We start from the raw sequence: 45,327 nt of genomic DNA, 5'->3' as shown, positions 1-45,327 counted from the left end.
TTCTTCATGTCCAACTCCTTGTCATGGTGGATTGGACGCTAAAGTCACGCGCTACTCAAGATGGGGTGGACGTCGCTGCAGTGGGAACCGCCAGGTTTCATGCCCTGTCAGGATCGGGTAACCTTGTTGCATTATCGAGAGGGAGATTCTGATGAAACGATTCGCAGCATGCTTGCTGGTGGTGCTGGCCGCGCCGGTGCTGGCACAAAACAGCAGTAATGTGGATGCCCAGTTGCTGGCCGCACAGATGGCGTACCAAGCGGCGGATGGCAAGCAGGAGCAGGCGCGACGCCAGTTACAGCAAGCAGACGATGATTTGAAGCTGGCAGAAAAACGTCTGGCGGATGCGCAGCAAGCCTTGCAGCAAGCACAGCAGCAGCAGGCGCAAGCGGCTGCCGACAAGCAAGCTGCCGATGCCGTGATGCAGCAAGCCACACAGCGTCTGAAGGACGCTTGGCAGCAGAAGGAAGGGCAGTAAGCCTAGTGATTGGCCGGGGCTGCCGGCTTGTTAAGTTCTTGCAGCCGCAGCATGTCCTGGGCGGCTTTGACGCGTAGCCGTTCGATTTCTGCGCGCCGCGACTGGATTAGGGCGGTGGTTTCGTTTTGCAGTCGTTGTTTCTCGGCAAGCTGGCTACGCAGGCCATCCGAGATAGTTTTACCGCTCTGCCGCAGTTTATTGGCTTCGTTGTTCAGATCATTCAGCTGGGCACTGGCCATGCGCAACTGGCTTTCCAGCGTACGCAGGCCGGTTTGTAGCAGTTTGATCTGCTTGTCGCGTTCTGCGGCGATATCGGCAGTAGAGCGGTAGCGTTCCTGCAGTGCGCGGTCGTAGCGCAGCTGTTCGGCGCGCTGTTCCTGCTCCTGCTTCTTGCGCACCAGTTCGGCCTCGTGGGCGCGCTTGTCGGCTTCGCTTTCGCCCTTGCGCAGCAGGATGCCTTCCTTGTTCAGCTTGCTGACGCCGCTCTTCTGTTCGGTAGGCGGCGGGTAGTCGCTGTAGTGCACCACCCCGCGCTCGTCTGTCCATTTGTACAGACCTTCGGCCTGTACCGGCAGGGCACAGGCGAATAGCAGCAGGGCGAGGTGGTAGCGCATATCAGTCGTTGACTCCGTATTGGGCGCGGTAGGCACGCACCGCTTCCAGATTGTCGGCCAGTTCCGGGCTGCCTTCAAGGAAGCCCAGCAAGTCTTTTAGCGTGGCAATGGCAATAACAGGCAAATTATAGTCACGTGCTACTTCTTGCACTGCCGACAGTTCACCCGTGCCGCGCTCCATGCGGTCCAGTGCGATGGCCACGCCAGCCGGTTCGGCGCCGGCGGCGCGGATCAGCTGTACCGACTCGCGTACCGAGGTGCCGGCCGAAATCACGTCGTCGATGATCAGCACCTTGCCTTGCAGCGGCGCGCCCACCAGGGTGCCGCCTTCGCCGTGGTCTTTGGCTTCCTTGCGGTTATAGGCAAACGGCACGTTGCGGCCATCTTCTGCCAGCGCCATGCTGGTGGCGGCGGCCAGGATGATGCCCTTGTAGGCAGGCCCGAAAATCATATCGAATGCGACGCCGCTCTCGCTGATAGACTTGGCGTAGAAACGGGACAGATGCAGCGTGCTTTCGCCATCGTTGAACAGGCCGGCGTTGAAGAAGTAGGGTGAAGTGCGGCCCGCTTTGGTCACAAAGGAACCGAAACGCAGTACCTGCTTCTTAAGCGCAAAACGAATAAAATCCTGGCGAAAATCGCTCATTTCTATACCCCTACCTTAACGCATTGACGTGGCTGAAAAATTGCCGCAAGGATACCACGGGAGACCCCATGCTTCGAATCGTTTCCGCCAACCTCAACGGCATCCGCTCGGCCGACAAGAAGGGCTTTTTCGACTGGCTGGCGGGCCATCAGGCGGATTTTGTCTGCCTGCAGGAGCTGAAAGCCCAGGCGGGGGACCTCAGCCCGCGCATGCAGAACCCGGACGGTATGACCGGTTATTTTCACTACGCCGAGAAGAAGGGCTATAGCGGCGTCGGCATTTACACCCGCCACACGCCGGACCGCGTGATTACCGGCCTGGGCGTAGACTGGATCGACGCAGAAGGCCGCTACCTGCAGCTGGATATCGGTAACCTGTCGGTGGTGTCGCTGTATTTGCCTTCCGGCTCCAGCAGCGACGAGCGCCAGCAGGTGAAGTTCGATTTCCTCGACGTGTTCATGCCGCATATGGAAGCACTGCGCGCCAGCGGCCGTGACGTGGTGATCTGCGGTGACTGGAACATCGCCCATAACGAGATCGACCTCAAGAACTGGAAGGGCAACCTGAAAAACTCCGGTTTCCTTCCGGAAGAGCGCGCCTGGATGACGCAATTGCTGGGCAGCGGCTGGTGCGATGTGTGGCGTACGCTGTACCCAGACGCGCCGGGTTACAGCTGGTGGAGCAACCGTGGCCAGGCTTACGCCAAGGACGTGGGCTGGCGGATCGATTACCACATCGTCAGCCCCGGGCTGATGGCGCAGGCTCGTGCTGCCAGCGTGTACAAGGACGAGAAGTTTTCCGACCACGCCCCGCTGACCGTTGACTACGAGCGGAGCCTGTAATGTGGGATGACGACGATATTTTCCTGATTACGGTGCCAGGCTGGGGCAACTCCGGCCCCAAACACTGGCAGAGCTACTGGGAACGGCTGTACCCGCTGGCGCGCCGCGTGGAGCAGGACGACTGGCTGTACCCCAGCCGCGATGCCTGGGTGCAGTGCCTGGCCGACACGGTAGACGGCTGTAGCGGCAAGGTGGTGTTGGCCGCACACAGCCTGGGTTGCCATACCGCGGTGGAGTGGCTGGGCCAGGCCAGCCTGTTGCAGCAACGCAAGGTCAAGGGCCTGTTGCTGGTAGCGCCGCCGGCACTGCCGATTACCGAGGCGCGGGCGCGTGCCAGCGGCGAGCTGCCGGACGACGCGCCGCTACCGGCGTTTGACGGCTTTGCTGCGCCACGTGCTATCCGCATTCCCGTCCCCACGCGTATGGTGGCCAGCCGCGATGACCTGTTCTGCGATTACGCCACGAGCGAGGCGATGGCCGCGCAGTGGGGCGTTAAGCTGCTGGATGCCGGCAGCGCCGGCCATATGGGCAGCCACAGCGGGCTGGGCGACTGGAAGGCCGGACAGAAGCTGATCCAGCAGTTGATGTTGGGTTGACGCGGGCTTAAGACGTAAAAAAGGTTGGCCGCATGAGGCCAACCTTTTTGTTTTGCTGCGGGCAGCGATCAGGCGCCGGTCGCTACCGGGCGGCTATCGTCGCTGCACCATTCGCTCCAGCTACCGGCGTACAGCGCGGCGCCGTCCAGGCCGGCGTGGGCCATGGCCAGGCGGTTATGGCAGGCGGTGACGCCGCTACCGCAGTACAGCACCACGTCGCTGGCGGCGGTATCGCCCAGTACCGCTTGCCATTCCGCAGCCAGCACCTCGGCCGGCTTGAAGCGGCCATCCTGCATATTGAGCTGGAAGAAACGGTTGCGCGCGCCGGGGATGTGGCCGGCTACCGGGTCCAGCGTTTCGTTCTGGCCGGCAAAGCGGTCGGGGGCGCGGGCATCGATCAGCACGCGTTCGGCTTTGTCGAGGTTGGCCGCCACCATATCGGCGTCGAACAGCTGCTCCAGCGCCGGGCGCATCACGAAGCGGGTGCTGTTTTTCTCCGGTGCGTCGGTAGTGACGGCACCACCAGCGGCCTGCCAGGCCTGAAAGCCGCCGTCCAGCACCGCCACGGCCTCGTGACCCAGCCAGCGCAGCAGCCACCAGGCGCGCGCCGCGTACATGCCGCCGGCGTCGTCGTAGGTCACCACCTGGGTATTTGGGCCGATGCCCAGCGCGCCGAAGTTCACCGCCAGGCGTTGGCCGTCCGGCAGCGGGTGGCGGCCGTTATTGCCGTTCTTGGCGCCAGACAGGTGATAGTCCAGGTGCAGGTAGTGGGCGCCGGGCAGGTGGCCGGCTTCGTAAACGGTGGGGCCGTAGGACGGGTCGGCCAGCTGGAAGCGGCAGTCCAGCAGCACCAGGTCGGCGGTGTCTTGCTGCAGCAGGGCGTCTGCGCTGATCAGGGTACGGTACATGGGGTTCTCCTTTGCACACGCTTGGGCACCTTGCGAAGCCAGCCGGTGGCCGGCTTCGCAAGGCGTCCTGGCAGACGGGCTGCCGTTGACGGTGGTCAAGCGTTGTTTGAAATATTAAACGTTGACCACCATAGCACGGCCGGGCTTCAGCCGGCCAGCGCGGCGCGCAGTGCGGCGGCCAACTGTGGCATGCCGTGCGCTACGCCGTCACGCTGCGCCTGGCCCCACAGCGGCTGCGGGAAGTGCTTGTCGTCGGCAAAACGCGGGATCACGTGCCAGTGCAGGTGCGGCACCATATTGCCGAAACTGGCCAGGTTGATCTTGTCCGGGTTCAGCAGGCTGCGCAGCGCGGCTTCAGTGCGGTACACCCAGTCCATCACGTGGGCGCGGTCGGCCGGGGCCAGGTCGGTCATTTCCTTCACATGGCCGTGCCAGATCACGCGGCAGAACGCCGGATAGTCGGCGTCGGCCACCAGAATCACGCGCAGTTTGTCGTCGCGGTACAGGATGTCGCCACCGTCCTGGTGGCACAGTTCACAGTGCATGGGGTGTCCTTTGCGGGCTTAACGTTGGCCGCGCCCTTGCCAGTTTTCATAATCGAAGTCGGCCAGGTTGATCAGGCCGAAATCGCGTGGCGGGCGGGCGTGTTTCGCGGTTTGCTTGTCTGGTTCACTGGTGTGGAAGCTCAGGCTATCGACCGCTACCAGCTGCCAGGTCTGGTCGCGGCGTGACCAGGCAAAGCGGTAGTCCTCGCGCCAGCGCCAGTTGCTGCCGCCGTAGTGCAGCAGCGTAAAGCCACCTGCCTGCGTCTGGATGCCTTCAAACGGGTCGCCAAACACGCCGCCGCACTGGCGGCACATCACCGCGCGTTCGCTGCGGGCGACGGCCTTGAGTTTGCCGTCGGGCTGGCGCAGCCACACCTGCAGCAGCCGGGGGCCGTCATCGTCTTGCTGGGCGCTGGCTTCGCTGACGGTAACCAGATCGACACGACCGTCGCGGTTAAGGTCGGCCGCCTCCCAGGTCAGCAGAGTCTGGCCGGCCGGCAGCGTGGCCTTGACCTCGGCGGGCAGCGGCTTGGCCGCATGGCTGCTCAGCGCCGCTAGCAGCATCAGCGCCGCCACAAGCTGGTGCAGGGTTGGCCGCAGCAGGCTCATACCCACTCGCGGTGCGGCAGGAAGTCGGTGTACAGCGCCGCTTCCGGGCTGCCGGCTTCCGGTTGGTAGCCGTATTCCCAGCGCACCAGCGGCGGCATCGACATCAGGATGGATTCGGTACGGCCACCGGTCTGCAGGCCGAACAGCGTGCCGCGGTCCCACACCAGGTTGAATTCCACGTAGCGGCCGCGGCGGTACAGCTGGAACTGGCGCTCGCGCTCGCCCCAGGGCGTGTCTTTGCGGCGCGCCACGATGGGCAGATAGGCGTCGGTAAAGCCGTTACCTACTGCCTGCATGAAGGCAAAGCTGGTATCGAAATCCGGTTGGTTCAGGTCGTCGAAGAACAAGCCGCCCACGCCGCGCGCTTCACCGCGGTGCTTCAGGTAGAAGTATTCATCGCACCACTTTTTGTATTTGGGGTAGGTGTCGGCGCCGAACGGTGCGCACAGGTCGCGCGCCACGGTGTGCCAGTGCACCACGTCGTCCACGTTGCCGTAGTAGGGCGTCAGGTCGAAACCGCCGCCAAACCACCATACCGGTGCCTCGCCGTCTTTTTCGGCAATGAAAAAGCGCACATTGGCGTGGCTGGTGGGCACATAAGGGTTTTTCGGGTGGATCACCAGCGACACGCCCATGGCCTCGAAGCGGCGGCCGGCCAGCTCCGGGCGGTGCGCGGTGGCACTGGCCGGCAGCGCCTCACCGGACACGTGCGAGAAATTGACGCCGGCTTGCTCGAACACGGCGCCGCCGGTCAGCACCCGGCTACGGCCACCGCCTCCTGCCGGGCGCTGCCAGCTGTCCTCGATGAAGTTGGCCGCGCCGTCGGCGCCGGCCAGGCCCAGGCAGATGTGGTCCTGCAGGTCCAGAAGAAACTGTTTTACCTGGTGAGCGTGCGGGTGGCTCATGCGCGTTTTCCGTATACAAAAGTCTAGCCGGATTGTAATGGCAAAGCCGCCGAGCGACGAGAGCCCTGCCGTCGCCAGTATTGAAAAGCATTTGCTATAAGATGATGCGCGACAACATCTTATGAATCGGTGAACTGTTGTGCTAACGAAGCTGACATCCGGCTATTCAGCCTACGTAAATCCTTGCCAGAAAAGGTGCGCATTACCCGTTGTCGGGATATTTTTCGTCAAAAATATCCATTTGGCAGCGTATAGCAGCGGCATGATGACGGCGGCTATTTGATAGCAGCTAACAAAAAGGTACTCAATATAAGTAAAACAAATGAATGATCTGGCGCAATCGAGGCACGTAATGGCTCGAATTTTACATTGAAACTATAAAAAAGGCTGGCTATAGCACTATTGACATCCATAAGACGAAAAAGGGGATGCTGTGCTAAGCCCAAAAACTCACCGCACCGAACGGGTGTATCTGCTCACTTCCGCCGTGCTGTTTCCGGTGCTGGCCTGGCTGGCCGGTAGCGCCTGGTGGCTGCTGGTCGTGCTGTTGCTGGTGCCGCTGCTCGCCGGCCTGGCGTGGCCGGGGGCGGCCCGGCAAGGCAACGACAGCGAGGCGCCGGTGGCTACCGCGCCGGCCCCCGACCCGTACTGGGAAGAAGCCGGCAAGCTGGTGTCGCAAGTGCTGCCGCTATGGTCCGGCCAGACCCAGCTGGCTTCCAGCCAGGTGGAGGAAGCCATCGGCAACCTGGCCAACCGTTTTGCCAGCATGAACGCGCTGATCCGCCAGTCGCTCAGCGACGGCCAGGGCGGCGGCGATTTCGGCAAGATGGCGCAAGCCGAGGAAAAGCTGCTCAGCATCCTGCGGCTGCTGGACGAGTCGGTCGACAAGCGCAACCAGCTGATCGAGCGTATCGGCCAGCTGCAGGCGCATACCAGCCAGTTGCAGGGCATGGCCGAATCAGTGTCCTACATTGCCGGCCAGACCAACCTGCTGGCGCTGAATGCCGCCATCGAGGCCGCCCGCGCCGGCGAGGCTGGCCGCGGTTTTGCCGTGGTGGCCGACGAAGTGCGCAAACTGTCGATGCAGTCCAACGATACCGGCAAGAACATTTCCACCTCCGTGGCCCAGATCGTGGCCGAGCTGGAAGCCACCGCGCAGCGTGCGCAGCAGCTGGGCCAGGAGGAAAAGTCGCTGATGAACGACGCCGCCGGCTCGGTGACCGACGTCATCCACACCTACCAGCAGATCACGCACGAGCTGAAAGACAGCCAGCAGCAGTTGGCCGCTAGCGGGGGCCAGGTGCGCGACGAGATCCAGGACGTGCTGGTCAACCTGCAGTTCCAGGACCGTGTCAGCCAGATCCTCAGCCACATCATTGCCGACATGCAGCGGTTGGAAGCCATGCTGAACGAGGCGGTACAAGCGCCGGCGGGGCAGCTGCCGCCCAAGCCGGACACCCGGCAGTGGCTGGCCGACCTGAAGCGCAGTTACACCACCCACGAACAGCACGCGCTGCACAGCCATGCCAGCGGTGGCGCCCAAGGGGGCGCTGGCGGTGGTGCCAGCGTCGAAGTCACCTTTTTCTGATTAACGGGGAGCAAGCACATGGCCAAGACCATATTGATCGTGGACGACTCTGCCAGCCTGCGGCAGGTGGTGAAGATTGCGCTGATGGACGCCGGTTACGACGTGATCGAAGCCGGTAACGGCCAGGAAGGGCTGCAGCGGCTGGACGGCCGCAAGATCCACCTGATCGTGTCCGACGTGAACATGCCGATCATGGACGGCATTACCTTCCTGAAAAACGTCAAGCAGCACCCGTCGTACAAATTCACGCCGGTGATCATGCTCACCACCGAAACCGGCGACGACAAGAAAAAAGCCGGCCAAGAGGCCGGTGCCAAAGCCTGGGTGGTGAAGCCGTTCCAGCCGCCCATCCTGTTGGCCGCCATTTCCAAGCTGATCCTGCCCTAGGCAGGGCCTTGCCGCTGCGGCGGCGCTGATTGTTGCCGGAGGAAGCCATGCCGTCCGTCATCACCCTGGAACAAGAATGCACCATCTACCAGGCCGCCCAGCTGCGTCAGCAGCTGTCGGACGCGCTGGTTGCCGGTGACGGCCTGCAGCTGGACCTGTCGGCCATCGACGAAATGGACTGTTCGGCCGCGCAGATCTTGCTGTGGCTGGCGGGCGAAGCACGCCGCCTGGACAAGCCGTTGCAGCTGGTACGGCTGTCTGCCGCTGCCCGCGAGCTGCTGACGCTGCTGGGCCTGCTGCTGCTGTTGCCGATCAAAGACGAGGAGGATGGCCGCGATGAATCTTGATTCGGCACGCCAGACCTTTCTGGAAGAAGCGCGCGAGCTGCTGGAAGACATGGAGCGCATCCTGCTGGACGTGGAAGCCAGCGCCACCACCGACGAGCAGCTCAACGCGCTGTTCCGCGCCATGCACACCATCAAGGGCTCGGCCGGCCTGTTCAACCTGGACGAAGTGGTGCACTTCACCCACGAGGCCGAAAACGTGGTGGACCTGTTGCGCAGCGGCCAACTGACGCTCAGCGAAGACCTGTCCGGCCTGCTGCTGCGCTGCCACGACCACGTAAAGGCCATGCTGGTGGTGGTGGACGATAAGGCCGCCATGCAGCAGATGCTGCAGACGCCGCTGCTGGACGAGCTGCGCCGTTACGCCAGCCCGGCGGTTACCGAGGCGGCTGCCACCGGGGCAGCAGCAGACGCGCCCGCCGATGCGGTGATGGAAGGCGGCCTGCGCGACTGGGTGCTGTCGCTGCGCTTTGGCGACGACGTGCTGCGTAACGGCATGGACCCGTCGGCCTTCTTCCGCTACCTGCGGCTGCTGGGCGAGTTTCTGGTAGTGCAGCCGGTAGTCAGCCGTTTGCCATCTGCCGAGCGCTTCGACGCGGAAACCTGTTACCTGCGCTTCGAGGTGCTGTTCTCCAGCGACGCCAGCCAGCAAATGCTGCTGGACGTATTCGAGTTCGTGCGCGAAGACAGCCAGATCCACATCTTCCCGGTCAGCGAGGCCGCGCAGCACTGGCCGCAGGTGGCCGCCCTCGGCGACGAGGCCGAACAGGCTGCCGTGGCCGCTGCCTGGCGCGCGCTGGGGCTGCCGACCGAGGCCGCCACGGCCAGTACCGAAGCCGAAACCGACGTCGCGCCTGACCCGGTGGCGGTCGTCAGCGTGGCCGCCAGCAGCGCCGACAAGGCCGATAAAACCGACAAAGCGCCGGCGGACGTGCGCCAGCCGCGCGGCACCGAAAGCCGCTTCATCAAGGTGGAAGCGGCCAAGCTGGACAACCTGATCAACCTGATCGGCGAGCTGGTCATCGCCGGCGCTGCGGCCAACCTGATGGCCCGCCGCTCGGCGCAGGGCGCGCTGGTGGAATCCACCATCGCCATTGCCAACCTGATCGAACAGATCCGCGCCGGCACGCTGAGCATGCGCATGGTGCAGATCGGCGACATCTTCAGCCGCTTCCCGCGCGTGGTACGCGACGTGTCGAAAGAGCTGGGCAAGAGCATCCAGCTGAATGTGTCCGGCGCCGACACCGAGCTGGACAAATCGATGGTGGACAAGCTGGGCGACCCGCTGATGCACATCGTGCGCAACGCCATCGACCACGGCATCGAATCGTCCGAGGCCAGGTTGGCCGCCGGCAAGCCGGCCGAGGGCAATGTGTGGCTGAACGCCTACCACGAGAGCGGCAGCGTGGTGATCGAAGTGGCCGACGACGGCGCCGGCCTGCGCAAGGACAAGATCCTGGCCAAGGCGGTGGCCAATGGCCTGGTATCGCCCGACGCGGTGCTGCCGGACGGCGAGGTGTACAAGCTGATCTTCGAGCCGGGTTTTTCCACCGCCGAGCAGGTGACCAACATCTCCGGCCGCGGCGTGGGCATGGACGTGGTACGGCGCAGTATCGAACAGCTGCGCGGCACCATCGATATCGAATCGGCAGTGGGCGAGGGCACCACCTTCCGCATCCGCCTGCCGCTGACGCTGGCCATTATCGATGGCTTCCTGGTGTCGGTCGGCAATGCCACCTTCGTGATACCGCTGGAAACGGTGATCGAATGCATCGAAATGCCGGGCAACGCGCTGCAAGGTGACGCCCACAACTGCCTGAACCTGCGCGGCGAAGTGCTGCCGCTGCTGGGGCTGAACCAGTTCCTGGAACTGGCGCAGCCGCCGGGCAAGCGCCAGAACGTGGTGGTGGTGCGTTACGGCGACAGCAAGGCCGGCATTGTGGTGGATGAGCTCTTGGGCGAGTTCCAGACCGTGATCAAGCCGCTGGGTAGTTTGTTCCGTCACCTGCGCGCCATCAGCGGTTCCACCATTCTGGGTTCGGGTGAGGTGGCGTTGATCCTCGATATTCCGGCCCTGATCCAGTACGCCTGCGCGCAGGAAGCCGAGCGTTTCGTCCACCACGCCGACACCGCGCAGGGGCGCGGCGGCCACGGCAACTATTAACCAAGCACAGCAGCCGGCAGGCTGCGGGGGAGCACAGAAATGAGCACAAAACAGATGTCGGTGGCCATGCGCCTGGGGCTGGGCTTTGGCGCGGTGATTTTCTTCATGCTGCTGGTGTTCCTGATCGCCATGAACGGCTTCAGGCAGATCAATGTGCAGATGAGCGCCATCACCAAGGAGAACAGCCCGGAGCTGGTGCAGATCAACGCGATGAACGATGCGGTGCAGGAAATGCGCGTGCAGTACCGCAACGTGATCATCATTACCGACACTGCCGAGCTGAGCAAGGCAGTGGAAATTTATAACAGCAACAAGAACAAATACCCCGACGCTTACCGCAAGTTGCAAGACCTGTTTGCCGGCCAGGTGGAGCCGATGACCGAGAAAGAGCGCGATTTGATGAACCAGATTGCGGCGCAGGCAGCGGTGGCGTTCCCGATTGTGGACCGCGTGGTGCAAATGGGGGCGGCCAACCAGAACGAAGAAGCCGCTGCCCTGATGCAGTCGCAGGCTAACCCGGCGATGGGCAAGCTGCGCAGCCTGATTTCGGAGCTGGCGGCGTTCGAAACCCAGCTCAGTGTGGACATGGCGAAAGAGGCGGACGAGAAATATCAAGCCGCCTTCATGCAGATGCTGACTGTGTCCATCATCGCTTTGGTGGTGGGCATCGTGGTGGCCATCCTGATCATCCGTAATATTGCCCGCTCGCTGGGTGGCGAGCCGCACTACGTGGCCGACATGATGCGTGAAGTGGCCAACGGCAACCTGATGGTGAACATCACCGTGAAACCGGGTGACACCACCAGCCTGGCCTCGTCCATTGCCATGACCATCGACAAGCTGCGCGGCATCATGGCCGAGGTACGCAGCAACGCCGACAACCTGTCGTCGGCCTCGCAGCAGGTGAGCGCCACCGCCCAGTCGCTGGCGCAAGGCGCCAGCGAGTCGGCCGCCAGCGTGGAAGAAACGTCGGCGTCGGTGGAAGAAATGTCCTCGTCCATCAACCAGACCAGCGACAACGCCAAGCTCACCGAAAGCATTGCCACCAAGGCCGCGCGCGAGGCCGCAGAGGGCGGCGATGCGGTGAAACAGACCGTCACCGCCATGCGCCAGATTGCCGACAAGATCAGCATCGTCGACGACATCGCCTACCAGACCAACCTGCTGGCGCTGAACGCCGCCATCGAAGCCGCCCGCGCCGGCGAGCACGGCAAGGGCTTTGCCGTGGTGGCCGCCGAGGTGCGCAAGCTGGCCGAACGCAGCCAGGTAGCAGCGCAGGAGATTGGCGAAGTGGCCAGCGGCAGCGTGTCGATGGCCGAACGCGCCGGCCAGCTGCTGGAAGAGATCGTGCGCTCCAGCTCCAAAACCGCCGACCTGGTGCAGGAAATCTCGGCGGCGTCGATGGAGCAGGCCAGCGGTGTCGGCCAGATCAACGCCTCGGTACAGCAGATCAACGCGGCCACGCAGCAGAGCGCGTCGTCCAGCGAGGAACTGGCGTCCACCGCCGAGGAGATGAGCGGCCAGGCCGAGAACCTGCAAGACCTGATCTCGTTCTTCCGCATTGAAACCTCGGGTATCGCCCGCCGTCGCGGCACACCGCGCAGCCCGGTGGTGAGCAGTGCCCCCAGCTCGCACGGCAGCGCCGGCGAGCCGGACGAGAACGACTTCGTGCGCTTCTGAGCCGGGAGGTGACCATGGGCGCATTGACCCTACGCCGGGGGCGCGACGCCGCCCCCGTGGAGGAGGTCCACGAGGACATCCTGCAATACCTGACTTTCCAGCTCAGCGGGGAGACTTACGCCATCGGCATCCTGTCGATCAAGGAGATTCTGGAGTACACCACGCTGACGCAGGTGCCGCTGATGCCGGCCTTCATCCGCGGGGTGATGAACCTGCGCGGAGCGGTGGTGCCGGTGATCGACCTGGCGGTGCGCTTCGGCCGCAGCGAAACGGGCATTTCGCGCCGTACCTGCGTGGTGATCATTGAGGTCACCTGCGAAGACATGCAGCAGTACATCGGCATTCTGGTGGACGCGGTGCACGAGGTGCTGGCCATCCGCGCGGCCGACATCGAGCCGCCGCCGCAGTTCGGCAGCCGCATCCGCGTGGATTTCATCTCCGGCATGGCCAAGGTGGATAACCGTTTCGTGGTGCTGCTGGACGTGGAAAAAGTGCTGTCGGTGGAGGAAATGGCCGCGCTGTCGTCGCTGGGGGGCAACGAGCTGCCGGACGTTCGCGAGGCAGAAACCCAATAAGCGTGGCGCGTTGCCGCCACCGATCACAGACCCCGGGCCGGCGCGCCTGGTACCGGGGCGGACTGCCTGAAAGCGAGGGGGTGCCATGCAACTGTCCGATGCCACGTTTTCCCGCTTTGCGGTGTGGATGAAGGCGCAGACCGGGGTGCATTTTCCGCCCGGCAAGAAAACGCTGGTGCACCAGCGCCTTACCCGCAGGTTGGCCGCACGCAATGTAGCCACCTTCGAGGCGTATTTCCGCCTGCTGCAGGACCCGGCCGAGCTGGACGAGCGCGAAACGGCGATCGACCTGCTGACCACGCACGAAACCTTTTTCTTCCGTGAGCCCAAGCACTTCCACTGGCTGCAAAAGCACCTGCGCGAGCAGCCGCAGGTGGGCACGCTGCGGGTATGGAGCGGCGCGTCCTCCACCGGTGAGGAGGTGTGGAGCATTGCCATGCTGCTGGCCGACGTGCTGGGTATCGACGGCGACTGGACGCTGATGGGCAGCGATATCAGCCAGGGCGTGCTGGCGCGGGCGCAAAAGGCGCATTACGCGCTGCAGCGCTGCGAAGGCATGCCCGAGGCCTATATGCGGCGCTTCTGCCTGAAAGGGGTGCGCCAGCACGCCGGCACCTTTCTGGTGAACAAGACGCTGCGCGCCAAGGTGAATTTCCAGCTGATCAACCTGGATAAAACCCTGCCATCCATCGGCCCGTTCCACATCGTGTTCCTGCGCAATGTGCTGATTTATTTTGATGCCGCCACCAAGCTGCAAGTGGTGGAGCGGGTGCTGGGCCGGCTGTCGGTGGGCGGCTTTTTGCTGGTCAGCCACTCGGAAAGCCTGCATGGCCTGCCGCTGCCCATCCAGCTGGTGGCACCCGGCATCTACCGGAAACTGTCATGAGCGAATCGCACCAACGGACCGAAGTGTTCCTCAAGCCCGGCGAGTGGCATTTCGGCGGCGAAGAGTCGCTGATCAAGACGCTGCTGGGCTCTTGTGTGTCGATCACGCTGTGGCACCCGCGGCTGAAGATAGGCGGCATGTGCCATTACCTGCTGGCGCAGCGCAAGAACGGCGAGCGCAGCGATATGCTCAGCGGCCGTTATGCCGACGAGGCCATGTTGCTGCTGGTGCGCGAGGCGCTGCGCAGCGGCCGGCCGCTGCGCGAGTTCCAGGCCAAGCTGATCGGCGGTGCCTCGGTGCTGTCCAGTGTAGAGCGCGAGATGCATGTGACCGACGTGCCGGGCGAAAACATCGTGATGGCCAGGTTGCTGGCCGCCCAGTTGGGCTTGAGCGTGCAAGCCGAGGATTTCGGCGGTGCCGGCGCCCGGCTGGTGTTGTTCGACGTGGCCTGTGGCGACGTGTGGGTACGCCAGAGTACCGAACGCGATGTACCGCGGCCAACGCCAACCCCTAGCAGAAGAAAGGCAACAAAATGACCATCCGCGTGATGCTGGTAGACGACTCCGCCGTGGTGCGCCAGGTGCTCACGGCGGTCTTTACCCAGGCTTCGGGCATTGAAGTGGCCGATGTGGCGCATGACCCGATCATGGCCATGGAAAAAATGAAGGCGCGCTGGCCGGACGTGATCGTGCTGGACGTGGAAATGCCGCGCATGGACGGCATTACCTTTCTGAAGCAGATCATGAGCACGCGGCCAACGCCGGTGGTGATCTGCTCGTCGCTGACGCAGAAGGGGTCCGATATGGCGATGAACGCGCTGGCGGCCGGGGCGGTAGAGGTGATCGCCAAACCCACCGGCGGCGTGAAGGCGTTTCTGGAAGCCAATGGCAACGCGCTGGTACAGGCGGTAAAAGCGGCGGCATCGGCACGCATGGGCAATGTGCGGCCATCGCAGGCGGTAGCCGCCAGCCCGGCTGCGGGCAGCAAGCCGCCGCTGCCCGGCGTACCGGGCAAGCTGTCGGCCGACGCGGTGCTGGATGCGCCCACCGGCCGCGAGATGTTCAGTACCACCGACCGCATCGTGGTGATCGGTACCTCCACCGGCGGCACCCAGGCGCTGGAGCATATCCTGACCCGGCTGCCACGCGGCTGCCCCGGCATGGCCATCGTGCAGCACATGCCGGAGCGCTTTACCTCGTCGTTTGCCGAACGGCTGAACAAGCTGTCCGCCATCGAGGTAAAAGAGGCGGCCAACGGCGATCGCATCATTCCCGGCCGCGCGCTGATTGCCCCCGGTGGCAAGCACATGATGATCAAGCGCAGCGGCGCCTTTTACCACGTGGAAATCGTGGACGGCCCGCCGGTAAGCCGCCACAAACCATCGGTGGACGTGCTGTTCCGCTCCGCTGCCAAGTTTGCCGGCCGCAACGCGCTGGGCGTGATCATGACCGGCATGGGCGACGACGGCGCCAAGGGCCTGAAGGAGCTGCACGATACCGGCGCCCACACCATCGCCCAGGACGAACAGAGCTGCGTGGTGTTCGGCATGCCCAAGGAAGCCATCAAGCTGGGCGCCGCGCGCGAGGTGATGTCGCTGGACGCGTTGCCGGCTGCCATCAGCAAGCACTAGGGCGGGCCCGATCCCTGCTGGCGTGCCTGTCAGCGCCAGGCGCGGCAGGGGGCGCAGCCTGCCGCGTGCGATCCGGCGCGGTGTCATATCTGTTTGTCCTTGCTTTTCAGTGGCTTGTGTTCAATAGTTGATTATCGAAATGGCGCGGCATGCCAGGCGTTGCTGCGCAAAATCAACTTTGCCGAGTAGGTGGCAGTCCATGCCCAAATTTACCCTGCACGATGTCCTGATCGTCGATGACAGCCCGTCACAATTGCTGGCGCTGAGCGAACTGTGCCGGCAGATGCCGTTCAGCCGGGTGCTGACCGCGCGTAATGGCGAGGAGGCGCTGGCGCTGATGCGGCAGCAGCTGCCGTCCCTGCTGCTGCTGGACCTGGAAATGCCGAAGGTGGACGGCGTGCAGGTACTGCAGCGCATGGCTCGCGAGGGGCTGGTGACGCCGGTGGTGGTGGCATCGGCGAAAGACCCGATGCTGATCGCCACGGTGGAGCTGATGGGGCGGGAGCTGGGCTTGCCGGTACTGGGTGCCCTGAAAAAGCCGATCGAGCTAACCGAACTGCAGGATCTGGTCAGTCGCGCGTATCAGGATCGCCCCGGCCACGATGAGCAGGCCTTGTGTTCCGATAGCGACATCCGGCTGGCGCTGGATCAGGGCGCGATCACGCCGTATTACCAGCCCAAGGTAACGCTGCACGGGCAGTTGCTGAAAGGCGCGGAGCTGCTGGCGCGCTGGCAGCAAGGCGACGAGGTGTTGCCGCCGGCGCGTTTCATTCCGGTGATCGAGGCCTGCGGCTGGAGTACCGAGCTGACGCTGCAGATGCTGCAACAAGGCTTGCAGCAATGGCAGCAGTGGGCGCGGCGCGGCCTGCGCCTGCCGATGTCGATCAATTTGTCGGCGCTGTCGATGAACGGCGACGAACTGGTTGGCCGCATCGAGCAGCAGGTGGCGCACAGCAAGGTGCCGCCGCGTTACATCATTTTCGAGATTACCGAAACGGCGGTCGCCGACAATCTGGCCGCCGCGATGGGGGTGGCTGCGCGTTTGCGGCTGGCGGGCTTTGGCCTGTCGATCGACGATTTCGGTACCGGCTTCGCCACCATGCAGCAGCTGGTGCGCTTTCCGTTTACCGAGCTCAAGATCGACCAGTCGCTGGTGCAGTCCATCAGCCACAAGACCCACCTGGAAAACGTGGTGCACAGCGTGATCGAGCTGGCCAAGCGCATGAACCTGACCACGGTGGCAGAGGGCATCGAAACCGAAGGCGACCAGTTGTGCCTGAACAACCGTGGCTGCGTACTGGGCCAGGGCTACCTGTACGCCAGACCGTTGCCGCCACTGCAGTTCGAGCACTGGATCCGTCAGCGGCGCCAGCCCGAGAGCCTGCCGGTCTGACAAAAAAAATGCCCGTCCAAGGGACGGGCCAAGCAACGCACTAGCACTCACTAAGGAGAAGCCCACCGCCATGGCGGGCAGGGAATACACACGAGGTTTGGAGAAACAGGGCACTACGGTAAAACCAGGCTGGCCCCCGCCTATGCGGCCAGCCTGTTGTCGTTTAGAAGCGGTAGGTCACACCCACTTTCAGCGCGCCAACCGGGGCGGTGTCGGTGATGTCCTTGTGCTTGATGTTGCCGATGCCGTCGTACTCGGCACGCAGGCTCACTTGCTTGTTCAGCTTGTAGTTGGCACCCACGCCCAGGCCGGCGCTGAAGGTGCTGTCCTTGCTGTTCTGCAGCGCCGCGCTGGTGCTGGTGAACTTGCTGCGGATGTGGCTGGCGGAAACCTTGCCGTACACTTCGAACTGGTCGTTCACAGGGATAATGCCAAGTGCAGCGACACGAAAGGCGTCGTAGTCCAGCTTGCCGGCACCTTTCAGCTCGGTGGCGTCGCCGTGGTTCAGGTAGCTGCCCTCAACGGCGAAGTTGTCGTTGATGCGCTGACCGACACCGATTTCGGCCATGCCGGAGGTGGCATCGTCGTTGTTCACTTTCTTGTCGCTTACGCCGGCTTTGGCGGCAGCGCCGTCTTTCAGGGTCCACTGGTTGGCAGACACGCCCAGGTTACCGAACACGTAGGTGCCGGTGTCGGCGGCGAAGGCAGTGGTACCAGCGGCGGCGAGGATGGAGGCAAGAATCAGCTTTTTCATGTGAAGCTCCTGTCGGGGGTATTGGTGAAGTCGATGGAGCCATTGTGCCCAGCGGCAGGGCTTAACACTATGTCGCTTGCGTGGGTGGAATGTGCGGCCCGCATGCCGCTGTGTGACGGTGTGTGACGGCGGCGCTTGGCGCGGGCCCGGCAACCCGGGCGCCATGAAAAAGACCCGCACCGCGCAGTGGCGGGGCGGGTCGTGTGCAGGCAGTGCGCTTAAGCGTCGGCGCGGGGCGGGTGCTGCGGCAGGCTCAGTGCCATGCGGGCGCCGCCCAGGCCGGCGCGGCCGGCGCGGGCGTTGCCGCCATGGTGCAGGGTGATCAGCCGCACGAACGACAGCCCCAGGCCGTGGCCGCCGGTGGCGCGGTCGCGCGAGCGGTCCAGGCGCTGGAACGGTTCGAAAATGCGCTCGCATTCTTCTGGCGGAATGCCCGGGCCGTCGTCTTCCACCGCAATCTGCAGTTGGCCGCCTTCCAGCCGCACCGTCATCTGTACCCGGCTGGTGGCGTACTTGAAGGCGTTCAGCAGCAGGTTGCGGGTGGCCACGTACATCAGTTTGCGGTCGAAGGTGGTGCTGCCTGCGGCGCAGTCCAGGCCCAGCGTCAGGTGCGGCGGGCAGAGCGGCTGCATCAGCTGGATCAGGTCGTCAAACCATTCGTTGAGGTCGACGGTTTCGTATTGCAGGCTCACTTCGCCGCGGTCCAGCCGCGCGTAGCTGAGGCTGATGTTGAGCAGCTCGTCCAGCTCGGTCAGGTCGCGTTCCATGCCTTCGCGGTAGTGCTGGCGCTCGTTGTCGTCTTCGGCCTCGTCCAGCATCGATAGCCCGAAGCGCAGCCGTGCCACCGGCGTACGCAGTTCGTGTGCCACGGCGTGGGCCAATGCCTGCCGCGTTTCCACCTGGCGTTCCAGCCGGGTGGCCATGTCGTTGATGACGGTGGACAGCGGTGCAAACAGCGGGCTGTTCAACTGGCCGACACGGGCTGACAGGTCGCCTTCGGCCAGTTGCGTGGCGGTGCTGCGCAGCGCCAGCAGCGACTGCCAGTGCGGGCGCAGGTTCAGGTAAATCAGCGCCGCCATCGGCACGCCGAAGAACACGAACCACAGCAGGAACAGCCCCCACTCGCTTTGCAGGAAGTTGTGCTGTTCGGTGCCCTGGTTCAGCGGCCCCAGCTGCAGCACCTGGCGTGTGCCCGGTAACGGCGCGTACAGTAGCTCGTTACCGTAGTCCAGCCAGCTGTGGCCGCTGGCCAGGCGGGCGCGGGCATTGTCATCCAGCTCGGCAGGCAGGCCCGGTAGCAGTTTTACCGGGTAGGTGAACAACTCGCGGATACTGTTCAGCTCAGCCTGACGACGGGCTGGCGGCTGGCTCAGCAGTTCGCGCTGGATCATGCGCACGGTGCCGTCCATCTGCTGCTCGATGCGGTCGCGGTCGGCGCCGGAGGTCAGAAAAATCAGCAGGGTGACAAAACCCAGCAGCAGTACGAACTGCACCACCATGGTTTGCACGAAATAACGCGCAAACAGCCCGGCCAGGGTGGCAGGCGGCTTCACTCCCAGTCGCTCCGCGAGAACAGGTAGCCTTTGCCGCGTACCGTCTTGATGCGGGTGGGGGTGTCGGGGTTGTCGCCCAGCTTTTTGCGCAAGCGCGAGATACGCGCGTCGATGGAGCGGTCCAGCCCGTCGAAGCCGATGCCGCGCAGCGCGTTCATGATGTCGTCGCGCGACAGGATTTCGCCGGCGTGGCTGGCCAGCAGCCACAGCAGGTCGAATTCGGCGGTGGTGAGCTCCAGCGCGTCGCTGCCCAGCACGGCTTCGCGGGTGGCCTGGCTGATGCTGAACTGGCCGAACACGATGCGGCCATCTTCGCTGGCCTGCCCGGCATCGCTGTCGCTACGGCGCAGCAGCGCACGGATACGCGCCAGCAGACGCCGTGGCTCGACCGGTTTGGTGAGGTAATCGTCAGCCCCCAGCTCCAGGCCCAGGATTTCGTCGATTTCCTCGTCGCGCGCGGTCATCATCAATATGCGGCCGTGGTAGCGCGGGCGGATGTCGCGGCAAACCTCGAAGCCGTCCTTGCCTGGCAGCATGACGTCCAGAATGACCAGGTCGGGGTTTTCCGCCAGGATGACATCGGCCGCGGTATCGCCGCGACCGTGGTGCAGCACGTCGTAGCCGTGCTTGCCCAGATATACCTTGACCAGGTCGGCCAGGCGTTGGTCATCTTCGACGAGTAGCAGGCGTGGGGACATACGGAATCTCGCGTGTAGGTGGCTGGGGTAACAAAACAAAACAGCCCGCGGCGCGGGCTGTTGCGTGCACAACGGGCGGCTTAGTAATGATAAGTCACGCCGGCGCTCAGGCGGGAGGCAGAGTGCGTATCTTCGGCACCGCCGGTAGTGGATTTTACCTTGCCGGTCTGCGTGTATTCCACGTAACCGCGCATTTCCGGGCTGAGCTGGCTTTCCAGACCGATACCGATGACCGGAACAGTCTTGCGGGCCTTGAAGTTGGTATTGGTAATGCTGCCGCTGGCCGTGGTCTTGCTTTCCACGCGGGCCAGACCCACGCGGCCGTACAGCCCCAGTTGCTGGCTCAGCGGCAGGTGACCGATGGCGCTGATGCCGACGCTGCTCAGGGTGGACTCGACTTTGCCGCCGCCACTGTAGTTGCGAACGTTTTTGCCGTAGTCCTGGTAATCCAGTTCCCACGACAGGTTGTCGTGGCTGTAGAAGCCGGCACGCAGACCGAAGCCGGTGTCGTTGCTATCGGATTTGGTGTGGGTATTGTAGGTGGCATTGCCCATGCCGACGCTGTGGCGCGACAGCGACAGGTTGCCGCCGATGTATTCGTCTTTGCTGCTATCTACGGCGTGGGCAGCCAGCGGTGCCAGCAGAGCCAGCAGGGCCAGAGACTTTTTCATGTCGGTTCTCCGTGCGTTGAGTGAGTGCTGCATGGTAGTGGCTAGCACGGCGGGTCGCAATATGCAGTTTGTATGCTTAGGCGCGACCCGTTATTTCGATAAATTATTACTGCAATTACAGCCAGAAATCCTGGCGTTCGCGGTGTGCGGCCAACAGGCGCTGGAAGACGCCCGGGTCTTTGGTGAACGTCAGTTCACCCGCTGCCGGCCGGTGGAAGTCCAGCAGGCGCGATACCCAGAAGCGCAGGGCGCCAGCGCGCAGCATCACCGGCCACGCGGTCAGCTCGTCGGCGCTGAACGGGCGTACCGACTGGTAGCCGGCCAGCAGTGCGCGCGCCAGGGTGGCATCGATGCTGCCGTCCGGCAGGCGCGCCCAGTCGTTCAGCGCAATGGCCACGTCGTACAGCAGGATGTCGTTGCAGGCGTAGTAGAAGTCGATGAAGCCGGCGATGCGGTCGCCGTCCATCAGCACGTTGTCCTTGAACAGGTCGGCGTGGATGACGCCCTGCGGCAGGAAGTCGAAGCGGTGGCTACCCTGGAACGCGATTTCCTCGCGCAGCGTGGCGGCGTCTTCAGCCGGCATGGCCGCGTAGAGTTCGGCGGCAGTGTGGCTCCACCACGCCGGGCCGCGCGGGTTGTCCATGCGCAGGGGGAAGGTCTGGCCGGCCTGGTGCATTTGCGCCAGCATTTCTCCGACGGCTTGGCATTGCGCGGCATTCGGGGCGCTGACGTCGCCGCCGTGCAGGCAGCTGACCAGGCAAGCCGGCTTGCCGGCCAGTAGCGAGGCAAAGCTGTCGGTATGGTCGGCAATCGGCGCCGGGCAGGCCACGCCGTGGCGCGACAGGTGGCTCTTCAGCTTGAGGAAGTACGGCAGTTCTTCCAGTTTCAGTACTTCGAACAGCGTCAGCACGTAACGGCCGTGCGTGGTGGTAACGAAGTAATTGGTATTGGTGATGCCGGCGGCGATGCCCTTGAGCTCGACCAGCTCGCCCAGCGCGTAGCGCTGCAGCCAGCTGCGCATCTCGCTATCGGTAACAGAGGTGTAAACGGACACGGCGGGCTCCTCAGAACGTCATCAGCACCCAGCTCGGGGTACGCGGCGGCTGGTTGGGGGAGACGCGCTGCAGCGTGCCATGGCCTTCGTTGTCCAGCAGGTAGTAGGCCGGTGCCCCCTGCGGGCTGACCTTCACCATGTAGAGTTTGCCGTTCATGCGGTACTCTTCCACGGTATCGGGGCCGTTCTGGAACACTTTCACTTCCGGTTCCGGGCCGCTGATGGTGGCCGGCTTCAGGGGTGGCGGGGGCGGCACAACGGCCGGGGTGTCGGCATAAGCCGTCAGCGAGGCCACCAGCAAGGTGGCCAGCAAAAGGCGCTGCATGAGGGGTTTCCTTGGTCCTGGGCTTGAGGGCGGGGGGCTGTTGCCCCCTCTGTCGCCCTCATTCTACAGGTTTAGCAGCTGCTCGCGCTCTTCCGGCAGCGTGTCGAAGCCACGGGTTTCGTAGAAGCGGAAGATGGTTTCCACGATTTCCTTCGGCTCGTCGATCAGCTGCAGCAGGTCGAGGTCGTCCGGGTTGATCATGCCTTCACCGGCCAGCCGTTCGCGTACCCAATCCAGCAGCCCGCCCCAGAAGGCGCTGCCGCACAGGATGATGGGCATCTTGCGGCTCTTGCCGGTCTGGATCAGCGTCAGCGCCTCGAACATCTCGTCCAGCGTGCCGAAGCCGCCCGGCATCACCACATACGCCAGCGCGTGCTTGACGAACATCACCTTGCGGCTGAAGAAGTGGTCGAATTTCAGGCTGAGGTCCTGGTATTCGTTGGGGCGCTGTTCGTGCGGCAGCACGATGTTGAGGCCCACCGATGGGCTCTTGCCGTAGAAGGCGCCCTTGTTGGCCGCCTCCATGATGCCGGGGCCGCCGCCGGAGATTACCGAGAAGCCGGCGTCGGAAAGCAGACGGGCCACGTCCTCGGTGAGCTTATAATACGGGTGGTCACGCGGGGTTCGTGCGCTGCCGAAGATGCTGACGGCCGGGGTAATGGTCTGCAGCTCTTCGGCGGATTCGACGAATTCCGACAAAATCTTCATCACGTGCCACGCCTCGCGCGCGCGGAAGCGTTGCATCATCGCGTAACGGTCGCTTGTTTGCGGTAATTTATCGTGCAAGCCCATACCTTAGCCCTTTTTGATTATGAAAACCCTGTTATTGATCGATGGCTCTTCTTATTTGTACCGCGCCTTTCACGCGATGCCCGACTTGCGTTCGCCGCAGGGGGAGCCCACCGGTGCCATCTACGGCATGGTGAACATGCTGGCCCGTTTGGAAAAGGAAGTCCAATTCGATTATAGCGCCTGCATATTCGACGCCAAGGGCAAGACTTTCCGCGACGCGCTGTACCCGGAATACAAAGCCAACCGCCCGTCGATGCCGGCGGAGCTGGCCGCGCAGATCGACACCGTGCACGACGTGGTGCGCGCCAGCGGCTGGCCGCTGTTGATGGTGGAAGGCGTGGAGGCGGACGACGTGATCGGCACGCTGGCGCGCCAGGCCGAGGCGGCCGGCATGCAGGTGATCATCTCCACCGGCGACAAGGACATGGCGCAGCTGGTAACGCCGGCGGTCAGCCTGGTCAACACCATGACCAACGAGCACCTGGACGAAGCCGGCGTGAAGGAAAAATTCGGCGTGCCGCCCAGCCTGATCATCGACTACCTGACGCTGATCGGCGACAAGGTGGACAACGTGCCGGGCGTGGACAAATGCGGCCCGAAGACGGCGGTGAAATGGCTGGAGCAGTACGGCTCGCTGGCCGCCGTCATCGACAATGCGGCCAACGTGGGCGGCAAGGTGGGCGAAAACCTGCGCGCGGTGCTGGACTGGCTGCCACGCGGGCGCGAGCTGATCACCATCAAGTGCGACGTAGAGCTGTACCACGAGCTGCCGCAGGGTATGGACAGCCTGCGCCACGGCAGCAAGCAGTATGCGCAGCTGGCGGTGCTGTTTGCCCAGTGCGGCTTCCGCACCTTCCTGCGTGAAGTGAACGACAAGCTGGGTGGGGCGGTGGCGGCCAACCCGGCGCCGGTGCAAGCGCCGCTGCACGTCAGCGGCAGCCTGTTTGGCGACGACCTGGACTCCGTGTCTGCGCTGGCTGCCGGCATCGAACCGCAACTGGCGCCGCCGCCGGCGGTGGAGCGCCGCTATGAAACCATCCTGACCCAGGCCCAGCTGGACGCCTGGCTGCACAAGCTGGCCACGGCCGAGGTGGTGTCGGTAGACACCGAAACCACCAGCCTGGACCCGATGCAGGCGCGCATTGTCGGCCTCAGCTTTGCCGTGCAGGCCGGCGAAGCCGCCTACCTGCCGCTGGCACACTGCGGCCCGGACGCGCCGGAACAGCTGGATTTCGATAGTACCCTGGCACAACTGAAGCCGTGGCTGGAAGACGCCAGTCGGCCCAAGCTGGGGCAAAACCTGAAGTACGACCGCCACGTGCTGGCCAACCACGGCATTACCTTGCGCGGGGTGGTGGACGACACGCTGCTGGCTTCTTACGTGATCGAAAGCCACGAACGCCACGGCATGGACGACCTGGCGCGGCGTCACCTGAGCGAAACCACCGTCACCTACGAGGAAATCTGCGGCAAGGGCGCCAAGCAGATCGGCTTTGCCGAAGTGGCGGTGGACGTGGCGGCCAACTACGCCGCCGAAGACGCCGACATCACCTTGCGCTTGGCGCAGCACTTTGCCCCGCAGCTTGCCGGTGCGCTGGGCAGCGTCTACCGCGACATGGAGCTGCCGGTGGCCGAGGTGCTGTTTGCGATGGAACGCACCGGCGTGTTGATCGACCGTGACAAGTTGGCCGCACAAAGCCACCAGCTGGGTAGCGAGATGCTGCAACTGGAGCAGCAGGCCTACGCGCTGGCCGGCCAGCCGTTCAACCTGAATTCGCCCAAGCAGCTGCAGGAAATCCTGTTCGGCAAGCTGGGCATCCCCACCAAGGGCGTGCGCAAGACGCCGTCGGGTGGCTTCTCTACCGACGAAGAAGTGCTGGAAAAACTGGCGCTGGACCACCCGCTACCGAAGCTGATTTTGCAGTACCGCGGCCTGGCCAAGCTGAAGTCTACCTATACCGACAAGCTGCCGACGCTGATTCATCCACAGACCGGCCGCGTGCACACCACTTATGCACAGGCGGTGGCCATTACCGGCCGCCTGGCCAGTAGCGACCCCAACCTGCAGAACATCCCGGTACGGACCGCCGAGGGCCGCCGCGTGCGCGAGGCCTTCATCGCCGAGCCGGGGTTCGTGATTGTCAGCGCCGACTACTCGCAGATCGAGCTGCGCATCATGGCGCACCTGTCCGCCGACGAAGGCATGCTGGCCGCCTTTGCCAGCGGCGAGGACATCCACAAGGCCACCGCCGCCGAGGTATTCGGCACGCCGCTGGCCGAGGTCAGCAGCGAGCAGCGCCGCGCCGCCAAGGCCATCAACTTCGGCCTGATCTACGGCATGGGCAAGTACGGCCTGGCCTCGCAGCTGGGCATTACCAACGACGCGGCGCAGCTGTACATCGACAGCTACTTCCGCAAATACCCCGGCGTGGCCGACTACATGCAGCGTACCCGCGAGCAGGCCGCCGAGCAGGGCTATGTGGAAACCGTGTTTGGCCGCCGCCTGTATCTGCCGGACATCCGTGCCGGCAACCAGGCGCGTCGTGCCGGTGCCGAGCGCGCCGCCATCAACGCGCCGATGCAAGGCACGGCCGCCGACCTGATCAAGCTGGCGATGATCGCGGTACAGGGCTGGTTGCTGCAGGACGGCCTGCGTAGCCGCCTGATCATGCAGGTACACGATGAACTGGTACTGGAAGTGGCGCAGGACGAGCTGGCACTGGTGCGTACCCGTTTGCCGCAACTGATGGCGGGCGTGGCGGCGCTGAAAGTGCCGCTGCTGGCCGAAGTGGGCGTGGGCGACAGCTGGGAGGCCGCGCACTAAGCCCGCACCCGCGCACAAGGTTGGCCGCAGGCCTGCGAGCAAGGCCGCCCGGCGGGCGGCCTTGCACCTTTACACCGCACCCTGGTTACCCGACAGCCAGGGTTTTTCTTCGCCGTCGCCGCCCCGCGCACGGTGGCAACCTACCGAAGGACACGCCATGTCCGAGATACAACTCCGTCCGCCTACGCTGGACGACGTGGACGAACTGCTGGCGTTCGAATTGGCCAACCGTGCCTTCTTCGAATGCTGGATCAACGCCCGTGCCCCGGCCTTCTATCAGCCAGACGCGGTGGCCGATAGCATCCTGGCCTTGCAGCAAGGCGCCGCCGGCGACCACGGTTATGCTTTCCTGATCCTGCATCAAGACGCCATCGTTGGCCGCATCAACCTTACCGCCGTCGAGCGACCGTATTTCAACCGCGCCACCTTGGGTTACCGCTTGGCCGAGCACGCCTGCGGGCGCGGCTGGGCGTCGGCAGCGGTCGCCCAGCTGCAGCAGCTGGCGTTCGGGCCGCTGGGCTTGTGGCGGCTGGAAGCGCACGTAGGCCAGCACAACCCGGCTTCGCGCGCGGTGCTGCTGCGCAACGGCTTTGCCCAGTATGGCCACAGCGAGCAGTCGTTCTGCCTGCACGGGCAATCGCACGACATGTGGCACCTGGCCTGCCGGGCTCCCGGTGCACCCAGGTTGGCCGCAATGCCTGTCGGGGCTGCGCTATAACGAGGTAACACTGCCGTACGGAGACAGGCATGTTCGATATCCACATCCTGCCCATCGCCCTCACCATTATTCTGGTGGGCTGGAGTAGCTGGCGTTTTGCCGCTGGCCACAGCGAGCTTGCCTGGGAGCGGCGCCTGTGGCTGCAAGGTTGCCTGTGCATTGCCGTCGGCTTGCTGATCGAGGCCCAGCCCATGGTGCATTGGCGCAGTCTGGACGCGCTGAGCATGGGCTTGTTGCTGGGCGGCTATCTGCAGTTCTCTCTGGTGCTGTCGCTGTTACAGAACAGGCCCAGCTGGTTTGCGCCGGGGGTAGGCCTGTGGCTGCTGACGGTCGCCGTCAATACCCCCTTGCTACCGCTGGCGTGGGCCGAGATAGGCAATGCCGCAGCACTGGGGCTGGTGTTTTTCCGTCTGGCCTGGCTGCACTGGCAGATAGAGCGGCTGATTCCGCAGGGCTACCGGATTCTGACCACCCTGTACAGTCTGGGCGGGCTGACATTCATCCTGCGGGTGGGCTTGCTGGCGGTGCATGACGAGCACGGCATATGGATGGAAGTGGCCGAGCCGCTGCTGTACCTGTTTGCCACCACCGCCACCATCTATGGTTGCTTTGGTTTTCTGTTGGTGATCCTGCGCCGGCGTACCCAGCGCCTGGTGCGAGAGACGCTGCAGGATAGCCTGACCGGCACCTTGAACCGGCGGGGGCTGGACGAGGCGTTGATGCAACTGCAGCAAGGCATGCCGCTGTACCCCTGTGTGGCGATGGCGATGCTGGATGTCGATCATTTCAAGCAGGTAAACGACCGCTACGGTCACGCCGCCGGTGACGAGGTGCTGCGGCGGCTGGCGCAGTATTTCCGCCAGTCGCTGCGCACTCAGGACGTGTTTGCCCGCTATGGCGGCGAGGAGTTTTGCGTGCTGATGCCCGGCGCATCGCTGGAGGACGCGCGCCGTAAACTGGAGCAGCTGCGCGAGGGTTTCGCTGCCGAGGTATTGCTGGCGCACGAACCGGCGCTGCGCTGCACGTTCTCGGCCGGGCTGGTGTGCTGGGACAACGTGGAGATCAATCCGGAAAAACTGCTGCACCAGGCCGACGACCTGCTGTACGAGGCCAAACGGGGCGGGCGCAACCGTATCGTCACGCCTGCTTAGCGTCGGGGGCGTCGGCTACGCACACCCGGTTACGGCCTTCGTGTTTGGCGCGGTACAGCGCCTTGTCGGCATCGCGCATCAGGTCGCCCAGGGCCTGTGCCGGCTGCAGGCTGGCCAGGCCGATGCTGACTGTCAGTGCGATAGTCTGGCCGTGGCTGAGTACCGGCGTGTCGGCCAGCTGTTTGCCGATACGCCTGGCCAATGGCAGGGCCTCTTCTGCCGTCAGCCCCACCAGCAAGGCCGCAAACTCCTCGCCGCCCATGCGGCACGGCAGGTCCTGTACCCGCAAGCTGTCTTGCAACACGCGGGCAAACGCCACCAGCGCATCGTCACCGGCAGCGTGACCGTAGCGGTCGTTCACCTGCTTGAAGTGGTCAAGGTCGAACATCAACAGGCAAACCGGCAGTCGCTGGCTGCCGGCAGTGTCGCACGCGGCTTGCGCCTGCTGCATGAAGTGGCGGCGGTTATGCAGGCCGGTCAGCGCATCTTGCGTGGCCAGCTGGAACAGCTGGTTAGCGCGGCGCTCTTGCTGGATGGCAATCGCCATCAGGTGCGAGGTGCGCTGGGTGATGTACTCGCTGTGCTCGTCGGGCGCTTGGCACTGGTTGAAGTAGATGGCGAAGGTGCCCAGTACGCTGCCATCGTGCGCCTTGATCGGGTAGGACCAGCAACTGTGCAGACCGTAGCCGGTAGCCAGCGCCGCGTAGTCGGCCCAGAACGGGTGCTGCGCGATATCGGTGACGATCACCGCCTCGCCGGTAAAGGCCGCTGCGCCGCAGGAGCCGATGCTGTGGCCGATGGAAATGCCGTCGATCTGTTGCAGGTAGCGCACGGGCAGGCTGGGGCCGGCTGCGACCGACAGGTGCTGCCCGGCTTCATCCAGCAGCATGATGGAACACAGCGCGCCGTCGATCTGCGACTCGATCATGCGACAGGTCCATACCATCACTTCCTGCATCGGCCGGTCGTTGGCAATCATTTCCAACAGGCGGTTCTCGTCGGCTTGCCACAGGCGGATGGCGTGCTCTTCACTGATGTCACGGTCGATGCACAGCAGCGACTGGATGTTGCCGGCACCATCAAATTCGGGAAACAGCCGCGACTCGAACACATGGTGGCGGCCCTGGTGATTGAGCTGGTTCTCGAACACCACCGGTTTGCCGAGTTGCAGCACCTGCTGGCTGGCATGCCGGAACGCATCGCACACGTGCTGTGGCAGGCCGCGTTCTTCCAGTGTCAGGCCGATATGCAGGGTAGGCGGGATGGCCGAATAGCGCGACAGCGCGCTGTTGGTGTACTGGCAAACCAGCTCGGCGTTGTAGCGGCTGATGATGTCCGGCGAGTTTTCCACCAGGTTGCGGAAGGTCTGGCGGTCTTCGCGCACGCTGACCAGTGTGCCCTCCGGTAGTGGCGTCAGCAGCCAGTCCAGTAGTTGGCCGCCGTACACCTGCTGCAGTGCCAGGCTGTTGTTGCTGGCCAGCGCCGCGTGTAGTCCTTCCGGCAGCAGCGTGGCCGGCAAGGCCTGCCCGGGTACCGGGGCCGCACAATGCAGTAGCTGCATGAAGCGCGGCGTGACGAAGCAGACCGCTTGGCTGCGGTCCAGCAGCAAGTAGCCGCCGGGCAGCGCGCTGAGGGCTTTTTCCAGGGAGGCAAGGGCGGCCACAGTGGTCTCCGGGGCGATGGCAGTGGGGTGTGTCGTGTTCTCTTCTGGATTGTAGCGATAAATGCCAGCCTGTCATGCCGGCGTGCCTCCGCCATGCTTTTTTCATGTGCAGTGGTGTCGCAATCGTGTTGTGCCGCGGCTGGATGGTATGCTGCGGCAGCGATTGCCAGGAGGTTAAGGTGGAGTACTTTCCGATTTTCATGCGTTTGCAGGGGCAGCCCTGTTTGCTGGTGGGTGGTGGTGAAGTGGGCTTGCGCAAGGCGCGCCTGCTGCTGTCTGCCGGCGCACAGCTCACCGTGGTATCACCGGCGCTGGCGCCGGAGCTGGCGCAAATGGCCGCACGTGGCGAGGTGACGCACATTGCGGCCAACTTCGAGCCCGGCCAGGTGGCCGGCCACAAGCTGGTGGTGGCCGCGACCGACGTGCGCGAGGTGAACCGGCTGGTGTCGGACACCGCGCAGGCGCTGGGCATCCCGGCCAATGTGGTGGACGACCCGGAGCTGTCCAGCTACATCACGCCGGCTATTGTCGACCGCTCGCCGCTGGTGATTGCGGTGTCGACCGGTGGCGGTGTGCCGGTACTGGCCAGGCTGGTGCGGGCGCGGCTGGAAAGCCTGATTCCGGCGGGGTTCGGCCGCCTGGCGCGGTTTGCGTCGGGCTTTCGCGACCAGGTCAAGGCCCGTTTCGGCAATGTGGAAGAACGGCGCGCGTTCTGGGAGGCTGTACTGGAAGGCCCGCTGGCCGAGCAGGTGATGAACGGTAACGAAGACGCCGCACGTGATGACATGTTGCGCAGGTTGGCCGCCGCCGATACGGCGCCGGCAGGGGCGGTCTACCTGGTGGGAGCCGGCCCCGGCAACCCCGATTTGCTGACCTTTCGCGCCTTGCGGCTTATGCAGCAGGCCGACGTGGTGCTGTACGACAACCTGGTGGCGCCCGCCTTGCTGGAGCTGGTACGCCGTGACGCCGAGCGTATTTTTGTGGGCAAGCAACGCGCTAATCACACCTTGCCGCAGGAAGACATCAACGCCTTGCTGCTGCGTCTGGCGCAAGAAGGCAAGCGCGTATTACGGCTGAAAGGGGGCGACCCGTTTACTTTCGGCCGTGGCGGCGAGGAAATCGCGCTGTTGGCTGCGCATCGTATCCCGTTCGAAGTGGTGCCTGGCATTACGTCGGCCAGTGGTGCGGCGGCGTATGCAGGCATTCCGCTGACCCACCGCGATCACGCCCAGTCGGTGACCTTTGTCACAGGTCATAAAAAGGACGGCAGCATTCAGCTAGACTGGCCGGCGCTCACCCGGGATAACCAGACGGTGGTGATTTACATGGGCTTGGCCATGGCAGAGGAACTCTGCACGACATTCATCAGTCATGGAAAAGCGGCAAATACACCGGCTGCCGTGGTGGAACAAGCCACCACACCACAGCAGCGTACCGTCATCGGCACGCTGCAAACCTTGCCTGCCTTGATTCGTGCGAATAGTATCAGTTCACCTGCATTGATTATTGTGGGTGAGGTGGTGTCGCTGTCGGCACAGCTGGGCTGGTATCAGTCCGCGGCCGCAGGCTGACAGCACGTTCCGGGAGCTGCCCGCCAGGGCAGCCGTTTGATGCAGCAGGCAATAGCCGGCCGGTGCCGGGGTGGAAAATATGGTTGGTGTATTACTGATTTCGCATGGCAATCTCGGCCACAGCCTGGCCGAGTGCGCCCGTCATGTCCTGGGCCGGGTGCCTGATAACCTGGCCATCATGGGCGTAGAAAAACACGACGACCCCGAGCAGAAGCGGCAGGAAGCACAGGCGCTGATCGACCAGCTGCAACAGGGTGACGGCGTGGTGCTGCTGACCGACATGGTAGGTGGCACGCCGGCCAACATCACCGGGCGACTGGTGCGAGCCGGCAAGGTCGAGGCCGTGGCAGGGGTGAACCTGCCCATGCTGGTGCGGGCGTTAAGCTACAGCAGCCAGCCCTTGGAAATCGTGGTCAGCAAGGCCATTACCGGAGGCCTGGAAGGGGTCTTCTATATGCTTCCGGAGGGGAATCATGCAGAAACAACAAATTGAGATCATCAACAAGCTGGGCCTGCACGCGCGGGCGTCCAGCAAATTTACCCAGATTGCCAGCCGTTTCAAGGCCGAGGTCTGGATTGCCCGTAACGGGCGGCGCGTCAACGGCAAGAGCATCATGGGTGTCATGATGCTGGCAGCGGCCAAAGGCGCCACGGTAGAGCTGGAAACCAATGGCGAAGACGAGGATCTGGCCATGGCGGCGTTGGTCGAGCTGATCAACAACCGCTTCGACGAGGCGGAATAAACGCCCGCGACAATAAATAGACAGACAGGGGAGCAAGCATGAGTATCGTGTTGCACGGCGTACCGATTGGCGGCGGGGTGGCCATCGGTCGGGCGCATTTGCTGACGCAGAGCATGGATGACGTGGTTCATCTGGCGCTGGAAGACAGCGAGATCGCCGCCGAGCAGCAGCGTTTCGACCATGCCGTACGCGAAACCCGCAAGCAGCTGGAGCTGCTGTGGGGCAGCATCCCCGAAAACGCGCCGGCCGAGCTGGGCGCGTTCCTGTCGCTGCACATCATGTTGTTGTCTGATGTCACCATCTCGCGCGACCCGCGCGACCTTATCGAAAGCCAGCGCTGCAACGCGGAATGGGCGTTGAAGCTGCAGTGCGACACGCTGGTGGAGCAGTTTGACGCCATCGAGGAAGACTACCTGCGCGAGCGCAAGCACGACGTACTGCAGGTGGTGGAGCGCATCTTCAAGAATCTGGCGGGGCAGAGTACCGACCTGCAGCTGGCCGACGATATGGACGAAGACGCCATCCTGGTGGCGCACGACCTGTCGCCGGCCGACATGGTGTACTTCAAGGATGCCAACGTCGCCGCGTTTGTGACGGATGTGGGTGGCGCCACCAGCCACACCGCCATTCTGGGCCGCAGCCTGGACCTGCCGTCGGTGATCGCGCTGCACCACGCCCGCGAGCTGATCCGCGAAGACGAAATGATCGTAGTTGATGGCCAGCAGGGCGTGCTGATCATCAACCCGGAAGAAACGGTACTGGCCGAGTACCGCCGCCGGCAGCGCAACTGGATCGAGGCGCGGCGCAAGCTGTCCAGCATCCGCAAGACCGATGCCCTCACCCAGGACGGTACCCCGATCGAGCTGCTGGCCAATATCGAGTTGCCGCAGGATGCGGCCAACGTGCTGGAATCCGGTGCGGTGGGCGTGGGCCTGTTCCGTAGCGAGTTCCTGTTTCTGGGGCGCGACAGCCTGCCGTCGGAAGACGAGCAGTTCGAGGCTTACCGCTCGGTGGCCGAAGCCATGCGCGGCGCACCGGTTACCGTGCGCACCATGGACCTGGGCGCCGACAAGAACCCGCGCTGGCTGAATCACGGTGCCGCCGAAAACCCGGCGCTGGGCCTGACCGGCGTACGCCTGTGCCTGGCCGAGCCGCTGATGTTCCGCGCCCAGCTGCGGGCGCTGCTGCGCGCCAGCATCTACGGCAAGATCCGCATCCTGTTCCCGATGATCAACAGTCTGGGCGAACTGAAGCAGGCGTTGGCGCAGCTGGACTACGCCCGCAAGGAGCTGCGCGAGGAAGGCGTGGCCTTTGCCGAGGAAGTGGAAGTGGGCGCCATGATCGAGATCCCGTCTGCCGCGCTGGTGGTGGGTAGCTTCGTCAAGCACGTGGATTTCCTGTCGATCGGTACCAACGACCTGATCCAGTACACGCTGGCGGTGGACCGCAACGACGACTCGGTCAGCCATCTGTACGACCCGGTGCACCCGGCGGTGCTGAAGCTGATTTCGCATACCATCAAGACCGCCACCAAAGCCGGCGTGCAGGTATCGGTGTGCGGCGAAATGGCTGGCGACGAGCGCCTGACCCGCTTGCTGCTGGGCATGGGCCTGCGCCGCTTCTCCATGCACCCGGCCAATCTGCTGACCGTGAAGCAGAATGTGCTCAACAGTCACCTCGACACGCTGTCACCGCTGGTGGCGCGTATCCTGCGCAGCGAAGACCCTGATAGAATCGCAGACTTGTTGCAACAACTGAATGCCGGGCCGGACGCCTGATCCGGCTTTTTTCTTTTCATGCTCACAGATGCCATCGACCCGTCGGCCGTGCGCCGCGTATTGCTGATCAAGCTGCGCCACCACGGCGACGTGCTATTGACCTCGCCGTTGCTGACCACGCTACAGGCGCAGCTGCCGCATGCCGAAGTGGACGCGCTGGTGTACCACGACACGCGCGAGATGCTGTCCGGTCACCCGGGGCTGTCGCAGCTGCACACCATCGACCGCCAGTGGAAGAAGCTGGGGCCGCTGGGCCAGTTGCGTGCCGAGTGGCGCCTGTTGGCCACGCTGAAAGCGCGCTGCTACGACCTGGTCATCACGCTGACCGAGCATAACCGTGGCGCCTGGCTAGCGCGCCTGCTGCAGCCGCGCTGGTCGGTCGGGCCCGATGGCCCGTATGGCCGTTTCTTCCGCAAGAGCTTTACCCACCGCTACCTGCAGGTGCCGGGTAACCGCCGGCATACAGTGGAAATCCACCTCGATGCGCTGCGCCGCATCGGCATTTACGCCACGCCGGCACAGCGGGCGCTGCAAATCGTGCCCGGTGACGCGGCCGAAGCATCACTAACGGCCAAGTTGCAGGACTTGGGCTTGCAACGCGGTGGCTACGTTCTGGTGCACCCCACCTCACGCTGGCTGTTCAAGAGTTGGCCGCCGGCCCAGATGGCGGCGCTGATCGATACCCTGAGTGCCCGTGGCGAACGCATCTTGCTGACGGCTGCGCCCAGCGCCGACGAGCTGGCCATGCTGGCCGACATTACCGGCCAGTTGCAACACCCGGTGGCCAGCCTGGCCGGCCAGCTCAGCCTGAAAGAGTTGGCCGCGGCCATTGCGGGGGCAAAGTGTTACATCGGGGTGGATTCGGTGCCGATGCACCTGGCCGCGGCCGTACAGACGCCGTGTGTGGCGCTGTTCGGCCCATCTGGTGACATCGAGTGGGGGCCGTGGCAAGTACCGCACCGCGTCGTGGCGGCCTCCGTGCCGTGTCGCCCGTGCGGCAACGCCGGCTGTGGCGGCGGCTGGCGCAGCGAATGCCTGGAAAAGATCAGCGTGCAGCAGGTGCTGGCCGCCTACGACAGCCTGCAGGAGCAAGGCCGATGACCTACCTCGCCATCATCCGGCAGAAATTCAACCCCGCCGGCGGTGCCGAGCGCGTGGTCAGCGCCATCCTGCGTCAGCTGCAAGGGCAGCAGGCCCTGCAACCGGTGCTGATCAACCGTCGCTGGGAGCCTGTGCCCGGCATCGAGGCGCGCAGCGTCAACCCGTTTTATCTGGGTAGCGTGTGGCGCGACTGGGGCTTTGCCCGTGCCGCCCGCCGCGTCTGGCAGCAGTTGCCGGCCGATCTGGTGCTATCGCACGAGCGCATTCCCGGCTGCCATGTTTACCGTGCCGACGACGGTGTGCACGCCGCCTGGCTGGATGTGCGGCGCCAGCGTGGCGGCTTGGCCGCGCGCGTATCGATGGCGCTGAACCCTTATCACCACTATATGCGGGCGATGGAGCAACGCATGTATCGCGACCCGGCGTTTCGCGGCGTGGTGTGCATTTCCGAGATGGTGAAGCGCGACGTCATGCAGTACACCGGCTTGCCGGCCGAGCGTTGCCACGTCATCTACAACGGCATCGACACCGCGTTTTTCAATCCGCAGGACGCGCGTGCCCAACGCGATGCCTTGCGCCAGCAGTACGGCTTTGGCAGCGAGACGCCGGTGTTGCTGTACGTCGGCTCTGGCTTTGAGCGCAAGGGCTTGGCGCAGGCGCTGTACGCCATTGTGCCGCACCCCGCGGTACAGCTGGTGGTGGTGGGCAGCGACAAGAAAAGCCGTCGTTACCAGGCGCTGGCGCAGCAGCTGGGCGTTGGCAAACGGGTGCATTTTGCCGGTGCGCAGCGCGATGTACGCAGTTACTACGGCATGGCAGATGGTTTCATCCTGCCGTCGATCTACGAGCCGTTCGGCCTGGTGGTGGCGGAGGCGATGGCCTGCGGCCTGCCGGTGTTGACCAGTACCCGCTGTGGCGGGGGCGAGCTGGTACAGTCGGGCTTGACCGGCTGGCTGGCCGCGCCTGACACCAAGGAAGACTGGCAGCACAACGTGGGCTTGTGGTTGGCCGCCAGCCAAGGCTGGCCACTGATGGCCGAAGCCGCGCGCCGTGCCGTACTGCCGTTTACTGAAGCGCGCATGGTGGACGAGATGCTGACGCTGTTTCGTCGCCTGCACGCTAGGGAGGCCGCATGAAAGGGCGTTTTCCCGGCCGCGTGCTGATTTTTGCCGCGCTGTTATTCCGCCTGCCTTGGCAGTGGTTACGCCGCCCGCCGCAGACGGTACAGCGCATTCTGGTGCTGCACCAGTTTCTGTTGGGTGATGCGCTGATGGCCACCAGCCTGCTGGCCAAACTGCGCCAGCGTTACCCGCAGGCCGACATCGTGCTGGCTTGCCCGCCGTTGCAGGCGGGCTTGTACGACAGCCGGCCCTACGGCGTGCGTGCCGTACCGTGGCACCCGCGCGACTTTGCCAGCATCCGGCGCCTGTTTGCCATGCCGCGTTTCGACGTGGTGTACCTGATGGGCGAGAACCGCCTGAGTTATCTGGCGCGTGCCATCGGTGCGCGCTGGATTGTCGGTTTTGCCGGCGAAGTGCCGCAGTACAAGAACTGGCTAGTCGACGAGGCGGTGCCATATGCCGACCAGCCGGAAGCGTGGACCGACACTGCCGCACGGCTGGTGGATGGCCCGCCACCACCACCTTTCGACGTGGCCGATTGGCCGCTGGGCGTACAGCAGCTACCGCCATTACCGGCCAACTATGTTGTGCTGCATGTGGGCGCCAGCTCGCCAACGCGCTACTGGCCGGCGGCCAACTGGCAAAGCGTGGCCGCGGGTTTGCGCGCGCGCGGCCTGGCCGTGGTGTGGTCTGGCGGCCCGGGCGAGGGGCATCTGATCGAGCAAGTGCAGCCGTTGCCGCAGGATACGGTCATCGCCGGCACGCTCAGCTTGCCGCAGCTGCGTGCGGTACTGGCAGCGGCCCGTGCCTGCGTCTGCCCGGATACCGGCATCGCCCACCTGGCCAAGGTGGCTGGGGTGCCGCTGGTGATGCTGTTCGGGCCGGGCAGCGAAGTGCTGTTTGGCGGCAGCGACTTTTTCCGCCGTTATACCTGCCTGGGTGCCGGCCCGGCGCTGTTTCCGTGCCGTTTCCAGCGCAGCGTGCATCACCGCCCGGTGGACTGGGCGCTGCGTTGCTTCCGGCCTGCTGGCGACCAGCCTGGCGGCTGCAAAACCGTACAGTGCATGGCAGCGGTGAAGCCGGAGGTGGTGCTGCAACTGTTACAACAATGTTTTGATTCTGGTAACACAAGATGCTGACACGGTTTTTTGCGGTACTGGTCGCGTTGTTTTTTGCGACAGCCATGACGGTGAAAGGCGCTGCCAATAGTGTGGTTTTGTTGATCGGACTACTGTCATTACCCTTATTGCGCCGTGCCCACCCGGAACCTTCACGGCGATTCGTTTTCTGGGCCCTGTCTGCCACGGCTGTATTAACGGTACTGCAGTTAGTGGTCGCGTTTAACGGTGTGACGGTCAAGGCACTGGATGCACCTTTGCGCTTTGTCCTTGCCGGTCTGGGCCTGTGGAGTCTAAGCCGTGTGCCTTCGCGTTACCTGATACGCGCGCTATGGGGTATTCCACTAGGGGCCGTGGGGCTCGGCTTGTGGGGCTGGCTGTCTACCAACGTTCAGGCTTACGCGTGGTCCGATATCACCCGTGGCTGGAACGGCTTCAGCAATCCGATCCCGTTTGGTGTCTACTCGGCACTGTTTGCATTTTGGGTGTGGATTTTGCCATTCCGGCAACTGATGGTGCCAGTTCAATATCGGCAGTGGGTACTGGTGCTGCAGGTTGTGGCTACTTTTGCCGCTTTTGCTGCTGCCTATTATTCGGGTACACGGGCAGCTCAGCTGGTCTGCTTCCCGCTGTTGATTCTGGTGCTACTCTACTTTTATAAGGTGAAAGCACAAGTTATGGTATGGCTGGTGCCTGCATTGCTGCTGGCATCTGTTTTGTTTGTTGCTGTTTCTCCGGATCGCTTCAGTGTCCGTTTCCGAGAGGGGGTGACCGAGGTTGTCAATCACGAGTCTAGTCATGGCACATCAATGGGATTGCGTTTGAGCATGTGGCAGTACGGTGGGCAACTGCTATTGGCTCATCCGCTTACTGGAGTGGGGAAGCAGGGATATTACCGAGAAGTGAGCAAGTTAAAGGATGACCCGACGCCGCTGCGCATGATCAGTACTGCTCCTCATCCCCATAATGAAATTCTGAATCTGGCGGTTGAGTTCGGTGTGGTGGGTATTGCCCTGGGGCTGGCACTGTTCCTGGTACCAGGCCTGCTCTTCCGCAGCTATCTGACGCATCAGGACCCAGTACTGGCCTTTGCCGCGCTGGCTGGCATGCTGGTCGTGGTCTGCCAGTTTGTGGCTAGCCTGTTTGATGCGTACTTCTGGATCGTCTCGCAAACATCTTTCTATGGCATGAGTGTGGTGATTTTTGCCAGCATGATTTTTAGTCGCAAACGCGAGTTGGGCCTGACATGAGCAAAGCCATTCTGTTCACCGAATCCTCCCCCAACGTCGGCGGGCAGGAATTACAACTGATGCAGCAGATGCAGCAGTTTGCGGCGGCCGGCTATCAGCCAGTGCTGGCTTGCCGGCCCGGTAGCCGGGTAGAACAGGTGGCGCTGCATAAGGGCTTATCGGTGTTGCCGGTGCGCTTCCGTAACAGCGTGCACCTGCCGTCCATTGCCATTCTGCGGCGCTGGCTGACGGTACACCGACCCCGCCTGGCCATTTGCCATAGCGGGCACGACAGCAACAACCTGGCCATTGCCGCCAGGCTGGTGCGCCAGCGGCCGTTCCTGCTGCGGTCGCGTACCTACCAGCCGGGTAAGGCCTCGGCGTGGTCGTATAACACGCTGGTGGACGCCACCATGCTGCCCAGTCACTACCTGCGTGACTGTCTGCTGCAAAACCCGTCCATCCATCCGGACAAGCTGCACGTGATCTACCCGGGTATCGATTTTGAGCGCATTGCGCGCGATGCCGGCACCGACTTGCCGTCTAGCGTACAGCAGTGGCGTGATGCCCATCCTGGCCCGTTGCTGGTTCAGGCAGCCATGTTGCGTGGCGAGAAAGGCCACCAGACCATCCTGGAAGCGATGGCGCGCCTGCAGCCACGTTGGCCGCAGTTGCGTTACATCATCGCCGGTGAAGGGCCGGAGGCAGGGCGCTTGCAGGCCGAGATCCAGCGTTTGGGTCTGGGCGAACAGGTGCTGCTGGCCGGCATGGTACAGCCGGTGGCAGCCTTGCTGGCCAGGGCGGACCTGGTGCTGATGCCGTCCAGCTACGAACCGCTGGGCATGTCGCAGATCGAGGCGTTGAGCCTGACGGTGCCGGTGCTGGCCAGTCGCACCGGTGGCATCCCGGAAACCATTCATGATGGCGTGACCGGCCAGTTGTTGCCGCCGGGCGACGTGGCTGCCTGGGCCGCTGCCATCGAGCAGGCCTTGTCCGACCCGGCCACCGTGCAAGCGCAGGCGCTGGCCGGCCAGGCCGACGTCCAGCGCCGTTTTTCCCCCCGCAGCAATACCGCCAGCCTGTTGGCGCTGGCGGGGCTGTCGTCCGAGACTTCTGATTCATGAACGATTCCTTCAAGCACAGCTGGCAGGTTTACCGCCGCCTGCTGCGTTACATCCAGCGCTACTGGAAGGTACTGAGCCTGTCGCTGGTCTCGATGTGTATCGCCGCGCTAACCGAAGCGGCGTTTGCCCGTTTGCTCAAGCCGTTGATCGACGGCGGCTTTGTCGACAAGGACCCGGCAACCATCCGCTGGGTGCCGCTGGCGATTATCGGCGTGTTCCTGCTGCGTGGCGTGACCAGCTTTATCAACGAATATACGGCCAGCTGGCTGACCGGCCGTCTGGTGCAAACCCTGCGCGAAGAGATGTTCGTCAAGCTGCTACGCTTGCCGGTGAGCTTTTATGATCGCGAGCAGTCGGGCCGGCTGATTTCGCGTATTGCGAGCGACGTCAATCAGGTTACCGAAGCCGGTTTCAATGTGATTACCGTGGCGGTCAAGGATGGCGTGACCACGCTGGGCCTGCTGGCGCTGCTGCTGTACACCGACTGGCAGCTGACGCTGATCTGTTTCGTCGTCATGCCCGCGGTCACCGCCTGCATGCACTTTGTCGGCAAGCGTTTGCGTGGTCTGGCCCGCGAGAACCAGCTGCGCATGGGGCAGATGGTGCAGGTAGTCAGCGAGGCTATCGATGGCCGTAAAGTGGTGAAGATTTACGGTGGCGAGCAGTACGAAGCCGAGCGTTTTCATGAGGCGGCGGATGCGTTGCGCCGTAACCAGGTCAAGCAGAGTGCGGCCAGCTCCGCCAACACCGGCGTGACCCAGCTGATGATTGCCTGTGCGTTGGCCGCCATCCTGTACTTTGCCGCGCTGCGTGCGCAGCATGGCGGTTTCAGTGCTGGCGATTTCATGTCCTTCCTCACCGCCATGATGCTGCTGTTTGCGCCGATCAAGCGCATCACCGGCATCTCGCAGGCGCTGCAACGCGGTTTGGCGGCGGCAGAAACCATTTTCCAGTTTCTGGATGAGCCGGAAGAAAAGCAGGCCGGCTTGCCTTTGGCCGGCAAGACGCGCGGCCAGCTCGAGTTGCAGCAGCTGTCATTCAGCTACCCTGGCAGCGAGCGGCCGGCGCTCAAGCAGATTAGCCTGACGCTGAACGCGGGTGAAACGGTGGCACTGGTGGGTTCCTCCGGCTCCGGCAAGACCACGCTGGCCAGCCTGGTGCCGCGCTTCTACGAGCCCGACAGTGGCCGTTTACTGCTGGATGGCGTACCACTGGCTGACTACGCGCTGCCTGCGTTGCGCGAGCAGATTGCCTTGGTCAGCCAGGACGTGGTGCTGTTCAATGGCACCGTGGCGGCCAACATTGCGTATGGTGTGCTGGACAAGGTTGGCCGCGAGCAGATCGTCGAGGCCGCGCGCGCGGCCAACGCGCTGGACTTCATCGAGGCGCTACCGGAAGGCTTCGATACCGAAATCGGCGAAAACGGTACCCGTCTGTCGGGCGGCCAGCGCCAGCGCCTGGCTATTGCCCGTGCGCTGCTGAAAAACGCGCCGCTGCTGATTCTGGATGAAGCGACATCGGCGCTGGACACCGAGTCCGAGCGTCTGGTGCAGGCCGCGCTGGATAACCTGATGAAAAACCGGACCACGCTGGTGATTGCGCATCGTCTGTCTACCATCGAGCAGGCTGATCGTATTGTGGTGATGCACCAGGGTGAAGTCATCGAGGTAGGGACGCACCAGTCGCTATTGGCTGAAAACGGCATGTACGCCAAATTGCACAGCATGCAGTTTGCCGAAGGCTGACGGTTGGCTTGTGGCAACAGACACACCGCCCGATAGGGCGGTTTTTTATTGCTTTTAATCTTTTACTATCAATGGATGGGGCTGCTTTTAGGCTGGATTTTCAGCTGAATTTGCCTGTTTGACATGTGACAACGAATGTTCCTAAGCTCCCATGGTCATGCCGAGTGCATGCTTGGTCGATGGTGATCGGGAGTCTGTCATGTCATTACGTAGCTGTGGAGCCGGACTGCTGGAGTTGCTGGTGGTACTCGCCATCATCGCAATGGTGCTGCTTTGGAATCTGGATGGCTACCGCCAGTTCATGGCCCGGCAGGCGGTTGATGGGCAGTTATCCCGTGTCGCGACGGCGATCATGCGCATGCGTAGCGAAGCTATTACCCGTAGCCAAAGCGTGCAGGTGTGCCTGGCCAATCTGAAGCGCAATCTCGATGTGCAAGGTTGTCTGCCTGCCAGGGCCTCAGGTGGGCATTATCAGGCAGCAGAGGGCGTGCTGTTTTTCATCGACAGTCCTGCTGGCCGCGTGGCCAGTTACGACAGCAAGGAGGCACGCGACGTGGTGTTGCCTCAATCGGCGGTGACGCTGCACAGCAATGTCTTACAGTACCGGATCACGCCTAGTGGCATGCTATCGGTACCGTTGGTACGGTATACGGCGAGAAATGCGGAAGGGTACTGCCGGGAGTTACGGCTATTCGGTAGTGGCAGCCGACAGGTGCTACCGTGCACCTAGCTCGGCAAGGTTTCACGTTGCTGGAAATGGTGGTGGTACTGACTTTGGTGGCCATCATCACCAGTCTGGCGGTGCAAGAATACCGGGCCAGTTTGCATCAAGCCGAGCGCGCCGCGGTGGCTGCCCTGCTGCAGGAAAATGCAGCGGTGCTGGAGCGCTTTTATAGTGAGAGGGGCAGCTACAAACTGTCAGCCACCCAGTGGCCAGCCTTGCCGTACGTTTATTACCCTGCCAGCACGCAACCCAGTTACACACTGGCATTCGGCAGTACGCCGCGCAATACCGATCCCGATTACTACGTACTGCGGGCGACGGCGAGTACGCCGGAGGAGGGCTACATCGAACTGTTGTCTACCGGCATCATGCGCCATTGCGTACCGGAGGGCGGAACATGGCAATGCCGGGTTTGGCCGTGATCAGGCCTGGTACAGGAACAGGGGGTCGGCAGGGGCCAGCGCTTGCCCTTCGCGGCAAATGGTGTGCCACAGGGCTTTTCCGCTCAGCATGGGCGCCAGTTCGCGCGCAAGGGTGCAATAGGCCTGGCTGTCGCGCAGATAGGCCAGTGCTTGCAGTAGCAATACCTTGGCTTCCAGGTTGTCGGGCTGCTGACGTAGCGTATGGCGCAACACGCGTACCGCTTCCTGGCGTTTGCCGTAGGCGAGGAAAACTTCCGCCTCGCCAATCGGGTCGATCAGGCGTTCCTGGGGCGGCACATAACGCCAGGGGCTCATGGCGTGGCTGAGTAGCCCGCTTTCCTGGCTGGCGTGGATCTTGTCGGTAAGCTGTTTGACGAGGCCTAGCATGGCAGTCTCCTGATCGGATACCGCTATTGTCAGGCCTGCGCGGCAGGCTGCCTATTCGTAGAATTTCGTAGTAAATCTACGTAGTTACTTCGCCACGAAGCGGCTGTTGAGCGTGGCGCTGAGCACCGCTGCGGGTAGCGTTGCGACAATGGCATGACCTAATTGCTGCATCAGCACAAAGCGGATGGTGCCGTCGCTCACTTTTTTGTCATGGCTCATGTGTTCCAGCCAGACGGCCTCGCCAAGGTCGGGACTGACCGTCGGCAAGCCGGCAGCATGCAGCAGGCGTTCGATGCGGCCAACCTCGTCTTCGCTGAGGTAGCCCAGCAGCCGCGAGGCTTCCGCCGCCAGCATCATGCCCGCAGCCACTGCTTCGCCATGCAGCCAAGTACCAAAGCCCAGTCCGGCTTCGATGGCGTGGCCAAACGTGTGGCCCAGGTTCAGCAGGGCGCGGATGCCGCTTTCACGCTCGTCTTGCGACACGATGTCGGCTTTCATGGCACAGCAGCGGCGTACGGCCTCGGCCAGTACGGTTTTGTTCTTGGCGCGCAGCGCGCCCATATTCTGTTCCAGCCAGTCGATAAAACTGGCATCACCCAGCAGGCCGTATTTGATCACTTCCGCCAGACCGGCCGATAGCTCGCGCTCGGGCAGCGTATCCAGCAGCGTCATGTCGGCCAGCACCGCTTTGGGCTGGTAGAACGCGCCGATCATGTTTTTGCCCAGCGGGTGGTTGATGGCGGTTTTGCCGCCTACCGAGGAGTCCACCTGCGACAGCAGCGTGGTGGGAACCTGAATGAACGGCACACCCCGCTGGTAGCTGGCGGCGGCAAACCCCACCATGTCGCCGATGACGCCACCCCCTAGCGCGATCAGCGTGGTGCCGCGCTCGCACTTGTTGGCCAGCAGTGCATCAAAGATCAGGTTCAGCGTTTCCCAGGTCTTGAAATCTTCGCCATCTGGCAGGGTCACGCTCAGTACGCTGACGCCGTGCTGTTGCAGGCCACGACGCAAGGTTTCCAGATACAGCGGTGCGACCGTGGTATTGGTCACGATCATCACTTTTTTCTGCTTCAGGTGTGGCAATAGCAGCTCGGCTTGCGGTAGCAAGTGTTCGCCGATGTAGATGGGGTAGCTGGTGTCGGGCAGGGTAAGGTTGAGCGTGATCATGGTTTGACAGGGTGCTTGCTTTGGTGGCTCAGCAATCGCTGCTCCAGGCGGTGGACCAGCACATTGACGTTCTGGTGCGTGGTGTCGATGACGATGTCGGCGACCTCGCGATAGAGCGGATCGCGGATGGCGAACAGTTCTTCCAGCTTGCTGCGCGGGTCGGCGGTTTGTAACAGTGGCCGGCTTTTGTCGTGCTGGGTGCGCGCCAGGATGTCGTCGATCTGGGCGCGCAGGTAGATGACTGTACCGTGCTTGCGTAGCGCCTGGCGGTTTTCCGGTGCCAGGATGGCACCGCCACCGGTGGCCAGAACGATGCCCTGCATCTGGCACAGCTCGGCGATGGTATCGCGCTCTCGCTCGCGAAAGCGTGGCTCGCCTTCGATGTCGAAGATCGTGGTGATGCGTACCCCGGTACGACGCTCGATTTCGTGGTCGGAATCATAAAACGTCTTGCCGGTATGCTTTGCCAGCGTGCGGCCAACCGTGGTCTTGCCCGAGCCCATCAGGCCCACCAGAAAAAAATTGCCTGCCAGTTCCATGGCAGGCATTGTATCGGATGACTTCATGATATGTCTGCTAGCTCAGCGGGGAATGAACTCATTCTCCACGATGCGCGGCGTGATGAAAACCAGCAGTTCGCGACGGTTGTTGGTATTGGAATTGTTGCGGAACAAGGCGCCGACTACTGGCAGGTCGCCCAGCAAGGGCACGCGGTTCTCTACCGTGTTTTGTTCTTGCACGTAAATGCCGCCAATGACCACGGTACCGCCATTTTCGACCCGAACCTCAGTGTCGACGGTCTTGTTGTCAATGGCAGGATTTTCGCCCACTTTCAGCTTGGTGTTCGGCGTGTCCTTGGTAATGTTCAGCTTGAGGACGACGTCGTTTTCCGGCGTTACCTGCGGCGTTACGGCCAAGGTCAGGTTGGCCTTTTTGAAGGTTGTCGACGAGTTGCCGTCTTTATCCGTGGTTTGATACGGAATCTCGGTACCTTCGGTAATGGTGGCTTTGGTACGGTCGGCAGTCAGGATGCGCGGGCTGGAGACGACCTTGCCACGGTCTTCTGCCTGCATGGCTGATAACTCTAGCCCGATGATGCTGCTGGCCCCCTTGAATACAGCTGCAATCGAGGCACCGCTCAGCGAAGCAGGCAGGCTGACGTTTGGGTTGAATGTGACATCACCAGACGGCAATTGGCCGATGGGTATGCTGCCGCCGTTGGACAGATTGCCGACCGAGGTGTCCCCGCCTACCTTGGTAACTTGCAGGCGTACGCCCAAGTCTTTCTGGAAGTTGTCCTTGGCCTCGACAATGCGCGCTTCGATCAGTACCTGGCGCAGCGGGGTATCCAGCGTCTGGATCACCTTGCGGATTTCTTCAATGACGGACACCCGCTCACGGATGATGATCTTGTTGGAGCGCGGGTCGACCAGAATAGCGGCTTTGGTACCCGTGCTGCTGCTGCCCTGGCTGGTGGTGACGTTCTCGCTGTAGAAGCCGGCCAGGTCTTTGAGTGCTTCGCGGATCTCTTCTGCCGCCCGGTATTTGATCTGGAAGGTTTCCGTAATGATGGGCTCGGCATTGACGCGTTGCTTCTGCGACTCGGCAGCCTGACGTTCGATCGCCAGCAATTCGTCGCGTGGCGCAATGCGCACCACGTTACCCACCTGGCGCTTTTCCAGGTTCTTCTGGGCCAGGATCAGGTCCAGTGCCTGATCCCAAGGCACGTCTTTCAGCCGCAGGGTCAGCGTACCGTTGACCGAGTCGCTGGTGATGATGTTCATGCCGGTAAATTCGGCAATTACCTGCAGCAAGGAGCGAACTTCGACGTTCTGGAAGTTGAGCGACAGCTTCTCTCCCTTGTAGCTGGCTTTGCCCTGCGCTTGCAGTGCGGCTTCCACTTCTTCGGCCGATATTTTGCGTACCTCCACCACCAGGCGCTTGTCGGTCTGGTAGGAGGAGTAGGCCCAATCGCCCTCGGATTGCAGCACGATGCGGCTGCCCGCACCCTGATTCGTGGCATCAATGCGGCGGGTAGGGGTGGCAAAATCGGTCACGTCCAAGCGGCGTTCCAGATGTCGTGGCACTTTGACGCCTGCCA

Annotated in this window: 46 protein-coding genes (1 of these 46 only partly in view); 28 read left to right on the top strand and 18 right to left on the bottom strand. The window is 63.2% G+C overall.

Translation table 11 applies throughout. The features are described 5' to 3' along the window. Window positions 1–151 precede the first annotated feature (151 nt). Window positions 152–478 (top strand): hypothetical protein, encoded by a 327-nt coding sequence (locus tag FLQ03_RS04320; RefSeq protein ID WP_144372801.1) that lies wholly within the window; start codon window positions 152–154, stop codon window positions 476–478. 2 nt (window positions 479–480) lie between these two features. Here FLQ03_RS04320 and FLQ03_RS04315 read toward each other — a convergent pair whose 3' ends face one another. Beyond that, window positions 481–1,092, bottom strand: coding sequence for a DUF4124 domain-containing protein (locus FLQ03_RS04315; protein WP_144372800.1), 612 nt, complete (start codon window positions 1,090–1,092; stop codon window positions 481–483). Between the two features lies 1 nt (window position 1,093). Beyond that, window positions 1,094–1,738: an orotate phosphoribosyltransferase gene (gene pyrE / locus FLQ03_RS04310; RefSeq protein WP_144372799.1), complete on the bottom strand. Its 645-nt coding sequence runs from the start codon at window positions 1,736–1,738 to the stop codon at window positions 1,094–1,096. 68 nt (window positions 1,739–1,806) lie between these two features. Between pyrE and FLQ03_RS04305 the strand changes: the two genes are divergently transcribed. Continuing rightward, window positions 1,807–2,580 (top strand): exodeoxyribonuclease III, encoded by a 774-nt coding sequence (locus tag FLQ03_RS04305; RefSeq protein ID WP_144372798.1) that lies wholly within the window; start codon window positions 1,807–1,809, stop codon window positions 2,578–2,580. Next, on the top strand, window positions 2,580–3,176 hold the full coding sequence (locus tag FLQ03_RS04300) for an RBBP9/YdeN family alpha/beta hydrolase (RefSeq protein ID WP_144372797.1): 597 nt from the start codon (window positions 2,580–2,582) through the stop codon (window positions 3,174–3,176). The genes FLQ03_RS04305 and FLQ03_RS04300 overlap by 1 nt, the downstream gene beginning before the upstream one ends. Window positions 3,177–3,244: 68 nt before the next feature. Here FLQ03_RS04300 and FLQ03_RS04295 read toward each other — a convergent pair whose 3' ends face one another. The 4 genes from FLQ03_RS04295 to hemF all read right to left on the bottom strand — a co-directional run bounded on the left by FLQ03_RS04295 (window position 3,245) and on the right by hemF (window position 6,143). Beyond that, the gene (locus FLQ03_RS04295) at window positions 3,245–4,084 is read right to left on the bottom strand and encodes a sulfurtransferase (RefSeq protein ID WP_144372796.1); all 840 of its coding nucleotides are present in this window, start codon (window positions 4,082–4,084) and stop codon (window positions 3,245–3,247) included. 146 nt (window positions 4,085–4,230) lie between these two features. Next, the gene (locus FLQ03_RS04290) at window positions 4,231–4,629 is read right to left on the bottom strand and encodes an HIT family protein (RefSeq protein ID WP_144372795.1); all 399 of its coding nucleotides are present in this window, start codon (window positions 4,627–4,629) and stop codon (window positions 4,231–4,233) included. Between the two features lie 18 nt (window positions 4,630–4,647). Next, window positions 4,648–5,238, bottom strand: coding sequence for a hypothetical protein (locus FLQ03_RS04285; RefSeq protein ID WP_144372794.1), 591 nt, complete (start codon window positions 5,236–5,238; stop codon window positions 4,648–4,650). Next, window positions 5,235–6,143 (bottom strand): oxygen-dependent coproporphyrinogen oxidase, encoded by a 909-nt coding sequence (gene hemF / locus FLQ03_RS04280; protein ID WP_144372793.1) that lies wholly within the window; start codon window positions 6,141–6,143, stop codon window positions 5,235–5,237. Before hemF ends, FLQ03_RS04285 begins: the two co-directional genes overlap by 4 nt. Window positions 6,144–6,909: 766 nt before the next feature. Here hemF and FLQ03_RS19355 point away from each other — a divergent pair. The 10 genes from FLQ03_RS19355 (at window position 6,910) to FLQ03_RS04230 (ending at window position 16,790) form a co-directional block, all read left to right on the top strand. After that, window positions 6,910–7,731, top strand: coding sequence for a methyl-accepting chemotaxis protein (locus tag FLQ03_RS19355; protein WP_144372808.1), 822 nt, complete (start codon window positions 6,910–6,912; stop codon window positions 7,729–7,731). 18 nt (window positions 7,732–7,749) lie between these two features. Further along, complete coding sequence (locus FLQ03_RS04270; RefSeq protein ID WP_144372792.1) at window positions 7,750–8,118, top strand: response regulator; 369 nt, start codon at window positions 7,750–7,752, stop codon at window positions 8,116–8,118. A gap of 47 nt (window positions 8,119–8,165) precedes the next feature. Continuing rightward, the gene (locus FLQ03_RS04265) at window positions 8,166–8,465 is read left to right on the top strand and encodes an STAS domain-containing protein (RefSeq protein WP_144372791.1); all 300 of its coding nucleotides are present in this window, start codon (window positions 8,166–8,168) and stop codon (window positions 8,463–8,465) included. Beyond that, window positions 8,455–10,626, top strand: a complete 2,172-nt coding sequence (locus tag FLQ03_RS04260) for a chemotaxis protein CheA (protein ID WP_144372790.1) — start codon at window positions 8,455–8,457, stop codon at window positions 10,624–10,626. Before FLQ03_RS04265 ends, FLQ03_RS04260 begins: the two co-directional genes overlap by 11 nt. A gap of 39 nt (window positions 10,627–10,665) precedes the next feature. Beyond that, window positions 10,666–12,306 carry a methyl-accepting chemotaxis protein gene (locus tag FLQ03_RS04255; RefSeq protein ID WP_144372789.1) on the top strand — a complete coding sequence of 547 codons (1,641 nt, stop codon included), beginning with the start codon at window positions 10,666–10,668 and terminating at the stop codon, window positions 12,304–12,306. A gap of 14 nt (window positions 12,307–12,320) precedes the next feature. Then, complete coding sequence (locus FLQ03_RS04250) at window positions 12,321–12,881, top strand: chemotaxis protein CheW (protein WP_144372788.1); 561 nt, start codon at window positions 12,321–12,323, stop codon at window positions 12,879–12,881. A gap of 85 nt (window positions 12,882–12,966) precedes the next feature. Further along, entirely contained in the window at window positions 12,967–13,767 is an 801-nt protein-coding gene (locus FLQ03_RS04245; protein ID WP_144372787.1) for a CheR family methyltransferase, read from the top strand. Further along, the gene (locus tag FLQ03_RS04240; RefSeq protein ID WP_144372786.1) at window positions 13,764–14,303 is read left to right on the top strand and encodes a chemotaxis protein CheD; all 540 of its coding nucleotides are present in this window, start codon (window positions 13,764–13,766) and stop codon (window positions 14,301–14,303) included. Before FLQ03_RS04245 ends, FLQ03_RS04240 begins: the two co-directional genes overlap by 4 nt. Further along, window positions 14,300–15,397 carry a protein-glutamate methylesterase/protein-glutamine glutaminase gene (locus FLQ03_RS04235; protein WP_144372785.1) on the top strand — a complete coding sequence of 366 codons (1,098 nt, stop codon included), beginning with the start codon at window positions 14,300–14,302 and terminating at the stop codon, window positions 15,395–15,397. Before FLQ03_RS04240 ends, FLQ03_RS04235 begins: the two co-directional genes overlap by 4 nt. A gap of 199 nt (window positions 15,398–15,596) precedes the next feature. Continuing rightward, window positions 15,597–16,790 (top strand): EAL domain-containing response regulator, encoded by a 1,194-nt coding sequence (locus FLQ03_RS04230; RefSeq protein ID WP_144372784.1) that lies wholly within the window; start codon window positions 15,597–15,599, stop codon window positions 16,788–16,790. Window positions 16,791–16,953: 163 nt separating this feature from the next. Here FLQ03_RS04230 and FLQ03_RS04225 read toward each other — a convergent pair whose 3' ends face one another. The 7 genes from FLQ03_RS04225 to FLQ03_RS04195 form a co-directional block, all read right to left on the bottom strand. Beyond that, complete coding sequence (locus tag FLQ03_RS04225; protein ID WP_170252304.1) at window positions 16,954–17,544, bottom strand: porin family protein; 591 nt, start codon at window positions 17,542–17,544, stop codon at window positions 16,954–16,956. Window positions 17,545–17,762: 218 nt separating this feature from the next. Beyond that, on the bottom strand, window positions 17,763–19,097 hold the full coding sequence (locus FLQ03_RS04220) for an ATP-binding protein (RefSeq protein WP_144372782.1): 1,335 nt from the start codon (window positions 19,095–19,097) through the stop codon (window positions 17,763–17,765). After that, the gene (locus FLQ03_RS04215) at window positions 19,094–19,795 is read right to left on the bottom strand and encodes a response regulator (protein ID WP_144372781.1); all 702 of its coding nucleotides are present in this window, start codon (window positions 19,793–19,795) and stop codon (window positions 19,094–19,096) included. Before FLQ03_RS04215 ends, FLQ03_RS04220 begins: the two co-directional genes overlap by 4 nt. Before the next feature lie 80 nt (window positions 19,796–19,875). Beyond that, the gene (locus FLQ03_RS04210; RefSeq protein ID WP_170252303.1) at window positions 19,876–20,466 is read right to left on the bottom strand and encodes an outer membrane beta-barrel protein; all 591 of its coding nucleotides are present in this window, start codon (window positions 20,464–20,466) and stop codon (window positions 19,876–19,878) included. A 115-nt stretch (window positions 20,467–20,581) separates the two neighbouring features. Further along, window positions 20,582–21,520 carry a homoserine kinase gene (gene thrB, locus FLQ03_RS04205; protein ID WP_144372779.1) on the bottom strand — a complete coding sequence of 313 codons (939 nt, stop codon included), beginning with the start codon at window positions 21,518–21,520 and terminating at the stop codon, window positions 20,582–20,584. Window positions 21,521–21,530: 10 nt separating this feature from the next. Further along, window positions 21,531–21,845 (bottom strand): DUF2782 domain-containing protein, encoded by a 315-nt coding sequence (locus FLQ03_RS04200; RefSeq protein ID WP_144372778.1) that lies wholly within the window; start codon window positions 21,843–21,845, stop codon window positions 21,531–21,533. 63 nt (window positions 21,846–21,908) lie between these two features. Next, on the bottom strand, window positions 21,909–22,637 hold the full coding sequence (locus FLQ03_RS04195; RefSeq protein ID WP_144372777.1) for an LOG family protein: 729 nt from the start codon (window positions 22,635–22,637) through the stop codon (window positions 21,909–21,911). A gap of 19 nt (window positions 22,638–22,656) precedes the next feature. On the opposite strand from FLQ03_RS04195, the gene polA reads away from it, so the two are divergent. The 3 genes from polA to FLQ03_RS04180 all read left to right on the top strand — a co-directional run bounded on the left by polA (window position 22,657) and on the right by FLQ03_RS04180 (window position 27,330). Beyond that, window positions 22,657–25,461, top strand: a complete 2,805-nt coding sequence (gene polA, locus FLQ03_RS04190) for a DNA polymerase I (RefSeq protein ID WP_144372776.1) — start codon at window positions 22,657–22,659, stop codon at window positions 25,459–25,461. A gap of 157 nt (window positions 25,462–25,618) precedes the next feature. After that, window positions 25,619–26,179 carry a GNAT family N-acetyltransferase gene (locus FLQ03_RS04185; protein WP_144372775.1) on the top strand — a complete coding sequence of 187 codons (561 nt, stop codon included), beginning with the start codon at window positions 25,619–25,621 and terminating at the stop codon, window positions 26,177–26,179. Window positions 26,180–26,208: 29 nt separating this feature from the next. Continuing rightward, window positions 26,209–27,330, top strand: a complete 1,122-nt coding sequence (locus tag FLQ03_RS04180; protein WP_144372774.1) for a GGDEF domain-containing protein — start codon at window positions 26,209–26,211, stop codon at window positions 27,328–27,330. Here the strand turns inward: FLQ03_RS04180 and FLQ03_RS04175 are convergent. Beyond that, window positions 27,317–28,993 (bottom strand): sensor domain-containing diguanylate cyclase, encoded by a 1,677-nt coding sequence (locus FLQ03_RS04175; RefSeq protein ID WP_144372773.1) that lies wholly within the window; start codon window positions 28,991–28,993, stop codon window positions 27,317–27,319. The genes FLQ03_RS04180 and FLQ03_RS04175 overlap by 14 nt on opposite strands. Before the next feature lie 179 nt (window positions 28,994–29,172). Between FLQ03_RS04175 and cysG the strand changes: the two genes are divergently transcribed. The 12 genes from cysG (at window position 29,173) to FLQ03_RS04115 (ending at window position 41,669) form a co-directional block, all read left to right on the top strand. Beyond that, window positions 29,173–30,564: a siroheme synthase CysG gene (gene cysG / locus FLQ03_RS04170; RefSeq protein ID WP_144372772.1), complete on the top strand. Its 1,392-nt coding sequence runs from the start codon at window positions 29,173–29,175 to the stop codon at window positions 30,562–30,564. A 79-nt stretch (window positions 30,565–30,643) separates the two neighbouring features. Further along, window positions 30,644–31,057: a PTS sugar transporter subunit IIA gene (locus FLQ03_RS04165; protein WP_144372807.1), complete on the top strand. Its 414-nt coding sequence runs from the start codon at window positions 30,644–30,646 to the stop codon at window positions 31,055–31,057. Continuing rightward, entirely contained in the window at window positions 31,038–31,307 is a 270-nt protein-coding gene (locus FLQ03_RS04160) for an HPr family phosphocarrier protein (RefSeq protein WP_144372771.1), read from the top strand. Before FLQ03_RS04165 ends, FLQ03_RS04160 begins: the two co-directional genes overlap by 20 nt. Window positions 31,308–31,345: 38 nt before the next feature. Next, window positions 31,346–33,085: a phosphoenolpyruvate--protein phosphotransferase gene (ptsP, locus tag FLQ03_RS04155; RefSeq protein ID WP_144372770.1), complete on the top strand. Its 1,740-nt coding sequence runs from the start codon at window positions 31,346–31,348 to the stop codon at window positions 33,083–33,085. Between the two features lie 18 nt (window positions 33,086–33,103). Further along, the gene (rfaQ, locus tag FLQ03_RS04150; RefSeq protein WP_144372769.1) at window positions 33,104–34,186 is read left to right on the top strand and encodes a putative lipopolysaccharide heptosyltransferase III; all 1,083 of its coding nucleotides are present in this window, start codon (window positions 33,104–33,106) and stop codon (window positions 34,184–34,186) included. Next, complete coding sequence (locus FLQ03_RS04145; protein WP_144372768.1) at window positions 34,183–35,322, top strand: glycosyltransferase family 4 protein; 1,140 nt, start codon at window positions 34,183–34,185, stop codon at window positions 35,320–35,322. Before rfaQ ends, FLQ03_RS04145 begins: the two co-directional genes overlap by 4 nt. Next, on the top strand, window positions 35,319–36,446 hold the full coding sequence (locus FLQ03_RS04140) for a glycosyltransferase family 9 protein (RefSeq protein ID WP_144372767.1): 1,128 nt from the start codon (window positions 35,319–35,321) through the stop codon (window positions 36,444–36,446). The genes FLQ03_RS04145 and FLQ03_RS04140 overlap by 4 nt, the downstream gene beginning before the upstream one ends. After that, entirely contained in the window at window positions 36,440–37,675 is a 1,236-nt protein-coding gene (locus FLQ03_RS04135) for an O-antigen ligase family protein (RefSeq protein WP_144372766.1), read from the top strand. The genes FLQ03_RS04140 and FLQ03_RS04135 overlap by 7 nt, the downstream gene beginning before the upstream one ends. Then, complete coding sequence (locus FLQ03_RS04130; protein WP_144372765.1) at window positions 37,672–38,778, top strand: glycosyltransferase family 4 protein; 1,107 nt, start codon at window positions 37,672–37,674, stop codon at window positions 38,776–38,778. Before FLQ03_RS04135 ends, FLQ03_RS04130 begins: the two co-directional genes overlap by 4 nt. Beyond that, complete coding sequence (gene msbA / locus FLQ03_RS04125) at window positions 38,775–40,523, top strand: lipid A export permease/ATP-binding protein MsbA (RefSeq protein WP_144372764.1); 1,749 nt, start codon at window positions 38,775–38,777, stop codon at window positions 40,521–40,523. The genes FLQ03_RS04130 and msbA overlap by 4 nt, the downstream gene beginning before the upstream one ends. Before the next feature lie 199 nt (window positions 40,524–40,722). Further along, the gene (locus FLQ03_RS04120) at window positions 40,723–41,253 is read left to right on the top strand and encodes a GspH/FimT family pseudopilin (protein WP_170252302.1); all 531 of its coding nucleotides are present in this window, start codon (window positions 40,723–40,725) and stop codon (window positions 41,251–41,253) included. Then, complete coding sequence (locus tag FLQ03_RS04115) at window positions 41,244–41,669, top strand: type IV pilin protein (RefSeq protein WP_144372762.1); 426 nt, start codon at window positions 41,244–41,246, stop codon at window positions 41,667–41,669. Before FLQ03_RS04120 ends, FLQ03_RS04115 begins: the two co-directional genes overlap by 10 nt. Here the strand turns inward: FLQ03_RS04115 and FLQ03_RS04110 are convergent, their stop codons facing one another. The 4 genes from FLQ03_RS04110 to FLQ03_RS04095 all read right to left on the bottom strand — a co-directional run. Next, window positions 41,670–42,056, bottom strand: a complete 387-nt coding sequence (locus FLQ03_RS04110) for a type IV pilus assembly protein FimV (protein ID WP_144372761.1) — start codon at window positions 42,054–42,056, stop codon at window positions 41,670–41,672. It lies immediately after the preceding gene. An 84-nt stretch (window positions 42,057–42,140) separates the two neighbouring features. Next, a complete protein-coding gene (gene aroB, locus FLQ03_RS04105) occupies window positions 42,141–43,226 on the bottom strand; it encodes a 3-dehydroquinate synthase (protein ID WP_144372760.1) in 1,086 nt (361 codons plus the stop codon). Then, the gene (gene aroK, locus FLQ03_RS04100) at window positions 43,223–43,774 is read right to left on the bottom strand and encodes a shikimate kinase AroK (protein WP_206210858.1); all 552 of its coding nucleotides are present in this window, start codon (window positions 43,772–43,774) and stop codon (window positions 43,223–43,225) included. The genes aroB and aroK overlap by 4 nt, the downstream gene beginning before the upstream one ends. Window positions 43,775–43,807: 33 nt before the next feature. Then, window positions 43,808–45,327, bottom strand: partial view of a type IV pilus secretin PilQ gene (locus FLQ03_RS04095; protein WP_144372759.1) — the 3' portion only. 619 nt of this gene lie beyond the right edge of the window; only the last 1,520 of its 2,139 coding nucleotides appear in the window; the start codon falls outside the window, past its right edge — the gene reads right to left on this strand; the stop codon is at window positions 43,808–43,810.

It is taken from the genome of Vogesella urethralis, from assembly GCF_007644045.2.
In the GTDB taxonomy this organism is placed as follows: Bacteria; Pseudomonadota; Gammaproteobacteria; order Burkholderiales; family Chromobacteriaceae; genus Vogesella; species Vogesella urethralis.
Note: the sequence above shows the minus strand (reverse complement) of the source record. Positions and strands in the feature narration are given on the sequence as shown.

Bases quoted from the DNA above. Each gene is read 5' to 3' on its own strand.
- aroK (WP_206210858.1), bottom strand. From the start codon at position 43,774: ATGCCTGCCATGGAACTGGCAGGCAATTTTTTTCTGGTGGGCCTGATG.
- FLQ03_RS04225 (WP_170252304.1), bottom strand. From the start codon at position 17,544: ATGAAAAAGCTGATTCTTGCCTCCATCCTCGCCGCCGCTGGTACCACT.
- FLQ03_RS04165 (WP_144372807.1), top strand. From the start codon at position 30,644: ATGGTTGGTGTATTACTGATTTCGCATGGCAATCTCGGCCACAGCCTG.
- FLQ03_RS04270 (WP_144372792.1), top strand. From the start codon at position 7,750: ATGGCCAAGACCATATTGATCGTGGACGACTCTGCCAGCCTGCGGCAG.
- FLQ03_RS04140 (WP_144372767.1), top strand. From the start codon at position 35,319: ATGAAAGGGCGTTTTCCCGGCCGCGTGCTGATTTTTGCCGCGCTGTTA.
- FLQ03_RS04215 (WP_144372781.1), bottom strand. From the start codon at position 19,795: ATGTCCCCACGCCTGCTACTCGTCGAAGATGACCAACGCCTGGCCGAC.
- FLQ03_RS04260 (WP_144372790.1), top strand. From the start codon at position 8,455: ATGAATCTTGATTCGGCACGCCAGACCTTTCTGGAAGAAGCGCGCGAG.
- FLQ03_RS04295 (WP_144372796.1), bottom strand. From the start codon at position 4,084: ATGTACCGTACCCTGATCAGCGCAGACGCCCTGCTGCAGCAAGACACC.
- pyrE (WP_144372799.1), bottom strand. From the start codon at position 1,738: ATGAGCGATTTTCGCCAGGATTTTATTCGTTTTGCGCTTAAGAAGCAG.
- FLQ03_RS04285 (WP_144372794.1), bottom strand. From the start codon at position 5,238: ATGAGCCTGCTGCGGCCAACCCTGCACCAGCTTGTGGCGGCGCTGATG.
- FLQ03_RS04180 (WP_144372774.1), top strand. From the start codon at position 26,209: ATGTTCGATATCCACATCCTGCCCATCGCCCTCACCATTATTCTGGTG.
- FLQ03_RS04240 (WP_144372786.1), top strand. From the start codon at position 13,764: ATGAGCGAATCGCACCAACGGACCGAAGTGTTCCTCAAGCCCGGCGAG.
- FLQ03_RS04315 (WP_144372800.1), bottom strand. From the start codon at position 1,092: ATGCGCTACCACCTCGCCCTGCTGCTATTCGCCTGTGCCCTGCCGGTA.
- FLQ03_RS04250 (WP_144372788.1), top strand. From the start codon at position 12,321: ATGGGCGCATTGACCCTACGCCGGGGGCGCGACGCCGCCCCCGTGGAG.
- msbA (WP_144372764.1), top strand. From the start codon at position 38,775: ATGAACGATTCCTTCAAGCACAGCTGGCAGGTTTACCGCCGCCTGCTG.
- FLQ03_RS04195 (WP_144372777.1), bottom strand. From the start codon at position 22,637: ATGGGCTTGCACGATAAATTACCGCAAACAAGCGACCGTTACGCGATG.
- ptsP (WP_144372770.1), top strand. From the start codon at position 31,346: ATGAGTATCGTGTTGCACGGCGTACCGATTGGCGGCGGGGTGGCCATC.
- FLQ03_RS04320 (WP_144372801.1), top strand. From the start codon at position 152: ATGAAACGATTCGCAGCATGCTTGCTGGTGGTGCTGGCCGCGCCGGTG.
- FLQ03_RS04235 (WP_144372785.1), top strand. From the start codon at position 14,300: ATGACCATCCGCGTGATGCTGGTAGACGACTCCGCCGTGGTGCGCCAG.
- FLQ03_RS04110 (WP_144372761.1), bottom strand. From the start codon at position 42,056: ATGCTAGGCCTCGTCAAACAGCTTACCGACAAGATCCACGCCAGCCAG.
- FLQ03_RS04230 (WP_144372784.1), top strand. From the start codon at position 15,597: ATGCCCAAATTTACCCTGCACGATGTCCTGATCGTCGATGACAGCCCG.
- FLQ03_RS04200 (WP_144372778.1), bottom strand. From the start codon at position 21,845: ATGCAGCGCCTTTTGCTGGCCACCTTGCTGGTGGCCTCGCTGACGGCT.
- FLQ03_RS04255 (WP_144372789.1), top strand. From the start codon at position 10,666: ATGAGCACAAAACAGATGTCGGTGGCCATGCGCCTGGGGCTGGGCTTT.
- FLQ03_RS04130 (WP_144372765.1), top strand. From the start codon at position 37,672: ATGAGCAAAGCCATTCTGTTCACCGAATCCTCCCCCAACGTCGGCGGG.
- FLQ03_RS19355 (WP_144372808.1), top strand. From the start codon at position 6,910: ATGAACGCGCTGATCCGCCAGTCGCTCAGCGACGGCCAGGGCGGCGGC.
- FLQ03_RS04245 (WP_144372787.1), top strand. From the start codon at position 12,967: ATGCAACTGTCCGATGCCACGTTTTCCCGCTTTGCGGTGTGGATGAAG.
- FLQ03_RS04305 (WP_144372798.1), top strand. From the start codon at position 1,807: ATGCTTCGAATCGTTTCCGCCAACCTCAACGGCATCCGCTCGGCCGAC.
- FLQ03_RS04300 (WP_144372797.1), top strand. From the start codon at position 2,580: ATGTGGGATGACGACGATATTTTCCTGATTACGGTGCCAGGCTGGGGC.
- FLQ03_RS04145 (WP_144372768.1), top strand. From the start codon at position 34,183: ATGACCTACCTCGCCATCATCCGGCAGAAATTCAACCCCGCCGGCGGT.
- polA (WP_144372776.1), top strand. From the start codon at position 22,657: ATGAAAACCCTGTTATTGATCGATGGCTCTTCTTATTTGTACCGCGCC.
- FLQ03_RS04185 (WP_144372775.1), top strand. From the start codon at position 25,619: ATGTCCGAGATACAACTCCGTCCGCCTACGCTGGACGACGTGGACGAA.
- aroB (WP_144372760.1), bottom strand. From the start codon at position 43,226: ATGATCACGCTCAACCTTACCCTGCCCGACACCAGCTACCCCATCTAC.
- FLQ03_RS04135 (WP_144372766.1), top strand. From the start codon at position 36,440: ATGCTGACACGGTTTTTTGCGGTACTGGTCGCGTTGTTTTTTGCGACA.
- FLQ03_RS04120 (WP_170252302.1), top strand. From the start codon at position 40,723: ATGTCATTACGTAGCTGTGGAGCCGGACTGCTGGAGTTGCTGGTGGTA.
- rfaQ (WP_144372769.1), top strand. From the start codon at position 33,104: ATGCTCACAGATGCCATCGACCCGTCGGCCGTGCGCCGCGTATTGCTG.
- hemF (WP_144372793.1), bottom strand. From the start codon at position 6,143: ATGAGCCACCCGCACGCTCACCAGGTAAAACAGTTTCTTCTGGACCTG.
- FLQ03_RS04265 (WP_144372791.1), top strand. From the start codon at position 8,166: ATGCCGTCCGTCATCACCCTGGAACAAGAATGCACCATCTACCAGGCC.
- FLQ03_RS04210 (WP_170252303.1), bottom strand. From the start codon at position 20,466: ATGAAAAAGTCTCTGGCCCTGCTGGCTCTGCTGGCACCGCTGGCTGCC.
- FLQ03_RS04160 (WP_144372771.1), top strand. From the start codon at position 31,038: ATGCAGAAACAACAAATTGAGATCATCAACAAGCTGGGCCTGCACGCG.
- FLQ03_RS04290 (WP_144372795.1), bottom strand. From the start codon at position 4,629: ATGCACTGTGAACTGTGCCACCAGGACGGTGGCGACATCCTGTACCGC.